The organism is Streptomyces yaizuensis, from assembly GCF_034961445.1.
Taxonomy (GTDB): Bacteria; Actinomycetota; Actinomycetes; order Streptomycetales; family Streptomycetaceae; genus Streptomyces; species Streptomyces yaizuensis.
Genome location: NZ_BSBI01000007.1, coordinates 1 through 57,671 on the forward strand (window position 1 = coordinate 1; position 57,671 = coordinate 57,671).

Annotated in this window: 47 protein-coding genes, 1 rRNA gene and 1 pseudogene (1 of these 49 running past the window's edge); 38 read left to right on the plus strand and 11 right to left on the minus strand. The window is 73.8% G+C overall.

Features of this window, described 5'->3' with window-relative positions:
- Positions 1-209: 209 nt before the first annotated feature.
- The 3 genes and pseudogenes from rrf to SYYSPA8_RS17670 all read left to right on the plus strand — a co-directional run bounded on the left by rrf (position 210) and on the right by SYYSPA8_RS17670 (position 2,684).
- Positions 210-326, plus strand: a 5S ribosomal RNA gene (gene rrf / locus SYYSPA8_RS17660).
- Positions 327-1,106: 780 nt separating this feature from the next.
- Positions 1,107-1,799 (plus strand): annotated as a pseudogene (locus SYYSPA8_RS38405) (hypothetical protein); the annotation flags it as partial.
- 60 nt (positions 1,800-1,859) lie between these two features.
- Complete coding sequence (locus tag SYYSPA8_RS17670; protein ID WP_323448499.1) at positions 1,860-2,684, plus strand: tetratricopeptide repeat protein; 825 nt, start codon at positions 1,860-1,862, stop codon at positions 2,682-2,684.
- 50 nt (positions 2,685-2,734) lie between these two features.
- Here the strand turns inward: SYYSPA8_RS17670 and SYYSPA8_RS17675 are convergent, their stop codons facing one another.
- Positions 2,735-4,018: a DUF1015 domain-containing protein gene (locus SYYSPA8_RS17675; RefSeq protein WP_323448167.1), complete on the minus strand. Its 1,284-nt coding sequence runs from the start codon at positions 4,016-4,018 to the stop codon at positions 2,735-2,737.
- A 72-nt stretch (positions 4,019-4,090) separates the two neighbouring features.
- On the opposite strand from SYYSPA8_RS17675, the gene SYYSPA8_RS17680 reads away from it, so the two are divergent.
- Positions 4,091-5,119 (plus strand): HAD hydrolase-like protein, encoded by a 1,029-nt coding sequence (locus tag SYYSPA8_RS17680; RefSeq protein ID WP_323448168.1) that lies wholly within the window; start codon positions 4,091-4,093, stop codon positions 5,117-5,119.
- Between the two features lie 175 nt (positions 5,120-5,294).
- Positions 5,295-6,101 carry an ABC transporter ATP-binding protein gene (locus SYYSPA8_RS17685; RefSeq protein ID WP_323448169.1) on the plus strand — a complete coding sequence of 269 codons (807 nt, stop codon included), beginning with the start codon at positions 5,295-5,297 and terminating at the stop codon, positions 6,099-6,101.
- A 93-nt stretch (positions 6,102-6,194) separates the two neighbouring features.
- On the opposite strand, the gene SYYSPA8_RS17690 is transcribed toward SYYSPA8_RS17685, so the two are convergent.
- Positions 6,195-6,542 (minus strand): SCP2 sterol-binding domain-containing protein, encoded by a 348-nt coding sequence (locus tag SYYSPA8_RS17690; protein WP_323448170.1) that lies wholly within the window; start codon positions 6,540-6,542, stop codon positions 6,195-6,197.
- Positions 6,543-6,734: 192 nt separating this feature from the next.
- Between SYYSPA8_RS17690 and SYYSPA8_RS17695 the strand changes: the two genes are divergently transcribed.
- The 5 genes from SYYSPA8_RS17695 (at position 6,735) to SYYSPA8_RS17715 (ending at position 11,966) form a co-directional block, all read left to right on the plus strand.
- Complete coding sequence (locus tag SYYSPA8_RS17695; protein ID WP_323448500.1) at positions 6,735-7,001, plus strand: hypothetical protein; 267 nt, start codon at positions 6,735-6,737, stop codon at positions 6,999-7,001.
- 7 nt (positions 7,002-7,008) lie between these two features.
- Complete coding sequence (locus tag SYYSPA8_RS17700; RefSeq protein WP_323448171.1) at positions 7,009-7,824, plus strand: TlyA family RNA methyltransferase; 816 nt, start codon at positions 7,009-7,011, stop codon at positions 7,822-7,824.
- Positions 7,821-8,735 carry an NAD kinase gene (locus SYYSPA8_RS17705; protein WP_323448172.1) on the plus strand — a complete coding sequence of 305 codons (915 nt, stop codon included), beginning with the start codon at positions 7,821-7,823 and terminating at the stop codon, positions 8,733-8,735. The genes SYYSPA8_RS17700 and SYYSPA8_RS17705 overlap by 4 nt, the downstream gene beginning before the upstream one ends.
- 221 nt (positions 8,736-8,956) lie before the next feature.
- Positions 8,957-10,699 (plus strand): DNA repair protein RecN, encoded by a 1,743-nt coding sequence (gene recN / locus SYYSPA8_RS17710; protein ID WP_323448173.1) that lies wholly within the window; start codon positions 8,957-8,959, stop codon positions 10,697-10,699.
- 184 nt (positions 10,700-10,883) lie between these two features.
- A complete protein-coding gene (locus tag SYYSPA8_RS17715; protein WP_323448174.1) occupies positions 10,884-11,966 on the plus strand; it encodes a glycosyltransferase family 4 protein in 1,083 nt (360 codons plus the stop codon).
- 309 nt (positions 11,967-12,275) lie between these two features.
- On the opposite strand, the gene SYYSPA8_RS17720 is transcribed toward SYYSPA8_RS17715, so the two are convergent.
- From SYYSPA8_RS17720 to SYYSPA8_RS17730, 3 genes are all read right to left on the minus strand, one after another.
- Entirely contained in the window at positions 12,276-13,955 is a 1,680-nt protein-coding gene (locus SYYSPA8_RS17720; RefSeq protein ID WP_323448175.1) for a PucR family transcriptional regulator, read from the minus strand.
- A gap of 65 nt (positions 13,956-14,020) precedes the next feature.
- On the minus strand, positions 14,021-15,415 hold the full coding sequence (locus SYYSPA8_RS17725) for an FAD-binding oxidoreductase (RefSeq protein WP_323448176.1): 1,395 nt from the start codon (positions 15,413-15,415) through the stop codon (positions 14,021-14,023).
- Between the two features lie 147 nt (positions 15,416-15,562).
- On the minus strand, positions 15,563-17,365 hold the full coding sequence (locus tag SYYSPA8_RS17730) for a glycoside hydrolase family 15 protein (RefSeq protein ID WP_323448501.1): 1,803 nt from the start codon (positions 17,363-17,365) through the stop codon (positions 15,563-15,565).
- 488 nt (positions 17,366-17,853) lie between these two features.
- On the opposite strand from SYYSPA8_RS17730, the gene SYYSPA8_RS17735 reads away from it, so the two are divergent.
- From SYYSPA8_RS17735 to SYYSPA8_RS17785, 11 genes are all read left to right on the plus strand, one after another.
- Positions 17,854-19,503, plus strand: a complete 1,650-nt coding sequence (locus SYYSPA8_RS17735) for a CTP synthase (RefSeq protein WP_323448177.1) — start codon at positions 17,854-17,856, stop codon at positions 19,501-19,503.
- 128 nt (positions 19,504-19,631) lie between these two features.
- Positions 19,632-20,270 carry an NUDIX hydrolase gene (locus tag SYYSPA8_RS17740; RefSeq protein WP_323448178.1) on the plus strand — a complete coding sequence of 213 codons (639 nt, stop codon included), beginning with the start codon at positions 19,632-19,634 and terminating at the stop codon, positions 20,268-20,270.
- A 217-nt stretch (positions 20,271-20,487) separates the two neighbouring features.
- Positions 20,488-22,806: a tetratricopeptide repeat protein gene (locus SYYSPA8_RS17745; RefSeq protein ID WP_323448179.1), complete on the plus strand. Its 2,319-nt coding sequence runs from the start codon at positions 20,488-20,490 to the stop codon at positions 22,804-22,806.
- Positions 22,807-22,951: 145 nt separating this feature from the next.
- Entirely contained in the window at positions 22,952-24,067 is a 1,116-nt protein-coding gene (ald, locus tag SYYSPA8_RS17750; RefSeq protein ID WP_323448502.1) for an alanine dehydrogenase, read from the plus strand.
- A gap of 470 nt (positions 24,068-24,537) precedes the next feature.
- Positions 24,538-25,632 carry a ParA family protein gene (locus tag SYYSPA8_RS17755; protein ID WP_323448180.1) on the plus strand — a complete coding sequence of 365 codons (1,095 nt, stop codon included), beginning with the start codon at positions 24,538-24,540 and terminating at the stop codon, positions 25,630-25,632.
- The gene (locus SYYSPA8_RS17760; protein WP_323448181.1) at positions 25,617-26,165 is read left to right on the plus strand and encodes a hypothetical protein; all 549 of its coding nucleotides are present in this window, start codon (positions 25,617-25,619) and stop codon (positions 26,163-26,165) included. Before SYYSPA8_RS17755 ends, SYYSPA8_RS17760 begins: the two co-directional genes overlap by 16 nt.
- A 321-nt stretch (positions 26,166-26,486) precedes the next feature.
- Positions 26,487-27,617 carry a segregation/condensation protein A gene (locus SYYSPA8_RS17765; protein WP_407706024.1) on the plus strand — a complete coding sequence of 377 codons (1,131 nt, stop codon included), beginning with the start codon at positions 26,487-26,489 and terminating at the stop codon, positions 27,615-27,617.
- Positions 27,614-28,282, plus strand: coding sequence for an SMC-Scp complex subunit ScpB (gene scpB, locus SYYSPA8_RS17770; RefSeq protein WP_323448183.1), 669 nt, complete (start codon positions 27,614-27,616; stop codon positions 28,280-28,282). The genes SYYSPA8_RS17765 and scpB overlap by 4 nt, the downstream gene beginning before the upstream one ends.
- Positions 28,283-28,350: 68 nt before the next feature.
- On the plus strand, positions 28,351-29,493 hold the full coding sequence (locus SYYSPA8_RS17775) for a pseudouridine synthase (protein WP_323448184.1): 1,143 nt from the start codon (positions 28,351-28,353) through the stop codon (positions 29,491-29,493).
- A gap of 242 nt (positions 29,494-29,735) precedes the next feature.
- Complete coding sequence (locus SYYSPA8_RS17780) at positions 29,736-30,572, plus strand: NUDIX hydrolase (protein ID WP_323448185.1); 837 nt, start codon at positions 29,736-29,738, stop codon at positions 30,570-30,572.
- On the plus strand, positions 30,569-31,606 hold the full coding sequence (locus tag SYYSPA8_RS17785; protein WP_323448186.1) for an ADP-ribosylglycohydrolase family protein: 1,038 nt from the start codon (positions 30,569-30,571) through the stop codon (positions 31,604-31,606). Before SYYSPA8_RS17780 ends, SYYSPA8_RS17785 begins: the two co-directional genes overlap by 4 nt.
- Positions 31,607-31,620: 14 nt before the next feature.
- Here the strand turns inward: SYYSPA8_RS17785 and SYYSPA8_RS17790 are convergent, their stop codons facing one another.
- On the minus strand, positions 31,621-32,313 hold the full coding sequence (locus SYYSPA8_RS17790) for a nucleotidyltransferase domain-containing protein (RefSeq protein WP_323448187.1): 693 nt from the start codon (positions 32,311-32,313) through the stop codon (positions 31,621-31,623).
- A 173-nt stretch (positions 32,314-32,486) separates the two neighbouring features.
- On the opposite strand from SYYSPA8_RS17790, the gene SYYSPA8_RS17795 reads away from it, so the two are divergent.
- From SYYSPA8_RS17795 to der, 5 genes are all read left to right on the plus strand, one after another.
- Entirely contained in the window at positions 32,487-32,744 is a 258-nt protein-coding gene (locus SYYSPA8_RS17795; protein ID WP_323448188.1) for a chorismate mutase, read from the plus strand.
- Positions 32,741-33,826 carry a prephenate dehydrogenase gene (locus tag SYYSPA8_RS17800; protein WP_323448189.1) on the plus strand — a complete coding sequence of 362 codons (1,086 nt, stop codon included), beginning with the start codon at positions 32,741-32,743 and terminating at the stop codon, positions 33,824-33,826. The genes SYYSPA8_RS17795 and SYYSPA8_RS17800 overlap by 4 nt, the downstream gene beginning before the upstream one ends.
- A gap of 321 nt (positions 33,827-34,147) precedes the next feature.
- Positions 34,148-34,831 (plus strand): (d)CMP kinase, encoded by a 684-nt coding sequence (gene cmk / locus SYYSPA8_RS17805; protein ID WP_323448190.1) that lies wholly within the window; start codon positions 34,148-34,150, stop codon positions 34,829-34,831.
- An 83-nt stretch (positions 34,832-34,914) separates the two neighbouring features.
- Positions 34,915-35,508, plus strand: coding sequence for a lysophospholipid acyltransferase family protein (locus tag SYYSPA8_RS17810; RefSeq protein ID WP_323448503.1), 594 nt, complete (start codon positions 34,915-34,917; stop codon positions 35,506-35,508).
- A gap of 57 nt (positions 35,509-35,565) precedes the next feature.
- Complete coding sequence (gene der / locus SYYSPA8_RS17815; protein WP_323448191.1) at positions 35,566-37,014, plus strand: ribosome biogenesis GTPase Der; 1,449 nt, start codon at positions 35,566-35,568, stop codon at positions 37,012-37,014.
- 59 nt (positions 37,015-37,073) lie between these two features.
- Here the strand turns inward: der and SYYSPA8_RS17820 are convergent, their stop codons facing one another.
- Positions 37,074-37,460 (minus strand): hypothetical protein, encoded by a 387-nt coding sequence (locus tag SYYSPA8_RS17820; RefSeq protein ID WP_323448192.1) that lies wholly within the window; start codon positions 37,458-37,460, stop codon positions 37,074-37,076.
- A gap of 125 nt (positions 37,461-37,585) precedes the next feature.
- On the minus strand, positions 37,586-38,449 hold the full coding sequence (locus tag SYYSPA8_RS17825; protein WP_323448193.1) for a hypothetical protein: 864 nt from the start codon (positions 38,447-38,449) through the stop codon (positions 37,586-37,588).
- 293 nt (positions 38,450-38,742) lie between these two features.
- Here SYYSPA8_RS17825 and SYYSPA8_RS17830 point away from each other — a divergent pair, with 293 nt between their 5' ends.
- Entirely contained in the window at positions 38,743-40,017 is a 1,275-nt protein-coding gene (locus SYYSPA8_RS17830; RefSeq protein ID WP_323448194.1) for a glycosyltransferase, read from the plus strand.
- 74 nt (positions 40,018-40,091) lie between these two features.
- Positions 40,092-41,051: a helix-turn-helix transcriptional regulator gene (locus tag SYYSPA8_RS17835; protein ID WP_323448195.1), complete on the plus strand. Its 960-nt coding sequence runs from the start codon at positions 40,092-40,094 to the stop codon at positions 41,049-41,051.
- On the opposite strand, the gene ctaD is transcribed toward SYYSPA8_RS17835, so the two are convergent.
- Positions 41,008-42,726, minus strand: a complete 1,719-nt coding sequence (gene ctaD, locus SYYSPA8_RS17840; RefSeq protein WP_407706025.1) for an aa3-type cytochrome oxidase subunit I — start codon at positions 42,724-42,726, stop codon at positions 41,008-41,010. The two genes, SYYSPA8_RS17835 and ctaD, sit on opposite strands and share 44 nt — an antisense overlap.
- Before the next feature lie 298 nt (positions 42,727-43,024).
- Between ctaD and SYYSPA8_RS17845 the strand changes: the two genes are divergently transcribed.
- Positions 43,025-43,240, plus strand: coding sequence for an I78 family peptidase inhibitor (locus tag SYYSPA8_RS17845; protein WP_323448196.1), 216 nt, complete (start codon positions 43,025-43,027; stop codon positions 43,238-43,240).
- A gap of 74 nt (positions 43,241-43,314) precedes the next feature.
- On the opposite strand, the gene SYYSPA8_RS17850 is transcribed toward SYYSPA8_RS17845, so the two are convergent.
- Positions 43,315-44,379 (minus strand): phosphatase PAP2 family protein, encoded by a 1,065-nt coding sequence (locus SYYSPA8_RS17850; protein ID WP_323448197.1) that lies wholly within the window; start codon positions 44,377-44,379, stop codon positions 43,315-43,317.
- 457 nt (positions 44,380-44,836) lie between these two features.
- Here SYYSPA8_RS17850 and SYYSPA8_RS17855 point away from each other — a divergent pair, with 457 nt between their 5' ends.
- Both SYYSPA8_RS17855 and SYYSPA8_RS17860 read left to right on the plus strand, forming a co-directional pair.
- Positions 44,837-46,540: an MFS transporter gene (locus SYYSPA8_RS17855; RefSeq protein ID WP_323448198.1), complete on the plus strand. Its 1,704-nt coding sequence runs from the start codon at positions 44,837-44,839 to the stop codon at positions 46,538-46,540.
- A gap of 93 nt (positions 46,541-46,633) precedes the next feature.
- Entirely contained in the window at positions 46,634-47,827 is a 1,194-nt protein-coding gene (locus SYYSPA8_RS17860; RefSeq protein WP_323448199.1) for an acyl-CoA dehydrogenase family protein, read from the plus strand.
- 84 nt (positions 47,828-47,911) lie between these two features.
- Here SYYSPA8_RS17860 and SYYSPA8_RS17865 read toward each other — a convergent pair whose 3' ends face one another.
- Positions 47,912-48,352, minus strand: coding sequence for a cell division protein SepF (locus SYYSPA8_RS17865; RefSeq protein WP_323448200.1), 441 nt, complete (start codon positions 48,350-48,352; stop codon positions 47,912-47,914).
- 378 nt (positions 48,353-48,730) lie between these two features.
- On the opposite strand from SYYSPA8_RS17865, the gene SYYSPA8_RS17870 reads away from it, so the two are divergent.
- The 7 genes from SYYSPA8_RS17870 to SYYSPA8_RS17900 form a co-directional block, all read left to right on the plus strand.
- Positions 48,731-49,933, plus strand: a complete 1,203-nt coding sequence (locus SYYSPA8_RS17870) for a DUF5685 family protein (protein WP_323448201.1) — start codon at positions 48,731-48,733, stop codon at positions 49,931-49,933.
- A gap of 864 nt (positions 49,934-50,797) precedes the next feature.
- Complete coding sequence (locus tag SYYSPA8_RS17875) at positions 50,798-51,859, plus strand: LLM class flavin-dependent oxidoreductase (RefSeq protein WP_323448202.1); 1,062 nt, start codon at positions 50,798-50,800, stop codon at positions 51,857-51,859.
- Positions 51,856-53,064: an LLM class flavin-dependent oxidoreductase gene (locus SYYSPA8_RS17880; protein WP_323448203.1), complete on the plus strand. Its 1,209-nt coding sequence runs from the start codon at positions 51,856-51,858 to the stop codon at positions 53,062-53,064. The genes SYYSPA8_RS17875 and SYYSPA8_RS17880 overlap by 4 nt, the downstream gene beginning before the upstream one ends.
- A 3-nt stretch (positions 53,065-53,067) precedes the next feature.
- Positions 53,068-53,883 carry a DUF1684 domain-containing protein gene (locus SYYSPA8_RS17885; RefSeq protein WP_323448204.1) on the plus strand — a complete coding sequence of 272 codons (816 nt, stop codon included), beginning with the start codon at positions 53,068-53,070 and terminating at the stop codon, positions 53,881-53,883.
- Between the two features lie 412 nt (positions 53,884-54,295).
- Positions 54,296-55,156, plus strand: coding sequence for a S1 family peptidase (locus SYYSPA8_RS17890; protein ID WP_323448505.1), 861 nt, complete (start codon positions 54,296-54,298; stop codon positions 55,154-55,156).
- A gap of 275 nt (positions 55,157-55,431) precedes the next feature.
- Positions 55,432-55,593, plus strand: a complete 162-nt coding sequence (locus SYYSPA8_RS17895; RefSeq protein ID WP_323448205.1) for a hypothetical protein — start codon at positions 55,432-55,434, stop codon at positions 55,591-55,593.
- 20 nt (positions 55,594-55,613) lie between these two features.
- Positions 55,614-57,671, plus strand: the 5' portion of a protein-coding gene (locus tag SYYSPA8_RS17900) for an FxsB family cyclophane-forming radical SAM/SPASM peptide maturase (protein ID WP_323448206.1). The gene runs 444 nt beyond the window's last position; only the first 2,058 of its 2,502 coding nucleotides appear in the window; it begins with the start codon at positions 55,614-55,616; its stop codon lies off the right edge, out of view.

Genomic DNA, 57,671 nt, shown 5'->3' on the forward strand with positions numbered 1-57,671 from the left:
TTGATGGGGTAAGGCTCCCAGTAGACGACTGGGTTGATAGGCCAGATATGGAAGCCGGGTGACCGGTGGAGTTGACTGGTACTAATAGGCCGAGGGCTTGTCCTCAGTTGCTCGCGTCCACTGTGTTAGTTCTGAGGCAACGACCGTTGCCGTTTTGAGCAGAACCACTTAATTGAAGAGTGTGCTTGTTCGCTCGAAACCGATAGGGTTTCGGTGGTTATAGCGTTAGGGAAACGCCCGGTTACATTCCGAACCCGGAAGCTAAGCCTTTCAGCGCCGATGGTACTGCAGGGGGGACCCTGTGGGAGAGTAGGACGCCGCCGAACAATATTTCAGGGACCCGTGGTCCAGCGTTCACGCTGGATTACGGGTCCCTTTTTGTTTTCTCTTTCTCGAAGCGCGTCGGGGGGCCGGCTGCGCGAGAATGACCGCAGTACCTCAAGACAGGAGTCATCACGATGCCCACCAACTCTCCCGACGACCGTTCGGAGCGCGAGCCGCGCCGTAGGGACGGCGGTGACCGGGGCGGATACCGTGGTCCCCGTCGTGATGACGACCGTGGTGGGTACCGTGGCGGTTCCCGTGACGACCGTGGTGGCCGGCCTTCCGGCAGTGGCAGCGGCGGCAGCGGTGGCGGCGGTTACGGTCGCCGTGATGACCGTCCGTCGTTCCGTCGTGACGATGACCGTGGTGGATACCGTGGTCCCCGTGACGATCGGCGTGACGACCGTGGTCCCCGTCGTGATGACGACCGTGGTCCGCGTCGGGACGACCGGCGTGACGAGCGCCCCAGCAGCTCCGGTGGCTTCCGCCGCGATGACCGCCAGGGCGGCGGCTTCCGGCGCGACGACCGTCAGGGTGGTAGCCAGGGTGGCGGCTTCCGTCGCGATGACCGGCGTGACGAGCGTCCCTCCTTCCGTCGTGATGACGACCGTGGTGGATACCGGGGTCCTCGCGACGACCGGCGTGACGACCGTGGTGGCCGGCCTTCCGGCAGCGGTGGTGGCGGCGGTTATGGCCGCCGTGATGACCGTCCGTCGTTCCGCCGCGACGACGACCGGCAGGGTGGCGGTTTCCGTCGGGACGACCGGCGCGATGACCGTGGTCCGCGTCGTGATGACCGGCGTGACGAGCGTCCCGGCGGCAGCTCCGGTGGCTTCCGTCGCGATGACCGCCAGGGCGGCGGCCAGGGCGGTGGCTTCCGCCGTGACGACCGTCAGGGTGGTAGCCAGGGTGGCGGCTTCCGTCGCGATGACCGGCGTGACGACCGTCCGTCGTTCCGTCGCGATGACGACCGTGGTGGATACCGGGGTCCTCGCGACGACCGGCGTGACGACCGTGGTGGCCGGCCTTCCGGCAGCGGCGGTGGCGGCGGTTATGGCCGCCGTGATGACCGTCCGTCCTTCCGCCGCGACGACGACCGTGGTGGATACCGTGGTCCCCGTGACGATCGGCGTGACGACCGTGGTCCCCGTCGTGATGACGACCGTGGTCCGCGTCGGGACGACCGGCGTGACGAGCGCCCCAGCAGCTCCGGTGGCTTCCGCCGTGACGACCGCCAGGGCGGCGGCTTCCGGCGCGACGACCGGCGCGATGAGCGCCCGTCCTTCCGCCGTGATGACCGGCGTGACGACCGGCGTGACGACCGTCCGTCGTTCCGCCGCGACGACGACCGCGGTGGATACCGTGGCTCCCGTGACGACCGTGGCGGCCGGCCTTCCGGTGGCGGCGGCTACGGCCGCCGTGACGACCGGCAGGGTGGCGGCTTCCGCCGCGACGACCGTGACCGCCCCGAGCGCGAGCCGGTCAAGCGGCTGCCGATCCCGGACGACGTCACCGGTGACGAGATCGACCAGGACGTGCGGCAGGAACTCCAGAGCCTCCCGAAGGGGCTCGCCGAGGATGTCGCGCGCAACCTCGTCATGGTCGCCAAGCTGATCGACGAGGAGCCGGAGGAGGCGTACGGCTACTCCCGGGTCGCCCTGCGGCTCGCGTCCCGTGTCGCCGCCGTCCGTGAGGCCGCGGGATTCGCCGCGTACGCGACGCAGCGGTACACCGAGGCGCTGGCGGAGTTCCGTGCGGCGCGGCGGATGACCGGCGGTGTGGAGCTGTGGCCCGTCATGGCGGACTGCGAGCGCGGGCTCGGGCGGCCCGAGAAGGCCCTCGCCATGGCCGGCGAGGCCGAGGTGCAGAAGCTGGACAAGGCCGGCCAGGTCGAGATGCGCCTGGTGGCGGCCGGGGCGCGGCGGGACATGGGGCAGATCGACGCCGCCATCGTGACGCTCCAGAGCTCGGAGCTGGCCTCCAGCTCCGTCCAGCCGTGGACCGCGCGGCTGCGGTACGCGTACGCCGACGCCCTGCTCGCCGCCGGCCGTGAGGACCAGGCGCGCGAGTGGTTCGCCAAGGCGCTGGAGGCGGACAAGGACGGGTCGACCGACGCGTCGGACCGGCTGGCCGAGATGGACGGCATCGAGTTCGTGGACGCGTTCGACGAGGCCGACGAGGCGGGCGAGGCAGCCGGTGACGACGACGTCGCCGTGGTGGTGACCGAGTCGGCCGACACCGACGAGGACCGCGACGAGGACAGCGACGACGACAACGACACTGACGTCGCCGAGGTCGAGGTCGAGAAGAGCGAAGAGGCCGGCGGGAGCGACAGCGCCGACGGCGGCAAGGACGCCTGAGCCGTAACCGATGAATGAAGGGCGGTCCCCATCCGGGGGCCGCCCTTTCGTCATTCCCGGTCCAGGCTTCTGAGGACCAGGCCCGTCGCCGGTTTGGGGCCGAACGAGGTCGACTTCCGGGGCATGGTGACGCCTTCCCGGGCCAGTTCCCGGACGACGTCCTCCCGTACGGGGTGCATCAGGACCGCCGTACCGCCGTGGCGTTCCGCCTGGGTGACGACCGCGTCCGTGTGGTGGATGTACGCGATGTGCTCCGGGGTGTCCGGGACATGCCAGATGGAGTCGAGGAGGGTGGAGTGCAGGACGGCCGCGTCCAGGGTCCGCCAGGCCGTCGGCCGGTCGGCCGGGACGGTGCGGGCCAGCAGGGCGGGATCGGGCCGGTCCAGGAGGTGGAACGAGCCGTCGCCGGCGAGCAGGAAGGCGTTGCCGACGGTGGCCGACTCCGCGAGGGCGGCGAGGGCGTCGGCGAGCGGGACGTCGAGCCGCCGGACCCGGAAGGAGTCCCCCAGCGCGGCCAGTGCGTCCGCGACCGGCAGCTGGTGCAGCAGCCGGTGGATGGCGCGGACCCGCAGCGGGTAGCGGGCGGTGTCCACGAGGAGGACCAGGCCGAAGTTCCACGGTCCGGGGCCCGGGTGGTCGGCGCGCAGCCGCAGATAGGTGGCCCAGCGGTGGTGGCCGTCGGCGATCAGGGCCTGGCGGGTGGCGAGGTCGGTGCCGATCGCGGCGAGGTCCGCCGGGTCCGTGACGGCCCAGAGCCGGTGGCCGACGCCGTCCTCGGTGGTGGTGGCGAGCAGCGGGGCCCGTTCCACGGTCCGGTCCACGACGGTCGCCGTGCCGGTGTTCCCGCCGCCCCGGTAGGTGAGCAGCAGGGGTTCCAGGTTGGCGGCGGTCGCGCTCATCAGGGCGGCGCGGTCGGCGACGATCTCGGGCATCACGTCCTCGTGCGGGAGGACGATCCCCTCGGTGGGGTCGGAGAGGGCGAGGGCGCCGATGACTCCGCGCTGGAGGCCGTCCGTGTGGCGCTGCTCGTACACGTACACCGCGGGTTCGGGGTCCTGGGCGAGGATGCCGTCGGCGAGCCAGCGGGTGAGGGTGTCGGCGGCCCTGCGGTGGCGCTCGGCGGGGGTGGCAGCCTGGGGCAGGATCAGGCGCACGATGTTGTGGGGGTGCGCCGATTCGAGCTCGTCGAGTCCCTCGGGCCGGACGACGACGTCGTACGGGGGTGAGGTCACGGCGGCGAGCGTGCCGACCCGCTCGGGGACGTAGCGCAGTCCGCGGAAGGGGAGCAGGCGCAGGCCGTCGTCATCGTCGGCCGGGGGAACTTCGCAGTTCATCCGTGCATCGTATGTGGGACGGGCGATGAGCGATGATCGGGGGAGTGCAGGGCTACGGAGAGGCAGGAGCCGATGGACCAGGGGAGCAGGACCCGGCCGGGTGCGAGTGAGCGGGTGCTGAGCGAGGCGTACGACACCGCGCTCCTGGACCTGGACGGCGTGGTGTACGCGGGCGGGCTGGCCATTCCGTACGCCGTCGAGTCGTTGATCGCGGCGCGGGACGGCGGGATGCGGCTGGCGTACGTCACGAACAACGCGCTGCGGCCCCCGGAGGCGGTGGCGGCCCACATCACCGAGCTGGGGGTGGCGACGGAGCCGGCCGATGTCATCAACTCGGCGCAGGCTGTCGCGCGGTTGATCTCCGAGCAGGTGCCGGCGGGGTCGCGGGTGCTGGTGATCGGTGGCGAGGGGCTGCGGGTCGCGCTGCGTGAACGGGGGCTCGTACCCGTGGAGTCGGCGGACGACGATCCGGCGGCGGTGGTGCAGGGGTACGGGGGCCCGGAGCTGCCGTGGGGCCGTTTCGCGGAGGCGTGTTACGCGATCGCGCGGGGGGTGCCGTGGTTCGCGTCCAACACGGATCTGACGATTCCGGGGGCCCGGGGGATCGGTCCCGGCAATGGGGCGGCCGTGGAGGTGGTGCGGATCGCGACGGGTGCGGAGCCGCAGGTGGCGGGGAAGCCGCTGCCGCCGATGCACCGGGAGACGATTCTGCGGACGGGTGCCCGGGTGCCGCTGGTGGTGGGGGACCGGCTGGACACCGACATCGAGGGCGCGTTCAACGGCGGGGTGGATTCGCTGCTGGTGCTGACGGGGGTGACCGACGGGGCCGGGCTGCTGGCCGCGCCGCCGGAGCACCGGCCGACGTACGTGGACGCCGATCTGCGGGGGATGCTGCGGGCGCAGCCCGCGGTGGCGGCGCTCGCGGCCGGTTTTGTGTGCGGCGGGTGGACGGCGTCGGCGCGCGGTGGGGAACTCGCCCTGGAGGGTGACGGGGAGGCGATGGACGGGCTGCGGGCGCTGTGCGCGGCGGCGTGGACGGAGGCCGGTGACGGGGTCTGCACGCTGGATCCGGGGAAGGCGCTGGCCCGGCTGGGGTTGTGAGGGGGAGGGCTCTCCCGGGGAGGTCCGCGCGGGGCGCGGGACGGCTGCGGCGCGGCGGGAGGATAGGGTGGCCTAACTTTGAACCGGACGATCGTGCGCCGGCCCGCGTGATGTCCTGACCAGCGCGCCCGTGCCCTCCCCGGGCCGGCGTCCCTCGATCCAGGAGTACCCCACGATGCAGCGCCTCACCGCGGAATCGGTCACTCTCCGCTATGACCAGCGGGTCATCGCCGAGAATCTGTCGGTGGAGATCCCCGACAACTCCTTCACGGTCATCGTCGGCCCCAACGCCTGTGGCAAGTCGACGCTGCTGAGGGCGCTGTCGCGGATGCTGAAGCCGACCGTGGGCCGGGTGCTGCTGGACGGACAGGCCCTTCACTCGATGCCCGCCAAGAAGGTCGCGCGGACGCTGGGGCTGCTGCCGCAGTCGTCCATCGCGCCCGACGGGATCACGGTGGCGGACCTGGTGGCCCGGGGCCGGTTCCCGCATCAGGGACTGCTGCGGCAGTGGTCCCCGGAGGACGAGCGGATCGTGCGGGAGTCGATGGCGGCGACCGGGGTGGCCGGGCTCGCGGAGCGCTATGTCGACGAGCTTTCGGGCGGGCAGCGGCAGCGGGTGTGGATCGCGATGGCGCTGGCGCAGCAGACGCCGCTGCTGCTGCTGGACGAGCCCACGACGTTCCTGGACATCCAGCATCAGCTGGAGGTGCTGGATCTGTGCGCGGAGCTGCACGAGACGCAGGGCCGGACCCTGGTCGCCGTGCTCCACGACCTCAATCAGGCGGCCCGGTACGCCACGCACCTCATCGCGCTGCACGACGGTGCGGTGGTGGCCGAGGGCGCGCCGGCGGACGTGGTCACGGCGGAGCTGGTGGAGCAGGTCTTCGGGGTGCGCAGCCAGGTCATCGAGGATCCCGAGTCGGGTACGCCGCTGGTGGTGCCGGTGGCGCGGAAGAAGGCCGGGGTTCCCGGACCGCGCTGAGGAGGCGTTCGAGTATTTTCGGACGTCTGCGGGGTGCTGGCCGGATCCCGGCTTCCGGCGGTCAGGAGCGGGTCGACAGCGGCCCGCGGTGGGTCACAGCAGTTTGCGCAGGCGCAGCAGGTCGCGGAAGCCGGCTTCCAGTTTGATCCGGCCGGAGGCCCAGGAGCGGGCGAAGTCCAGCTCCCCGTCGACCAGGGCCACCAGGTCGTCGCCCGTCATCGCGAGCCGGATCTCCGCCTTTTCGCGGGGCGGTCCCGTCAGGGTGTCGAGCACCGTGATGGTGCCGCCCTTGAGCCGCCCGGTGAAGGTGGTGTCCAGATCCCTGATGTGGCAGCTGAGTGATCTGTCGAGAGCCGCCGCGTCGCGGACATCGCCCTCCGAGCGGGTGAGTTTGTCGCTGAGTCGCTGAAGTGCGCTGCGGCACTCGTCCATCGTCGCCATCGTGATCGACGGTACCGCAGGGCTTCGCGGTAGCGTCAGGGCATGAGCGATGTGATGCCGGACGCAGGGGGGACACAAGGGGTATCCGGGGCGAATGCCGCCGCCGGGGCCGCTTTCGTCACCGGAACCGCCGGGGACGGTGCCGCCGACGTGGTCACGACCGGTGACGGTGGTGAAGGCACGGGTGCGGAGATGGTCGCCGCCGCTCCCGACGGGCCCGCTCCCGACGGGCCCGCGCCCCTGGGTGTCGCGACCGCCCCCACCGGCGACACCCAGGTGGACTCCGTCCTGGAGCGACTGGCCGACGCGGACCACCTCCCGGCGGACGGCCATCCCGAGGTGTACGAGGATGTACACCGGGGACTGCGCGAAGTGCTGGACGCGCTGGACGCACCCCCCGGACCCGTGCCCGCACCGGCGGGCCCGACCCCCTCACCCCCGTACGACCTCAGGAGCTGAACCGCACGTGGCAGGAGCCGCCCGCCGCCGTCTCGACGCCGAACTGGTACGCCGCAGCCTCGCCCGCTCACGGGAGCACGCGGCGCAGCTGATCGCCGCCGGGCGGGTGACCGTCGGCGGAACCGTCGCCACCAAGTCGGCCACCCAGGTCGAGACCAGCGCGGCCGTCGTCGTCACCGGCGACGCGGACGACCCCGACTACGTCTCGCGCGGCGGGCACAAGCTCGCCGGCGCGCTGGACGCCTTCGTCCCCCGCGGACTGGCCGTGAAGGGCCGGCGGGCGCTGGACGCCGGTGCCTCGACCGGCGGTTTCACCGATGTGCTGCTGCGCGCCGGCGCGGCCCATGTGGTGGCCGTCGACGTCGGTTACGGGCAGCTCGCCTGGTCGCTCCAGAGCGACGAGCGGGTCACCGTCAAGGACCGCACCAACGTCCGGGAGCTGACCCTGGAGGCGATCGGCGGCGAGCCGGCCGACCTGGTGGTGGGGGACCTCTCGTTCATTCCGCTCGGTCTGGTGCTGCCCGCGCTGGTGCGCTGCTCCGCCCCCGACGCCGATCTGGTGCTGATGGTGAAGCCGCAGTTCGAGGTGGGCAAGGAGCGACTTGGCAGCGGCGGCGTCGTGCGCAGCCCCGAGTTGCGCAAGGACGCGGTGCGCACGGTGGCCGGGCAGGCGGCCGCGCTGGGGCTCGGTGTGTTGGGAGTCACCGCCAGCCCGCTCCCCGGTCCGTCCGGAAACGTCGAATACTTTCTGTGGCTCAGGGCCGGGGGGCCCGAACTCGACCCGGCCGATGTCGACCGAGCAGTGGCGGAGGGACCTCGTTGACCACAGAAGGAAAGACATCGAAGCGCAGGGTTTTCCTCCTCGCGCACACCGGGCGGCCGGCCGCGATCCGCAGCGCCGAACTGGTCGTCCAGGGGCTGCTGCGGTGCGGTATCGGGGTACGGGTGCTGCGGGCGGAGGCCGTCGACCTGCCGCTGCCCGCGTCCGTGGAGACGGTGGCCGAGGCGACACCCGATGTCCTCGAAGGCTGTGAACTGCTGATCGTGCTCGGCGGGGACGGGACGCTGCTGCGCGGCGCCGCCTTCGCGCGTGCCTCCGGGGTGCCGATGCTCGGCGTCAACCTGGGGCGGGTCGGCTTCCTGGCCGAGGCCGAGCGCGACGACCTCGACAAGGTCGTCGACCGGGTGGTGACCCGGGAGTACGAGGTCGAGGAGCGGATGACCATCGACGTCGTCGTCCGCAGCAACGGCGATGTCGTGCACCGGGACTGGGCGCTGAACGAGGCCGCCGTGCAGAAGGTGTCGCCGGAGCGGATGCTGGAGGCCGTCCTGGAGGTCGACGGCCGGCCGGTGACGGCGTTCGGCTGCGACGGCATCGTGTGCGCCACGCCCACCGGGTCGACGGCGTACGCGTTCTCCGCGGGCGGTCCGGTGGTGTGGCCCGAGGTGGAGGCGCTGCTGATGGTGCCGATCAGCGCGCACGCCCTGTTCGCCAAGCCGCTGGTGACGTCGCCGACGTCGGTGCTGGCGGTGGAGGTGCAGCCGCACACCCCGCACGGGGTGCTGTGGTGCGACGGGCGGCGGACCATGGAGCTGCCGCCGGGGGCGCGGGTGGAGGTGCGCCGGGGCGCGGTGCCGGTGCGGCTGGCGCGGCTGCACCACGCGTCGTTCACGGACCGGCTGGTGGCGAAGTTCGCGCTGCCGGTGTCGGGTTGGCGGGGCGCCCCGTCCTGACCGGGCGGCCGCTGTCCGCCGCCTCCGGTCACCGCTTCGTTGTCGACGGCTTCGTTGTCGTGCGATCACCCGCGTGATCGGCGGGGACGGTGCCGGTCAGCGGTTCGGGTGACGTCCGCGGGGCCGCGCCGGAGCCCGTGGCGGCCCCTGGCGCGCGGTCCGGGCCGCCCGCCGGGCGCGGCGTGGCGGGTCTGCGTCGCGCCGCGTGGCGGAAACCTCGTATGGTCGTGTCCGTGTTGGAGGAGATGAGGATACGGTCGCTCGGGGTCATCGACGATGCTGTCGTCGAGCTGTCCCCCGGTTTCACGGCGGTGACCGGTGAGACGGGAGCCGGCAAGACCATGGTCGTCACCAGCCTCGGGCTGCTGCTCGGTGGCCGGGCCGACCCGGCGCTGGTGCGGATCGGCGCCAAGGCGGCGGTGGTGGAGGGCCGGATCGCGGTGCCCCCCGGGGGCCCGGCCGCGCTGCGGGCCGAGGAAGCGGGCGCCGACTGCGAGGACGGCACCCTGCTGATCAGCAGGACCGTATCGGCCGAGGGGCGCTCCCGGGCGCATGTCGGCGGCCGGGCGGTGCCCGTGGGCGTCCTCGCCGAACTCGCCGACGACCTCGTCGCCGTCCACGGCCAGACCGATCAGCAGGGGCTGCTGCGGCCCGCGCGGCAGCGGCAGGCACTGGACCGGTACGCGGGCGAGGCCGTCGCGGGGCCGCTGAAGCGGTACACCGCCGCCTACCGGCGGCTGCGGGCCGTCACCGGCGAGCTGGACACCCTCACCACCCGGGCCCGGGAGCGCGCCCAGGAGGCCGATCTGCTCCGCTTCGGGCTGGAGGAGATCGCCTCGGTCGCGCCCCGCGCCGGCGAGGACGTGGAGCTGGCGGCCGAGGCCGAGCGGCTCGGACACGCGGAGGCCCTGGCCTCCGCCGCCACGCTCGCGCACACCGCGCTCGTGGGCGACCCCGAGGACCCGGAGGGCGTCGACGCGGCCACGCTGGTCGCGGGCGCGGGCCGGGCGCTGGACACCGTCCGCTCCCACGATCCGGCCCTGGCGGCGCTCGCCGACCGGGTGGGCGAGATCTCCATCCTCCTCGCCGACGTGGCGGGCGAACTCGCCGGATACGCGGACCTGCTGGACGCCGACCCGAGGCGGCTGGCGGCCGTCGAGGACCGGCGGGCCGCCCTGAACGGCCTGATCCGCAAGTACGGGCCGAGCGTCGACCACGTCCTCGACTGGGCGGAGGAGGGCGCGGGCCGGCTCACCGAACTGGACGGCGACGACGACCGCATCGGCGAGCTGGCGGTGGAGCGGGACGCCCTCCGCGACGAGCTGTCCGCGCTGGCCGAGGCCGTGACCCAGGCGCGCACGGAGGCAGCGGAGCGGTTCGCCGGGGCGGTCACCGGTGAGCTGGCGTCGCTGGCGATGCCGCACGCCCGGGTCTCGTTCGCGATCCGGCAGACCGAGGACCCGGAGGGCGTGACCGTCGCCGGCCGGCCGGTGGCGTACGGGCCGCAGGGCGTCGACGAGGTCGAGCTGCTGCTCGCGCCGCACCCGGGGGCGCCCGCACGGCCGATCGCCCGGGGCGCGTCCGGCGGTGAGCTGTCGCGGGTGATGCTGGCGGTGGAGGTCGTCTTCGCGGGCACCGACCCCGTACCGACGTACCTCTTCGACGAGGTCGACGCGGGCGTCGGCGGGCGGGCGGCCGTCGAGATCGGCCGCCGGCTGGCGAAGCTGGCCAAGACCGCGCAGGTGGTGGTCGTGACGCATCTGCCGCAGGTGGCGGCGTTCGCGGACCGTCAGCTGCTGGTGGAGAAGACGAACGACGGCTCCGTGACCCGCAGCGGGGTCACCGTCCTGGAGGGCGAGGACCGGGTGCGGGAGCTGTCCCGGATGCTCGCCGGGCAGGAGGACTCGCAGACGGCGCGGGCGCACGCGGAGGAACTGCTCGCGGCGGCACGGGCCGACGGGTAGCACATCCGCTCCCAGGGCGGTCGGGCGTCGTCCCGGTGAGCGGGCCGCCCGGGGGTCCTGCGGGCCGTCCGGTGCGCCCTCCGGCCCCGCCGCTCACCCATGTGGGTGATCCCAGGGGTGCGGAGACCCCGGACGGGCATGGAGACGGCCCCGGAACGCGCGTACGGGCTGGCATCCTTGGCGGGTGACACAGCTGCGTACGGTCCAAGTGCTGGGCGGCGGCAGCGCGGGCAGCAGCGCGCACGTCCGGTCACTGGCCTCGGGGCTGGTGGCGCGGGGCGTCCGGGTGACTGTGTGCGCCCCGCCCGAACTGGACGAGGTCCACGACTTCCCCGGCTCCGGCGCCGACTTCGCCCCCGTGCCCCGGCGCGGCGACCCGGCGGCGGTGGGAACCCTGCGCGCGGTCTGCGCGGGGGCGGACCTGGTGCACGCCCACGGACTGAACGCGGCGGTGCGCAGCGCCCTCGCCCTGAGCGGGCTGCGGATACCGCTGGTCGTCACCTGGCACACCCGGGCGAGCGACGACGGCGCGCGGGGCCGGGTGCTGAGACTCCTGGAACGACGGGCCGCGCGGGCCGCCGCGATCGTCCTCGGGACCTGCCCCGAACTGGTGGACCGGGCCCGCACGCACGGCGCGCGGGACGCCCGGCTGGCACCCCTCGCCGTACCCGCCGCCCCGCGCGGTCCCGCCCCGGCGGGGGAGCCGTCCAGGCCCGTACCGGTACCGGTCGCCGTGGGACGGCCCGTGGTGCTGGCGGCAGGTGCGCTGACACCGGACAGCGGCTACGGGACCCTCCTGGACGCGGCGGCCCTCTGGCGGGAACTGGACCCCGTACCGCTGGTGGCCATCGCGGGCGAGGGCCGGGAGCGGGCCGCCCTGGAGCGGCGCATCACGGCGGAGGCCCTGCCGGTGCGGCTCCTGGGCCGCTGCGACGACATCGCCCCGCTGCTCCGGTCCGCCGACATCGCCGTGCTGCCCAGCCGCTGGGAGGCGCGTTCCGTACTCGCGCAGGAGGCCCTGCGGCGAGGGGTGCCGCTGGTCGCGACGGCCGTGGGCGGAGTGCCGGAGCTGGTCGGCAACGCCGCCGAGCTGGTGCCGTACGGGGACGGGGGCGCGCTGGCGGTCGCGGTCGCCGGACTGCTGGCGGACCACCGGCACCGCACGGAACTGATCCGGCGGGGCCGGGCGCAGGCGGCGGGGTGGCAGACGGAGGACGAGACCGTCGCGCATGTGCTGAGCGTGTACGACGAACTGGTGTCGAGGTGAGGTGACGGGCGGCGCGGCGGAGGGCTGAGGCACCGGTGCGGTGCGGGGATGTCCGAGGGGCAGCCGCCGGCAGGGCACCGCCAAGGCATGGAGGCGGAAGGACCGTTCGGGGGCGGTCGGCTCACTCGCACGGGCCCCGGGGCGAACAGGGACGAGGCCCCCGACCGGCGGGGCTCGGGCCTCGGGCTGCCCGCACAGGGCTGCTGTCGGACGGCGGGGCCCCCGGTCGGTAGGGGTGGGGTTAAGGGCAGGGGCACCACCACGGGGCCCTGGGTGGTCCGGGTCCGGTTGTGGTGGCGGCGATGGCCGTCAGGGGACGTGGCGGCGGGCGTGCAGGGCCAGGGTGAGGGCCAGGACCGTCTGGGGGTCGTCCAGGTCGGTGCCGAGGAGTTCGGAGATCCGGGCGAGCCGGTTGTAGAGGGTCTGCCGGTTGAGATGGAGTTCCCGGGCCGTCTCCGCCTTGCGGCCCGCGTGCGTCAGATACGTCTCCAGGGTCGGCAGCAGCGGCGGGCGGGCGGTGGCGTCGTGCTCGCGCAGCGGGCCGATCGCGCGGTCCACGAAGGCCGCCAGGTCGGGGTGGTCGCGCAGCCGCCACAGCAGGAGTTCGGTGTCCAGCCGGCGGGCGTCGTACCAGGGGCGGTCGGGGAGTCCCTGGGCGGCGGTCGCGGCCTCCGCGGCGTGCCGGAGGCCCGCCGACGCCGTGGGCCAGCCGCCCGCCATGCCGATGACGACGACCGGGGGGTGCGTGCCGGGGCGGTCGAGGCCGGCGCGGGCGACCCCGGTCCGCAGGGCGGCGGCGACCCGGTCCGCGACGCCGGCCCGTTCGGCCTCGGTGCGCAGCGCCACGAGCAGCGGCACCCGGCCCTCGACGGGCCGCACCCCGAGCAGCGCGGGTACGCCCACGGCGGCCAGTTCGTCGGTGGCGGCGCGGACCAGCGGGGCCCAGCCGCCGGGCGGTGTCGTCGGTGACAGCCGCATCACCACGGGGAGCAGCGGTCCGTCGCCGGGGCGGAAGCCGAGGACGCGGGCCTGCGCGGGGGCGTCGTCGGCGGCGATGCGGCCCTCCGCGAGGTCGGTGAGGAAGTCGCCCCGGCCCAGGGCCGCCAGCTCCTCCTCCTGGCGGGCCTGCATCAGGACCACCGCGAGGAGTCCCGCGGCGCGTTCCGCCGCCATCCGGTGGACCGTCAGCGGCGGTGTGCCGACGGCGGGGAGGACCAGCCGGGCCCGTACCGCCGTGGTGCCGGGGCCGCCGCCGGGGATGTCGACGACGACGGTCCCGGCGGGCGGGGTCTCGCGGGTGGCGCGCTGTCCGCGCAGCCCGTCCCAGATCTGGAGCGGGTCGGCTGCGGCGGACGGGCAGCCCGCCGCGTACAGCAGCCGGCCCTCCGGGGTCTCCAGGAAGGCGGGCGTGCCGGTGAAGTCGGCGAGGACGCCCAGCACCCGGGGGACTCCGCCGCCGCCGAGGAGGGCATCGGTGCACCGGCGGTGGACGTCCTCGGCCTGCCGCAGCAGGGCGTAGTGGCCGTTGACGATCTCGGTGTGGATCTCCTCGGTCACGGCGACGAAGCGGACCTCGCGGTGGAGCTGGACCAGGGGGAGTCCGGCGGTACGGGCGGCTTCGACGATCGCGGGCGGCAGCCGGGGGAAGCGGGGGCCCAGCTCCACGACGAGGGCGGCGATGCCCCGGTCCGCGAGGCGGTGGACGAAGGCCCGCTGTTCGGCGGGGCGGGTGCCGAGGCCGAGGCCGGTGGTGAGGAGCAGTTCGCCGCCCTTGAGGAGGGAGGCGATGTGGGGGACCTCGCCGGCGTGCGCCCAGCGGACGGTGCGGTGCAGCCGGTCGGCTCCGGTGAGGACTTCGGGGAGGCCCGAGCGGAGTCCGGGCAGTTCGAGTGCCCGGCGTACGGTGATGCCGCCCTGGGGTTCGCCTCGGGTCTCCACGGATCGGGTCTCCACGGAATTGCCGCCTCGCGCTTCATCGGGTCCGGACATGTCCGGACGGTACAAGATCGTCCCCGGGTGCGGACCGGGCAGGGTCGGACAGGGTCGGACAGGGTTCAGACGGGGCTGTGCGCGGGCCTGATGTTGTGGTTGAGGTGGAAGAGGTTGTCGGGGTCGTACGCGGCCTTCACCCGTGCGAGCCGGCGGTAGTTGTCCGCGCCGTAGGAGGCGATCACCCGTTCCTCGCCCTCGGAGCCGATGAAGTCGAGGTGGACCGCGTCGAGCGCCCATGGCCGCATCGCCGCGCGTACGCCGCGTACCCAGCCCCGCCCGGGGCCGTCGTCGATCGGGTTCTCCCAGACGCCGAAGGGGTGGACCGCCCAGGGGGCGTGCCGCCAGGGCACCGGGAGGTCGTCGGGCGCCCGGTCGACCGCGCCGCCCATCGGGAACAGGATGTGCCGGGAGCCGCTGGGGACGGGCAGGGAGTCGGCGAGGGTGCGGAAGACGGACGCGGCGTCGTCGGGGAGGCCGGTCAGATACTCGGCGGACCAGTGGTTCCGCAGCCCCGGCGGGTCGTCCAGCATGCACTGGAGGTCGGCGTAGGGGAGCCGGGCGACCGTCTCGGAGGCGTGCCGCAGGCCGAACAGGGGCGCGGCGGTGGCGCGGGCCTGCGCCTCCGTCCCGGCGTAGGTGACGAGCAGGGCGCAGACCATCCGGCCCACCAGGGGCTCCGGGACGAAGGCCTCGGGCGCCCCGGTCAGATAGATCACGGCGCCGCCGGCCTCGTCGGGCGCCTCGGCCATGAGGTCCCGGTAGGCCAGCAGCGCGTCGAGCGAGTCCTCGGGCTCGGTCATCAGCAGGACCACGGACATCGCGGGCAGCGGGTGGAGCCGCAGGGTCAGGGAGGTGGCGACGCCGAAGTTGCCGCCGCCGCCGTGCAGGGCCCAGAACAGCTCGGGTTCGTGGTCGGCGTCGGTGTGCGCGGTCGTCCCGCCCGCCAGGACCAGGTCGGCGGCGAGGAGGTTGTCGCAGCCGAGGCCGTACGTCCGCTCCAGCCAGCCGGAGCCGCCGCCGAGGGTGAAGCCGCCGACGCCGATGGTGGAGGCCCGGCCTCCGGTGGTGGCGAGGCCGTACGGTTCGGTCGCCCGGTCGAGATGGGCGAAGGTGGCGCCGCCGCCGACGGTGGCCGTGCGCCGCTCGGGGTCGACGCGCACGCTGTGCATCCGGCGCAGGTCCACCACGAGTCCGCCGTCGGTGGTGGCGAGACCGTCGACGCTGTGGCCTCCGCCGCGCACGGCGATCTCCAGGCCGTGTTCCCGGGCGGTGCGCAGGGCGTGGACGACATCGTCGGGGGTCTCGCACTGGACGACGACGGCGGGCCGCCGGTCGATCATGCCGTTGAAGACGGTGCGGGCCTCGTCGTAACCCGGGTCGGCGGGGACGAGCGCGGTGCCGGTCAGCCGGGTGCGGAGGCCGGTCAGCGCCGCCTGTGGGAGGATCCGGGGCGCCATGACGGCCCCCTTCGGAGGGCGTTGTGGACCCTTCTCATCGTAGTCCCGGACCGGGCGGGCGACCGCTCGGGGAGAGCCGTGCGTCCGCTCCCGGCGGTGGTGCCGTGGCCCGGCCGGTCCGCCGGGCCACGAAACGTATCGGGGCGGTCAGCCCCCGTACGCCCCGGACGCCGTCAGCCGCAGCGCCGTGTCGATCAGCGGGACGTGGCTGAACGCCTGCGGGAAGTTCCCCACCTGGCGCTGGAGCTTCGGGTCCCACTCCTCCGCCAGCAGCCCCAGGTCGTTGCGGAGCGCCAGCAGCCGTTCGAAGAGCCGGCGGGCCTCGTCCACCCGCCCGATCATCGCCAGGTCGTCCGCCATCCAGAACGAGCAGGCGAGGAAGGCGCCCTCGTCACCGGCGAGCCCGTCGACGCCGGCGTCCTCGCCGCTCGTCGGGTAGCGCAGGATGAAGCCGTCCTCCGTGGACAGCTCCCGCTGAATGGCCTCGATGGTGCCGATGACCCGCTTGTCGTCGGGCGGCAGAAAGCCCATCTGCGGGATGAGCAGCAGCGACGCGTCCAGCTCCCGGGAGCCGTAGGACTGGGTGAAGGTGTTCCGCTCCTTGTCGTACCCCTTCTCGCAGACATCGCGGTGGATGTCGTCCCGCAGCTCCCGCCAGCGCTCCAGCGGCCCGTCGGCGTCCCCGGCCTCGATCAGCTTGATCGTGCGGTCGACGGCCACCCAGGCCATCACCTTGGAGTGGACGAAGTGGCGGCGCGGGCCGCGCACCTCCCAGATGCCCTCGTCCGGCTCCATCCAGTGCTGCTCCAGGTAGTGGATCAGCCTCAGCTGGAGCAGCGCCGCGTAGTCGTTGCGGGCGAGCCCGGTCATATGGGCCAGGTGCAGGGCCTCGGTGACCTCGCCGTACACATCGAGCTGGAGCTGGCCGGCGGCGCCGTTGCCGACGCGGACCGGGCCCGAGTTCTCGTATCCGGGCAGCCACTCCAGCTCGGTCTCGCCCAGCTCCCGCTCCCCGGCGATGCCGTACATGATCTGGAGGTTCTCCGGGTCGCCGGCGACGGCCCGCAGCAGCCACTCGCGCCAGGCGCGGGCCTCGTCGCGGTAGCCGGTGCGCAGCAGCGAGGAGAGGGTGATGGCGGCATCGCGCAGCCAGGTGTAGCGGTAGTCCCAGTTCCGCACGCCGCCGATCTCCTCCGGGAGGGAGGTGGTGGGCGCGGCGACGATGCCGCCGGTGGGGGCGTAGGTGAGGGCCTTGAGGGTGATCAGCGAGCGGATCACGGCCTCCCGGTAGGGACCGTGGTACGTACACTGGTCGACCCAGTCGCGCCAGAAGTCCTCGGTGGCCGTCAGCGACGCCTCCGGTTCCGGCAGGGCGGGCGGCTGGTGGTGCGAGGGCTGCCAGCTCAGGGTGAAGGCGAGCCGTTCCCCCGGGGCGATGGTGAAGTCGGAGTAGGTGGTCAGCTGCTCGCCGTGGGTCTCGACCTCGGTGTCCAGCCAGACCGAGTCCGGGCCCGCGACGGCGACGGTGCGCCCGTCGACCTTGTGCACCCACGGCACGATCCGGCCATAGCTGAAACGCATGCGCAGGGCGTTGCGCATGGGCACCCGCCCGCTGACGCCCTCCACGATCCGGATCAGCTGCGGTGCTCCGTCGCGCGGCGGCATGAAGTCGGTCACCCGGACCGTGCCGCGCGGTGTGTCCCACTCCGACTCCAGGATGAGGGAGTCGCCTCGGTAGCGCCGGCGGTCGGCCGCCGGCGGTTCGGTGTGTTCGGGGTGGGCGGGGCCCATCCTCCAGAAACCGTGCTCCTCGGTGCCGAGCAGCCCGGCAAAGACGGCATGCGAGTCGAAGCGCGGCAGGCACAGCCAGTCGACCGTGCCGTCCCGGCAGACCAGTGCTGCGGTCTGCATGTCTCCGATGAGTGCGTAATCCTCGATGCGCCCGGCCACGTGCATCTCCAGTCGAACAGCCACGTCCGCCCCTCGGGGCGCTTACTGCGAGCAAGGGTCGCCGACGAGCCTTGGGTCACGGTTTCATGTCGGGGATGTCGCTTTTGGCCTGTGTCACCCGTCTCCCACCACCACCCTGCTCAGATGAGCGCGCCCCTGCGCGTTCCTCTGTTTAGCGAGTGCCCGCAGGATACGACGCACAGGAGCGTCGCGCGTGGCGGTCTCGACAACCGGTCTACTCCGAACGGGTGAGCCAAGGGTGAATCCCTGGTGAGAGGGGTACGTGGGCGCGCGACGGAGTCACGGGGCGCGTGGCCGGAAGCACTCTCCCCCGGTCGCTGATACCCTGGTATCCCGTGGACCGGGAGCACGCCTGTGCGCAAACAGGAGCCCCGCAACCGCAGCGACGGCACCCCCTGAAACGCCGGGAGGACCGCCGGTACGCAGCCTCTCACCCCCTTCGCGACCACGGGAGCCCCCCTTTGGCGATGCCGCCCAAATCCATGACGACCAAGCACATCTTCGTCACCGGGGGTGTCGCCTCCTCCCTCGGCAAGGGCCTGACCGCCTCCAGCCTGGGCGCGCTGCTCAAGGCGCGGGGGCTCAAGGTCACGATGCAGAAGCTCGACCCCTACCTGAACGTCGACCCCGGCACGATGAACCCCTTCCAGCACGGCGAGGTGTTCGTCACCAACGACGGCGCCGAGACCGACCTGGACATCGGCCACTACGAGCGCTTCCTCGACGTCGACCTCGACGGCTCCGCGAATGTCACCACCGGGCAGGTCTATTCCCAGGTGATTGCCAAGGAGCGGCGCGGCGAGTACCTCGGTGACACCGTGCAGGTCATCCCGCACATCACCAACGAGATCAAGCAGCGCATCCGCCGCATGGCCACCGACGACGTCGACGTCGTGATCACCGAGGTCGGCGGCACCGTCGGCGACATCGAGTCGCTGCCGTTCCTGGAGACCGTCCGCCAGGTCCGCCACGAGGTCGGCCGGGACAACGTCTTCGTCGTCCACATCTCGCTGCTGCCCTACATCGGCCCCTCCGGCGAGCTGAAGACCAAGCCCACCCAGCACTCCGTGGCCGCGCTGCGCAACATCGGCATCCAGCCCGACGCCATCGTGCTGCGCGCCGACCGCGACGTGCCCGTCGCCATCAAGCGCAAGATCTCCCTCATGTGCGACGTGGACGAGGCCGCCGTGGTCGCCGCGATCGACGCCAAGTCGATCTACGACATCCCCAAGGTGCTCCACACCGAGGGCCTGGACGCCTATGTCGTCCGCAAGCTGGACCTGCCCTTCCGCGATGTGGACTGGTCGACCTGGGACGACCTGCTGGACCGGGTCCACAACCCCGACCACGAGGTCACCGTCGCGCTCGTCGGCAAGTACATCGACCTGCCCGACGCCTATCTGTCGGTGACCGAGGCACTGCGCGCGGGCGGCTTCGCCAACCGCGCCAGGGTCAAGGTCAAGTGGGTCACCTCCGACGACTGCAAGACCGCGGCCGGCGCCGCCCGCCAGCTCTCCGACGTGGACGCCATCTGCATCCCCGGCGGCTTCGGCGACCGGGGCGTCAGCGGCAAGGTCGGCGCGATCCAGTACGCCCGGGAGAACCGGATCCCGCTGCTCGGACTCTGCCTGGGCCTCCAGTGCATCGTGATCGAGGCGGCCCGCAACCTGGCCGCGATCCCCGAGGCCAACTCGACCGAGTTCGACGCCGCCACCGCCCACCCGGTGATCTCCACCATGGAGGAGCAGCTGGCGTACGTGGAGGGCGCGGGCGACCTCGGCGGCACCATGCGCCTCGGCCTCTACCCGGCCAAGCTCGCGGAGGGCTCCATCGTCCGCGAGGTCTACGGCGACCAGCCGTACGTGGAGGAGCGCCACCGCCACCGCTACGAGGTGAACAACGCCTACCGCGCCGAGCTGGAGAAGAAGGCGGGCATCGTCTTCTCCGGCACCAGCCCCGACAACAAGCTGGTCGAGTACGTGGAGTACCCGCGCGAGGTGCACCCCTACCTCGTCGCCACGCAGGCCCACCCGGAGCTGCGCTCCCGCCCGACCCGGCCGCACCCCCTCTTCGCCGGCCTGGTGAAGGCCGCCGTGGAGCGCAAGACGGCCCAGTGAGCCGGGGTCGTCCGGCCCGGGCCGCCGCGCCCGCCGGACGACCGCCTCCCACGCGCTACCGTTGACCGGGGTACATGTCCATCTGACGACATGTACCCCGGTCGACTTTTCGCGGGAGGACAGCGCACATGGACACGCCCACGCCGATTCAGGACACGCCCGAGGAATGGCGGATCACCGCGACCGCCACCCCCTTCCGGGGCAACAAGACCAGTGTCCGCACGGACGACGTGGTCATGCCCGACGGCCAGGTGGTCCGCCGCGACTACCAGGTCCACCCCGGCTCCGTCGCCGTCCTCGCCCTCGACACCGAGGGCCGCGCGGTCGTGCTGCGCCAGTACCGCCACCCCGTCCGGCAGAAGCTGTGGGAGATCCCGGCCGGACTGCTCGACGTCCCGGGGGAGAACCCGCTCCACGCCGCCCAGCGCGAGCTGTACGAGGAGGCGCACGTCAAGGCCGAGGACTGGCGGGTGCTCACCGACGTCTACACCACCCCCGGCGGCTGCGACGAGGCGGTACGGATCTTCCTCGCCCGGGAGCTGTCGACGGCCGAGGGCGAACGCTTCGACGTCTCCGAGGAGGAGGCCGACATGGAGCTGGCGCGGGTGCCGCTGACCGAGCTGACCCGTGGCGCGCTCGCCGGGGAACTGCACAACAACTGCCTGGTGGTGGGGGTGCTCGCGGCGGTCGCCGCGCTCGCCGGCGACGGCTTCGACGCGCTGCGCCCGGCGGACGCGCCCTGGCCGGCCCGCCCCTTCCAGGCCTGAGGACCCCGTACCCGGCCCCTTCGGAGGCCTCCCGGGGCATTCCCGGGGACCGGACACCGCCATCAGTCTGATGATCTTTCGATCCTACTGATCCGATCAGGCGATATAACGGTCACGCTCCTTCCAATTCGTCGCAGAGAGTGAACTACGCTCGTCGCAGCCCGCACGGAATCCCGGCGGGCTCGACAGGCGCACGGACTGGACGGGAGCGTGGCCCGTGACGGATCAGGCGGTGGACTCGGGCGGCCGGGCCGGCGCGACCCCGGGTCAGTTCTGCGGCCGGCAGCGGGAGTTGGCCTCCCTGCGGGCCGACATCGAACGCGCGGGCCTGGACACCATCGCCGGCCGCAAGGCCCCCCGCGCCCGGGTCCTCCTGATCGCCGGACGGCCCGGCTCCGGACGGACCGCGCTCGCCGAGCGGCTGATCGCCCGGATCGCCCCCGATTACCCCGACGGACTCCTGCGCGCCCGGCTCACCGAACCCACCGGACGCCGCATCCCCACCGAGGAGACCGCCCGCGACCTGCTCGACACCCTCGGCGTCGCGGGCCCCCCGGGCGCCGACGCCGACGAACTGTCCCACCTGGTCCGCAAGGCGTTCACCGGCCGCAGGGCGATCCTCCTCCTCGACGACGCCGCCGACGCCGAACACGTCGACCCGCTGCTCCCCGACACCCCCGACTGCCTGGTCGTCGCCGTCTCCGGCGGACCCCTCACCGGCATCCCCGACGTCCGGCCCTGCACCGTCGGCGGCATGGACCCCAAGGCCGCCATCGAACTTCTCACCGCGTACGCCGGGTCCGTGCGCGTCACCGTCGACCCGCAGGCCGCCGAATCCGTCGCCGAGGAGTGCGGCGGACAGCCCGCGGCCCTCGTCCTCGTCGGCGGCTGGCTCGCCTCCCGCCCCTCCCTCTCCGTCGCCGACGCCACCCGCCGACTGCGCGCCCTGCCCGACGACGGCGAGGGCCCGCCCGGCGCCTCCCGGCCCCTGGCCCGCGCCTTCCGGCTGGTGTACGACTCGCTGCCGGCCGGGCCCGCCCGTCTGCTGCGGCTGCTCCACCTCGCCCCCGCCGGGATCGCCGGCGCGCACACCGCCTCCGCCATCGGCGGCTGCTCGCTGGCCCAGGCCCGGGAGTCGCTGGAGACGTTCGTGGCCCTCGGACTGCTCCACCCGGCGGGGGACCGCTACCGGGTGCCGGGCGCCCTGGCCCCGCTGCTGCGCACCTACAGCGACAGCGCCGACAAACCCGAGGAGGTGCGGCTCGCCCGCGCGCGGATGCTGGAGCGGGCCGTGCGCCGGCTGCACGCCTGCCGGGCGGTCGCCGAACCGGGGGAGCCCTCCTCCGGGGAGATCCTCGACGCCATCCCCGCCGGGCTGCGCTTCCCGGACGCCGCCGCCGCGGCCGAGTGGCTGCGTACCCGGCAGGGATCGCTGCTGGCGGCCGTGCGGGCCGCCGTCGCCGACGGGGAGCTGGACACCCTGGCCCGGCGGCTGGTCTCGGCACTGGTCCGGGCGCTGGCCGCGCACCGGGGCACCGAGGCCGCCGCGCCCGAGCTGTACGCCCTGCACCGGATGGTGCTCTCGGTCGCCGAGCGCCGGCAGCTGCACCGGGAGATCGCGGCCGCCCTGCTCAACCTCGCCGACCTCGACGCGCGCACCGGCCGCACCCAGGAGGCCCTGGCCCGCTACCGGGCCGCCCTCGACGCGGGCCGCGCCGCCCGGGACCCGTACGCCACCGGCCGCGCGATGGAATCCGTCGGCGGCGCCTACCAGGAGCTGGGGGACTGGAACCGGGCCGCCGACTGGTACGGCAGGGCCCTGGTCGAGCGCCAGATCCGGGGGGAGCGCGCCGACGAGGCACGGCTGTACGGGCGGCTCGGCACCGTCCACACCTACGCGGGCCGCTACGGCGAGGCGCTGCGCCACTGGCGTGCATCCGTCGCGGGCCACCGCCGGCTCGGAGACCTGGCGGCCCAGGCGCGGGCGCTGAGCGAGGCCGCCCGGGTGCAGGAGTACGCCGGCCGCCCCCAGGAGTCGCTGCGCACCTGCCAGGAGGCCGTGGAGTGGGCCCGGCGCGCGGACGACCTGCGGCTGCAAGCCGCGCTTCAGCTCCGCCTGGCAGACACATGGGAGCGGCTGGGCGACCCGGCCGCCGCCCGGCTGCACCGGGGCACCGCCGAGCGCATGCTCGCGGAGCTGCCGGAGCCACCGGCCGCGGCGGCCCCCCTGCCCACGGCCGGTGCCGGGGGCCCCGTACGCACCGACCTCGGGGCCCGAATCGAAACGGAAGATCCGAAGAAGCGGAAGGAACAGCCACGACGACGGAAAACGGAGGAGATGGCTGGGGCCGTGCGCGGGGCCGGTCCGCAGGGTGGTGATCCGGGTGACAGCCCTGGCGCGCGGGGCGCCGGAGGCCTGCGGGAGACAGGGGGAACACCCCGGGAGACGCCGCGCGGGACACCCTCAACAGCAGGGGAAGAAGGTAGGAGGGGTGGTTCTGCCTGCGAAATCCGTAGTGTCGTCGCTGAAGATTAGTTGTTTGTAAGGCTGGACAGCGAGTCTCCCTTCATTAAACTGGCTCCACCGCGTCATATCCGTGGTGTCTCCCGGTGCGTCCCCCACGTCCGGGTATGTATGGAATTACCCCCCCGTATCCCCTGAGCCAAGGACCGTGATCGACGTGAAGGTCGGCATCCCCCGCGAGGTCAAGAACAACGAGTTCCGGGTGGCGATCACCCCCGCCGGCGTGCACGAGCTGGTGCGCCACGGCCATGAGGTCGTCGTCGAGCAGAACGCCGGTGCCGGCTCCTCGATCACGGACGCCGAGTACGTCGCCGCCGGCGCCCGCATCCTGCCCACCGCCGACGAGGTCTGGGCCACCGCCGACCTGCTGCTGAAGGTCAAGGAGCCCATCGCCGAGGAGTACCACCGCCTCCGCAAGGACCAGACGCTCTTCACCTACCTCCACCTCGCCGCCTCCCGCGAGTGCACCGACGCCCTGCTGGCGTCCGGCACCACCGCGATCGCCTACGAGACGGTCGAGACCGCCTCCCGCGCCCTGCCGCTGCTCGCCCCGATGTCCGAGGTCGCGGGCCGGCTCGCCCCGCAGGTCGGCGCCTACCACCTGATGCGCTCGGCCGGCGGCCGCGGCGTCCTGCCCGGCGGCGTCCCCGGCACCCACGCGGGCCGCGCCGTCGTCATCGGCGCCGGTGTCTCCGGCTGGAGCGCCACCCAGATAGCCGTGGGCATGGGCTTCCACGTCACCCTGCTCGACAAGGACATCAACAAGCTCCGCGAGGCCGACAAGATCTTCGGCACCCGGGTGCAGACGATCGTCTCCAACGCCTACGAGCTGGAGCAGGCCGTCGTCCAGGCCGACCTCGTCGTCGGCGCGGTGCTCATCCCCGGCGCCAAGGCCCCGAAGCTGGTCACCAACGAGCTGGTCGCCCGGATGAAGCCCGGAAGTGTCCTTGTCGACATCGCGATCGACCAGGGCGGCTGCTTCGAGGACTCCCGTCCGACCACCCACGCCGAGCCGACCTTCACCGTCCACGACTCGGTCTTCTACTGCGTCGCCAACATGCCCGGCGCCGTCCCGCACACCTCGACGTACGCGCTCACCAACGCGACGCTGCCGTACATCGTGGAGCTGGCCAACCGCGGCTGGGTCGAGGCGCTGCGCCGCGACCCCGCGCTCGCGCTCGGCCTGAACACCCATGACGGACAGGTCGTCTACGGCCCGGTCGCCGAGGCGCACGGCCTGCCCCACACCGGACTGGGCGCGCTCATCGGCTGACAGAGCCGCCAGCGCCGACAGAACGGCTGACAACCGCCGTCGCGGTCAACCCGCGTCGTCAACATCGCCCACCCGGCCGGACCTTGCCCCGCGAGGTCCGGCCGGCGGCGTGTCGGGCGTCCGCGCGCCGCGCCCAACTCGCCGTGTACGCAACCCTTCACCCGATTCGCGCACGCCAGGAACCCTGACGACACCGCCCGTCACGGTGGGCGCGCACCCTTGACAGAACGGTGTTCCGTTGCCGACACATCGGGCCGTCTCCGGTGGATTGTGTTGCTGCGGAGCGGTGACACGCCATAGAGTCGCCAACCGTCGGCATGGTGCCACGCTGACCTATCGATAAAGTCCTGGTCACGTCCAAGGAGGCAAGACGACTTGTGAATGAGTCGACATTTACTCCCGGAGGCGGTCACGCGGTCACGTCCGTACGAGGAGTGGTCCCGGCGTCCTGGCCGGGTGCTGTCGGCTCCATGGCGGTCGGCTCCCTCGCGCCCCCCGCGACACGCCAGGACACCCCGCACATGACGACAGCCCACACGATGAAGATGACGGACGGCCTACACGTGAACGCCACGGCCGGCAACGAGAGTGGCCGAGAGTCCACCCACTTCGCCGCCTACGAGGAACTCCCCGAGGGGCACTTCTACGACCCCGACGCCGAATACGAGCCCGATCCGGAGTACGCGGCCACCCTCGCGCCCGACGCCGCGCGGCAGCGCCGCGAGCGGATCGGTCCCACCGGGCGGCCCCTGCCGTACTTCCCGATCCCGGGCCCGCTGACCGACCACGGACCCGCCAAGATCATCGCGATGTGCAACCAGAAGGGCGGCGTGGGCAAGACCACGTCGACCATCAACCTGGGTGCCGCGCTCGCCGAGTACGGACGGCGTGTCCTGCTGGTCGACTTCGACCCGCAGGGCGCCCTCTCCGTCGGCCTCGGGGTCAACCCGATGGAGCTGGACCTGACGGTCTACAACCTGCTCATGGAGCGGGGCATGTCGGCGGACGAGGTGCTGCTCAAGACGGCGGTCCCCAACATGGACCTGCTGCCGAGCAACATCGACCTGTCGGCGGCCGAGGTCCAGCTCGTGAGCGAGGTCGCGCGCGAGTCCACGCTCCAGCGCGCCCTGAAGCCCCTGCTGCCGGACTACGACTACATCGTGATCGACTGTCAGCCGTCGCTGGGTCTGCTCACGGTCAACGCGCTGACGGCGGCCCACAAGGTGATCGTCCCGCTGGAGTGCGAGTTCTTCGCGCTGCGCGGGGTGGCGCTCCTCACCGAGACCATCGAGAAGGTGCAGGAGCGGCTCAACCCCGACCTGGAGCTGGACGGCATCCTCGCCACGATGTACGACTCCCGCACCGTGCACAGCCGGGAGGTGCTGGCGCGCGTGGTCGAGGCGTTCGACGACCACGTCTACCACACCGTCATCGGACGGACCGTCCGCTTCCCGGAGACCACGGTGGCGGGTGAGCCCATCACCACCTACGCGTCGAACTCCGTCGGCGCCGCCGCGTACCGCCAGCTCGCCAGGGAGGTGCTCGCCCGGTGTCCCGCCGAGTGAGTCTGCCCGGCGCCGACGAGCTGTTCCGTACCACCGGGGGGACGGCCCTGTCGCCCTCGTCGCGCGGCAGGCAGGCGGGCGACGCGCGGGTGCCCGCCCCGGCGGCGGAGAGCGACCCGCTGGAGAGCCCCGCCGGTCCCGGCGGTCCCGAGCACCCGGCGACGGGCTCCCCCGCGGGCTCCGAGGGCCGTGGCCAGGGCGAGGAGCCCCCGGGGGCGGCCGGCGGCCGCGCGCGCCGCTCCCAGGCCGCCCAGCCGGCCCAGGAGGCCGTCCCGGCCCCGGCCCGCCGGGCCCCGAGAGGCCGGGCGAACCGCCGGCCCAGCGGCCGGGAGCGCCACGACGAGAAGATCACGGTCTATGTCTCGGCCGAGGAGCTGATGGACCTCGAACACGCGCGGCTGGTGCTGCGCGGTGAGCACGGGCTCGCGGTGGACCGCGGCCGGATCGTCCGCGAGGCCGTCGCCGTCGTCCTCGCGGATCTGGAACAGCGCGGCGACGCGAGCATTCTCGTGCGGCGGCTGCGGGGCCGCTGAGGGTAGCCTCGCGCTGGCCCCCTTGCCCGCGGGCCCCGCCGGCCCGCCCGCCCTCCGCACCGCCCGTTTGGACCCCCGATGCCCCAGGCCGACCCGCCCCGCCCGCCGCGCCGCACCCTGGGCCCCGGGCCAGGGGCGGTGCCGGTGCCGGCGGCGCCCGGGCGCGAGGAACCCGTACGCCCCGGTCCCGACGGCGGAACCGGTCCCGCTCCCGGCCGCGTTCCGGACCATGTTCCCGATCGCGTTCCCGGCCAGGGCCCCGATCCGGTACGGGAGAGACCTGCGCCGGCACCGGAGCCCGAGCCGGATGCCTGGCCGGAGGTGGGTGCCCGGCCGGAGTCGGCGTCCGGGGCGGAAGCCCGGCCCGAACCCGATACCGAAACCGAGCCGGATGGCAGGCCCGATGCGGAGCCTGAGCCTGAGTCCGAGCCCGAGCCTGAGCACGGCCCCGACGCCGGGGCCGAGCCGGCGGCGAATGCCCGGTCCGAGTACGACCCCGAGCCGGAGCCGGGAGCCCGGTCGAAGGCGGATGCCGGACCCGGGTCCGAGCCCGGTTCCGAGCACGAGGCTGAGCCGGAGGCGGCGGCGGATGCCCGGCCCGAGGCCGGGGCCGAGTCGGCGGCGGGCGCCGAAGCCGGTGACGAGCGCCGCTTCACCGTGCGGCTCGCCAACTTCGAGGGCCCCTTCGACCTGCTGCTCCAGCTGATCTCCCGGCACAAGCTGGACGTGACCGAGGTCGCCCTCTCCAAGGTCACCGACGAGTTCATGACGTACATCCGGGCCCTGGGCGACGACTGGGACCTCGACCAGGCGACCGAGTTCCTGGTCGTCGCCGCCACCCTCCTCGATCTGAAGGCGGCCCGGCTGCTGCCCGCCGCCGAGGTCGAGGACGAGGCCGATCTCGCCCTCCTCGAAGCCCGGGACCTGCTCTTCGCCCGGCTGCTCCAGTACCGCGCGTACAAGCAGATCGCCGCGATCCTCGCCGACCGCCTGGACGCGGAGAGCCGCCGCTTCCCCCGGACCGTCGGCCTGGAACCGCACCACGCCGACCTGCTGCCCGAGGTGGTCATCAGCATCGGCGCCGAGGGCTTCGCCCGGCTGGCGGCGAAGGCGGCCCGGCCGAAGCCGAAGCCCCAGGTCTACGTCGACCACATCCACGCCCCGCTGGTCAGCGTGCGCGAGCAGGCCCGGATCGTGGTCGCGCTGCTGCGGGAGCGGGGCCACGCCACCTTCCGGGAGCTGGCCGAGGGCACCGAGGACACCCTGACCGTCGTCGCCCGCTTCCTGGCCCTGCTGGAGCTGTACCGGGACCGGGCCGTCACCCTGGAGCAGCCCGAGGCCCTGGGGGAGCTGACGGTCACCTGGACCGGCGGGGACGGCGCGGGCGCCGTCACGGACGAGTTCGACCGGCCCCCGGACCTGCCCGGGGAGAAGGAGAGGGACCCGGCGTGAGCGATCTCAAGCCCGCCCTGGAAGCCGTGCTCATGGTCGTGGACGAGCCCGCGACCGAGGAGCACCTCGCCAGGATCCTGGACCACCCCGCCCGGGCGGTCGCGGACGCCCTGCGGGAGCTGGCCGACGAGTACACCGTCCAGGGCCGCGGCTTCGAGCTGCGGCTCGTCGCGGGCGGCTGGCGGTTCTACTCCCGCCCCGAGCACGCCGCCGCCGTGGAACGCTTCGTCCTGGACGGGCAGCAGGCGCGGCTCACCCAGGCCGCCCTGGAGACTCTCGCGGTCGTCGCCTACCGCCAGCCCGTCAGCCGCTCCCGGGTCTCCGCGGTGCGCGGAGTGAACTGCGACGGCGTGCTCCGCACCCTGCTCCAGCGCGGCCTCGTCGAGGAGGCGGGCACGGAACCCGAAACAGGTGCGATCCTGTACACGACGACGAACCACTTCCTGGAGCGGATGGGCCTGCGCGGCCTGGACGAGCTGCCGGAGCTGGCGCCCTTCCTCCCCGAGGCCGACGCGGTCGAGGCCGAGACGGCGGAAGGCGTACCGTCGTTCGATCCGGACGCCCCGGAACCGGACGCGGGCCCCTTCGGGGACCTCGCCGGGGATCCGGACGAGGAGCCGGCGGACGCGGGCGCACGGCACGGCGGCCATGCACCGGGCGCATGACACGCAGGACACGTACGACAAGCACGACCGAATACCAGATGTCCAGACACTCCAACGACGGAACTTTGATGCGAAGCAGCGGCAGGAACAGCGGGAACAGCGGCGGCCGGGGCAACCGGGGCGCCGGCGGCAACCGGGGCGGCAGCGGCAGCAGCGGCAGCGGCGGCGGGCGCGGCACCTACCGGGGTGCCGGGAACAGCCGCGACGACCAGCAGAAGCGCGCCGGCCGGCCCCGTCCCGAGGAGCGCCGCTACGACGTGGGCGGTTCCCCGGAGGACAAGGGGAGCGGCGGCCAGCGCAAGGGCCGGGGCACGGCAGCGCGCGGCGGCGCCAAGGGCGGCCCCAAGCAGTCCCAGGCGCCCCAGCGCGGCGCGGCCGGGCGGACCACCCCGGCCCGCTCCCGCGAGTACGACACGCGGGCCGAGGAGCGCAACCGCGAGCGGTACGCCCAGCGGCCCGAGATCAAGACCCCCAAGACCTTCGGGGACCAGGAGGGCGAGCGCCTCCAGAAGGTGCTGGCACGGGCCGGTGTGGGCTCCCGCCGCGCCTGCGAGGAGCTGATCGAGGCGGGCCGGGTCGAGGTCAACGGCTCGATCGTGCTGGAGCAGGGTGTCCGCGTCGACCCCGAGAACGACGAGATCAAGGTCGACGGGCTGACCGTGGCGACCCAGTCGTTCCTGTTCTTCGCGCTGAACAAGCCGGCGGGCGTCGTCTCCACGATGGGGGACCCCGACGGCCGGCAGAACCTGGGCGACTACGTCACCAACCGCGAGACCCGGCTCTTCCACGTCGGCCGGCTCGACACGGAGACCGAGGGCATCATCCTGCTCACCAACCACGGTGAGCTGGCCCACCGGCTGACCCACCCCCGGTACGGCGTGAAGAAGACCTACCTCGCCGCCATCCAGGGGCCCATCCCGCGCGACCTGGGCAAGCGGCTCAAGGACGGCATCCAGCTGGAGGACGGGTACGCCCGCGCCGACCACTTCCGCGTGGTCGAGAACACCGGCAAGAACTACCTCGTCGAGGTGGTGCTGCACGAGGGCCGCAAGCACATCGTGCGCCGGATGCTCTCCGAGGCGGGCTTCCCGGTCGACAAGCTGGTCCGCACCGCCTTCGGGCCGATCGGCCTCGGCGACCAGAAGTCCGGCTGGCTGCGCCGGCTGAGCAACACCGAGGTCGGCATGCTGATGAAGGAAGTCGGCCTCTAGAGCCCCCTCCCCGTAGACGCTCCGGCCCTCCCAGCGGGCCGCCGCTCCGGCACCCCTGGTGCCCGGCCGCCCGGCCGGCGCCCGGAAGAAGCCCGCGACCCGCCCGGGTCGCGGGCTTCCCGTGTCTTGTGCCGCCCCCGGCATCGCTTTATAGTCAACATGACCATTCACTATGGTCATGTTGACCACTGTCATCGGGGGGTGGCGCACCCGGCCCCCGTGCGACCCCGGGAGGACGCCGGATGAGGGCTGACGACGAGACGGCCGGAGCGGGCGGGGCGACCCGTGCGACCCGTACGACCGGAGTGGCCGAAACAGCCGGAAAGGACGGAAAGTACGGAAAGGACGGAGCGGCCGGGGACGCGTACGACCCCCGGGCCTTCCCGCCCTTCGCCGTCACCGTCGACCTCGCCGTCTTCACCGTCCGCGACGCCCGCCTCCAGGTCCTGCTGGTCCGGCGCGGGGAATCCCCCTACCGCGGCTCCTGGGCCCTGCCCGGCGGCTTCGTCCGCCCCGACGAGTCCGCGGGCGCGGCCGCCCGCCGCGAGCTGGCCGAGGAGACCGGCCTCGGCGCCGACACCGTCCGCCCGCTCCACCTCGAACAGCTGCGCACCTACAGCGACCCCGGACGCGACCCGAGGATGCGGGTCGTCTCCGTCGCCTACGCCGCCCTCCTGCCCGATCTGCCGGAACCCCGGGGCGGCGGCGACGCGGCCCACGCCCAGTGGGTCCCCCGCGACACCGCCGGACCCCTCGCCTTCGACCACGACACGATCCTCGCCGACGCCCACGACCGGATCGGCGCCAAGCTCGAATACACCTGCCTGGCCACCCGTTTCTGCCCCGCCGAGTTCACCCTCGGCGAGTTGCAGCAGGTGTACGAGACCGTCTGGGGCGTCCAGCTCGACCGGCCCAACTTCCGGCGCAAGGTCCTCGCCACACCCGGCTTCGTCGAAGCCGTCGAGGGCCCGCCGCGCCCCACCGGCGGCCGGGGCAAACCGGCCGCGCTCCACCGCGCGGGCCCCGCGTCCGCACTGCACCCGCCACTCCTGCGACCGGAAGGACGACCCTCCCCATGAACACCCTCAGGTCCCCCGGGACCCTCACCCGGCGGGCCGCCACCGGCGCGCTCACCGGGCTCGCCATCGGGGACGCCCTCGGCTTCCCCACCGAGTTCGACGACGTACCGCAGATCCTGGCGAAGACCGGCCCCTGGCGGGAGATGGCACTGCCCACCCCCGCCTTCGTCACCGACGACACCCAGATGGCCCTGGCCGTGGGGCGGGCCGTCCGCACCGCCATGGACCGGGGACTGCTCACCGGCCCCCGGCTCACCGGGCCGCTGCGCGAGGAGTTCGTCCGCTGGCTCACCTCCCCGGACAACAACCGCGCCCCCGGCCGCACCTGCATCGTCGCCTGTGAACTCCTCGCCGATGAACGGCTGCCCTGGATGCAGGCCTCCCAGATCGGCTCCAAGGGCTGCGGCGCCAATATGCGGGTGGCGCCCATCGGGCTCGTCCCCGGCCTCAGCGACCAGCAGCGCGCCGGGGCCGCCCAGCTCCAGTCCGCGCTGACCCACGGCCACCCCACCGCGCTCGCCGCCTCCGACCTCACCGCCCGCGCCGTCCACCTCCTCTCCCGGGGAGCCGACCCCCAGCAGCTGGTGGGACGGCTGCGCTCGTACGCGTACGAGAACCGCACCCGCTACCACGAGCGCTGGCTCGGCGCCCTGTGGAGCCTCACCGCCTCGGACCCCTCCCCCGAGGAGTTCATCGCCCGCGGCTGGGACGAGTGCCTGGCCGCCCTGGACCGGCTCGCCGCCGCGCTGCGCGCACCCGACCCGGAGGCCGACCCCTGCGCCGCCACCGGGGACGGCTGGATCGCGGAGGAAGCCCTCGCCACCGCGCTCCACTGCTTCCTGCTCTTCCCCGGCGAACCGGTCACGGCCGTCCGCCGCGCCGCCTGCACCCGGGGCGACTCCGACTCCATCGCCGCCATCACCGGCGCCCTCGCCGGGGCCCACCGGGGCGCGGACGCCTGGCCCAAGCAGTGGTCCGAGCGGATCGAGTACCGCAGCGACCTGCTCTCCCTGGGCGCGCTCTGGGACGCCTGACAGGACCGCGGGGCTCAGGGCAGGGACCGCAGCGCCGACGCACGGCGGGCCCGCCGCAGGAAGTCCGCCACCCGCGCCCGGTCCGGCTCGCCGGGCAGCGGGCTCCCCGCCAGCGCCCGGTCCGCCTCCGCCACCGCGCGCTGTGCCCAGCGCCCGATCTCCGCGGCGGGGACCTCGCCCCGCTTCACCGCCAGCAGCCGGTCCCGCTCCGCGCCCACGTCGAGGACCAGCTCCCCCGTACGGAGCAGGTCCCGGCAGGACAGCAGCAGCCGCAGCAGGTGCACCGCCTGCTTCCAGCGGGGCTCGCGCCCCTGGGCCAGCCGCGCCTCCAGCCGCCGGTGCTGGCCCAGGGCGTAACCCACGAAGCTCTCGTGGACCCGCCGCGAGAGAAAGGCCCCGCGCAGCTCCCGCAGCTCCCGGCCCCGCTCGTCGATCCGCTCCACGAGCGGGGAGTACAGGCACTCCAGGGCGTTGGGGTCGGCCCGCAGCGCCAGCTCGCAGAAGCGCTCCAGCTCCCACGAGAACTGCTCGTCGGCCGGGCCTTCGAGATGAGTGGGCGGCTTCTCGAACCGCCAGTACAGCTCGGTCGGCGCCAGGAAGACGCCCCGGCGGTCGATGTCGCTGTCCGCGCCGGCGAGCCCATGGGCCCGGGAGCCCATGACGCAGGAATAGATCGTGTGGTCGCGTACCAGCTCTTCCGGGGTCATGGGCGACAGGCTATGAGCAGGCGGGGGGCTCGGGCCCCTGGTTATCGGGGGTCCGCCGGTCCACCGGCCACGCCGCCGCCGAGCGCTGCGCCGGTGGGCGCGGGAGCGCGCGGCCCGGCCGCTGACTACGCTGATCGGAGCATCCACGGACACGAGCGGGCAAGGAGCACACGGTGGCGGTAGGCGCGGTCCTGGGAGCCGTCCGGCGGGAACGGGACGGCGCCGGACACCCGGGCGGACGCGTCGGGCGGAACGCCACCGCGCGCACCGTCCCGCACCCCACCCCGGGCCCCGCCCGGAAGCCGGACGTCACCGGCGCCGTGCCCCGTGCCGTACGGATGCCCGCCCACGTCGAGTCGGGCCCCGACCGGTCCGGGACCACCCACGGGTACCTCGGCCCCGCCGCTCTGCGCAAGGACATCGCCCAGTGAGAACCGCCGTCGTCATCGGAACCGGCCTGATCGGTACGTCCGCAGCCCTCGCCCTGGTGGCGCGGGGCGTCACCGTCCACCTCATCGACCACGACCCCGAGCGGGCCCGGACCGCCGCCGCCCTCGGCGCCGGCACCGACGACCCGCTCCAGGGCCCCGTCGACCTCGCGATCATCGCCGTCCCGCCGGCCCACACCGCCACCGCGCTCGCCGACGCCATGCGGGCGAAGATCGCCCGGGGCTATCTCGACGTCGCCAGCGTCAAGGGCGGGCCCCGGCGCGAGCTGCGGGCCCTGGGCCTGGACCTCTCCGCGTACATCGGCACCCACCCCATGTCCGGGAAGGAGCGCTCCGGGCCGCTGGCCGCCACCGCCGAGCTGTTCGAGGGCCGGCCCTGGGTGCTCACCCCCACCCCCGAGACCGACACCGAGGTCCTGAACCTCGCCCTGGAGCTGGTCGCGCTCTGCGGCGCCGTCCCCGTCGTCATGGACGCCGACGCCCACGACCGGGCCGTCGCCCTCGTCTCCCACACCCCCCAGCTGGTGTCCTCGATGGTCGCCGCCCGGCTGCGGGAGGCGGACGAGACCGCGGTGCGCCTGTGCGGCCAGGGCATCCGGGACGTCACCCGGATCGCCGCCTCCGACCCCCGGATGTGGGTCGAGATCCTCTCCGCCAACCCCGGCCCGGTGGCCGACGTGCTCGCCGGGATCGCCGCCGACCTGGACGAGACCGTACGGGCGCTGCGCTCGCTGGACTCCTCCGACGAGGCCAAGCGCGAGGACGGCGTCGCCTCGATCGAGGACGTGCTGCGCCGGGGCAACGCGGGCCGCTCCCGGGTGCCGGGCAAGCACGGGGCCGCCCCCACCGCGTACGAGATCGTCGCCGTGCTCATCAGCGACCAGCCGGGCGAGCTGGCGCGGATCTTCGCCGACGCGGGCCGCACGGCCGTCAACGTCGAGGACGTCCGGATCGAGCACGCCACCGGGCAGCAGGCGGGTCTGGTGCAGCTGATGGTGGAGCCGTCCGCGGCCCCCGTGCTGGCGGCGGCGCTGCGCGAACGCGGCTGGTCCATCCGTCAGTAAGGTCGTGTCTTCACAGTCCCGTCTGCCCGGCGTGCCCTGGCACGGCACCTCGCTGCGTTGTCGTCAGTCGCCGATGCTCCGCATGGACTCCTTCCTCCGCCTTGCGATGCACCGCACCAGACCCCGCCGGGCCCGCCCTCCGGGCGGACGACGCTACTGTGAAGACACTCCCTAGCGGCGCGCGGCCGGCCCGCGCCGGGTGCCCGCCGGGCACCCCGGGGCCGGTCCGCCCTACGCGTGTCCATGACGGGCCCCGGCAATCGGTAACCTTGTCAGGGGCCCACCGCACTTTCGCCGGCCCCTCTCCCCACCTCAGGAAAGGTGTCCGCCACCGTGGAATCCGTGATCGTCGCCATCGACGGCCCCGCCGGCACGGGCAAGTCGAGCACGTCCAGGGCCGTGGCCGCCGAGCTGGGGCTGAGCTACCTGGACACGGGCGCGCAGTACCGGGCGATCACCTGGTGGATGATCAGCAACGGGGTCGACACCGCCGACGCGGCCGCCATCGCCGCCGCCGCCGACAAGCCCGCGATCGTCTCCGGCACCGACCCGGCCGGGCCGACCATCACCGTCGACGGGGCGGACGCCTCCGGGCCCATCCGCACCCAGGACGTCAGCTCGAAGGTCAGCGCCGTCAGCGCCGTCCCCGAGGTGCGGACCCGGATCACCGAACTCCAGCGCTCCATCGCCGCCGCCGCCCCCCTGGGCATCGTCGTCGAGGGCCGGGACATCGGCACCACCGTCCTCCCGGACGCCGATCTGAAGATCTTCCTGACCGCGTCCGCCGAGGCCCGCGCCGCCCGCCGCAGCGGCGAGCTGAAGGGCTCCGACCTCGCCGCCACCCGCGAGGCGCTGATCAAGCGGGACGCCGCCGACTCCAGCCGCAAGACGTCCCCGCTGGCCAAGGCCGCCGACGCGGTCGAGGTGGACACCACCGACCTCACCCTCCAGCAGGTCATCGAGTGCGTGGTGACCCTCGTCCGCGAGAAGCAGGCCGGCGAGTGACCACGGCCGCCCCCGCCCGGCCGGGGGAGAACACCCCCTCCGCGCGGGGCGCCGGCGTCGGCCGGGGCATCGGCATCGGCCTGATGTACGGGCTGTGGCGGCCCCGGGTCCTCGGCGCCTGGCGGGTGCCGTCCACCGGGCCGGTGATCCTGGCGGTCAACCACACCCATATCCTGGACGGCCCGATGCTGATGGGCACCGCGCCCCGGCCGGTGCACTTCCTGATCAAGAAAGAGGCGTTCATCGGCCCGCTGGACCCGTTCCTGCGGGGCATCGGGCAGCTGAAGGTGGACCGCTCGGGCACCGACCGCACCGCCGTCACCGGCGCCCTGGCCGTACTGGAGCACGACGGCGTCCTCGGGATCTTCCCCGAGGGCTCCCGGGGCGAGGGCGACTTCGCCTCGCTCCGCGCCGGCCTCGCCTACTTCGCGGTCCGCACCGGGGCGCCGGTCGTCCCGGTCGCCATGCTGGGAAGCGACGAGCGGCCCGGACGGCTGATCAGCGCGCTGCCCCGGCTCCGCGGCCGGGTGGACGTCGTCTTCGGCGACGCCTTCCAGGCCGGGGACGGCAGCGGCCGCCGCACCCGCACGGCCCTGGACGAGGCCACCACCCGCATCCAGGAGCGGCTGCGCGTCCATCTGGAAAACGCCAGGCGCCTCACCGGGCGCGCCGGGTAAGACTTGAGCTGTGGACCGCCCACCGGCGGTCCGGTTGACGACAGAGGAACGGACTTCATGAACGACCAGCACGACCACGGAGCACTCGGCGACGCCGAGTACGCGGAGTTCATGGAGCTTGCCGCGGAAGAGGGCTTCGACCTGGAGGACGTCGAGGGCGCGCTCGACGAGGCGGGCCACGGCCCGCTGCCCGTCCTCGCCGTCGTCGGCCGCCCCAACGTCGGCAAGTCGACCCTGGTGAACCGGATCATCGGCCGCCGTGAGGCCGTCGTGGAGGACCGGCCGGGCGTCACCCGCGACCGCGTCACCTACGAGGCCGAATGGGCGGGCCGCCGCTTCAAGGTCGTCGACACCGGCGGCTGGGAGCAGGACGTCCTCGGGATCGACGCCTCCGTCGCCGCCCAGGCCGAGTACGCCATCGAGGCCGCCGACGCGGTCGTCTTTGTCGTGGACTCCACCGTCGGCGCCACCGACACCGACGAGGCCGTCGTCCGGCTGCTGCGCCGGGCCGGGAAGCCCGTGGTGCTCTGCGCCAACAAGGTCGACGGGCCCAGCGGCGAGGCGGACGCCGCCGCGCTCTGGTCGCTCGGCCTCGGCGAGCCGCACCCCGTCTCCTCCCTGCACGGCCGGGGCACCGGCGACATGCTCGACGCCGTCCTGGAGGCCCTGCCGGAGGCCCCGGAGCAGTCCTTCGGGACCGCCGTCGGCGGCCCGCGCCGCATCGCCCTCATCGGCCGCCCCAACGTCGGCAAGTCCTCCCTGCTGAACAAGGTCGCGAAGGAGGAGCGGGTCGTCGTCAACGAGCTGGCCGGCACCACCCGCGACCCGGTCGACGAGCTGATCGAGCTGGGCGGCGTCACCTGGAAGTTCGTGGACACCGCCGGCATCCGCCGCCGGGTCCACCTCCAGGAGGGCGCCGACTACTACGCCTCGCTGCGCACGGCCGCCGCCGTCGAGAAGGCGGAGGTCGCCGTCGTCCTCATCGACGCCAGCGAGTCCATCAGCGTCCAGGACCAGCGGATCATCACCATGGCCGTCGAGGCGGGCCGGGCGATGGTCGTGGCGTTCAACAAGTGGGACACCCTCGACGAGGAGCGCCGCTACTACCTGGAGCGGGAGATCGAGACCGAGCTGGGCCAGATCGCCTGGGCGCCCCGCGTCAATGTCTCGGCGGTCACCGGCCGGCACATGGAGAAGCTGGTCCCCGCGATCGAGACCGCGCTCGCGGGCTGGGAGACCCGGGTGCCCACCGGCCGTCTCAACGCCTTCCTCGGCGAGCTGGTCGCCGCCCATCCGCACCCGATCCGGGGCGGCAAGCAGCCGAGGATCCTCTTCGGCACCCAGGCCGGCACCAAGCCGCCCCGGTTCGTCCTCTTCGCCTCCGGCTTCCTGGAGCACGGCTACCGCCGCTTCGTGGAGCGCAGGCTGCGGGAGGAGTTCGGCTTCGAGGGCACCCCGATCCACATCTCGGTCCGGGTCCGCGAGAAGCGCGGCCGCAAGAAGTAGGCGACCGCCGTCGCCCCCGCTGCCCCGGACGGGTCCGCCCGCGCCGGGGCAGCGGTGTGTCACACGCCCCGGCGCGGGGCCGGTGGCAGCGCCGCCGGATGGTGCCCGGCGGGGGCGCGGGGAGCGGCGTACGGCTGCCAGCCCGCACCGGCGCCCGCGTAGGGGCTGTGGAGACCGGCCAGCGGCCCCATCCCGTGGAAGGGGGCGAGTGGCCCGCCGCCGAACGACCGGAACGCCAGGTCCTCCTCGCCGCTCCGGTCCCCGGGCAGGGTCCGAAAGGCCCTGCGGTACTCGGCGCACAGGGCGTCGTACAGGGGTGTCGGGGCCGCCGGGGGAACGGCGGGGGACGCCAGGGGCGCGCGGGAGTGGTCGTGCGGTGTCCCGTGCGCGGGCCGCATCGCGGGGACCTGACCGTACGGATGGCGGCTGGGGTCGTATGAGTGCACGTACCTGAAACGACGCACGCCCCCGGCCCGTCACTGCCCGGCCCGCTCGGGACACCGGCCCCCGGGAGCGTTGCGTCCCGGCCGGAGGCGGCAGGGGCCCCCGGCGTACGCCCGAGGGCGGCGGCTCAGGAGGAGCCGGTGCCCGCCAGCGGCATCGCGGCGGCCACCAGCCGGCCCCCGGCGGCCGCCTTCTCCAGGGCGTCCCGCATCAGGTCCTCGCGCGGCTGCTGGCCGATCGAACCGGACGGCGCCGCGTACACCAGCACCGTGTGGGTCTTGTTGGCGGTGGTCCGCCAGTCCTCGGTGACCTGGAGCGGCTGGTGCGCCTGCCACCAGGCGACGGGGCTGCCCCCCGCCGGTCCCGGCTGGAGCACCGCGTGCAGCTGCCCCATCGCCAGCAGCACCGACCAGCCGGAGAGCGGTACGGGTGGCTGATTCACGTCGTGGACCGGGGCGAAGCCCTGCTCGATGAGGAGGGGCAGGAACACATCGCCGCCGCTGCCGCCGGTGCCGGGACGGGCGATCGGCCCGGTCGGCTCGACCACCAGGGCGGGGTGCAGCTCGCCCTGGACCAGGATCAGTCCGCTGGTGATCCCGAGGACCGCCTGCCCGGGCGCGGGCTCCGGGGCTGGCACCGGCGGGGGAGCGGCGACGGGCGCCGCGGCCGGAGCGGGAGCGGGAGCCGGGGCCGGGGCGGGGGCCGCCGCCGGGCGTTCGCCGGTGATGGACCGCACCGCCCCCTGGAGCTGGGCCTCGGCGACCCGGACCACCTGGGAGGGGATGCAGCCGGCGTGCGCGAAGGCGAGAACGGCCGTCTCCTCACCGACGAACAGCACCGTGCTGGTGCGCTCCTGCCCGATGTCCCCCGGGGTCCGGCAGGAGGTGCAGTCATAGCTGCTCGGGGCGGACTCGCCGGCGAGCAGCCGGTCGGCTTCCTGATCACCGATCTCGGCGCGTACGTCCTCGCTGACGTCGAGCATGCGCGGCACGGGTGGCTCCTCGGACTCGTTCTCGTGCCGGGCGGCTCCCGGCTCCTCCAGGGTTCAACGGGTTTCCGTTGCGGGAGTCACGCCCGGAGGGGAACGGAATCGAACCGCCGCGCGCGCGACGCGGAGCGTGGCCGAAATCCGCTGCCGCGCGCCGGGAGTGCGCAGGTGAACCGCCGGTGGGTCCGCACCCGGTCCCGACCGTGCGCCCCCGGGGACGGGCCGCCCTCCCCGGGGGCGTAAGGTCCGGTGCTGACCACGTAGAACGCTCCCGGGGGAAACGGACGCCACCGACCATGCGCATCTCCTTTCTGATCCACAACGCCTACGGGATCGGTGGCACGATCCGTACGACCTTCAACCTCGCCCGGGTGCTGGCCGAACGCCACGATGTCGAGATCGTCTCGGTCTTCCGCCACCGCGAGGCCCCGATCATGGGGGCGCCCGACGGCGTCGTCCTGAGGCACCTGGTCGACCTCCGCAAGAACAGCCCCGGATACGACGCCGACCACCCCGACTACAGCCGCCCCGCGAAGGTCTTCCCGCGCGGCGACGGACGGCACAAGCAGTACAGCCGGCTCACCGACGAACGGATCGCCGCGCATCTGGCCGCCGTCGAGGCCGACGTCGTCATCGGCACCCGGCCCGGACTCAATGTCCACATCGCCCGGCAGACCCGCCCGGGGCCGCTCCGCGTCGGCCAGGAGCATCTGACCCTGGACAGCCACGGCTACCGGCTGCGCCGCGAGATCGGCTACCGCTATCCGCTGCTCGACGCCCTCACCACGGTCACCGAGGCGGACGCCCGCGCCTACCGGGGGCTGGGCCTGCCCGGACTGCGGATCGACGCCGTGCCCAACAGCGTGCCCGCCCCCTCGGTCGAACCCGCCGACGGCAGCGCGAAGTACGTCGTCGCCGCCGGCCGGCTCACCCGCGTCAAGCGGTACGACGACCTCGTCGCCGCCTTCGCGCAGGTGGCCGCCGCCCGCCCCGACTGGCGGCTGCGGATCTACGGCAGCGGCGACAAGACCGGCAACGAGCGCGAGCAGCTGGCCGCCCAGATCGAGAAGCTGGGCCTGAAGGACTCCGTCACCCTGATGGGCAACGCCGACCCGCTGGAGAAGGAGTGGGTCAAGGGCTCCGTCGCGGCGGTCACCTCCGCGCGCGAGTCCTTCGGGATGACGATCGTGGAGGCCATGCGCTGCGGCCTGCCGGTGGTCTCCACCGACTGCCCGCACGGCCCGCGCGAGATCATCGAGGACGGTGTCGACGGGCGGCTGGTGCCCGTCGGGGACATCGACGCCATCGCCAAGGCCCTGCTCGACCTGATCGGCGACGACGAGGCCCGGCGCCGCGCCGGCCGTGCCGCCCTCGTGTCGGCCGAGCGCTTCGACCCCGCGACCATCGCCCTGCGGCACGAGGCCCTGTTCACCGAACTCGCCGCCGCCCGCTCCGGCGACGGCGCCTCCCGCAGCTCCGCGCGCGACGCCCTCTTCCGGGCCCAGGGCGCGGTCTTCGACGGCCTCTACGCCGCGCGCTACCGCGCGGCGGCCCTGCTGCGCCGGCGCTGACACCCCGGGCCGTCCCCGATCGATCCGGGCCGTCGCGGACAGGCTCTGTCCGCGGCGGCTGCGAGACTGGCGCCATGCTGGAAACCTCCGCACGGCTGCTGCGCCTGCTCTCGCTGCTCCAGGCCCACCGCGACTGGCCGGGCGCCGACCTGGCCGAACGGCTCGGGGTGACGGCGCGGACGGTCCGCCGCGACGTGGAGCGGCTGCGGGAGCTGGGCTATCCGGTCCACGCCAGTCCGGGCACCGGCGGCGGCTACCGGCTGGGCGCGGGGGCCCGGCTGCCCCCGCTGCTCCTGGACGACGAGGAGGCGGTGGCCGTCGCCGTGGGGCTCCAGACCGCCGCCGGGCAGGGCGTGGAGGGCATCGGCGAGACCTGCGTCCGCGCGCTCGCCAAGCTGGAGCAGGTGCTCCCGGACCGGCTGCGGCGGCGGGTCGCCGCCATCAACGCCGTCACCGTCCCCATGCTCCGGGCCCCCACGGCCCGGGTCGACCTCGCGGTCCTGACCGAGCTGGCCCACGCCTGCCGCGACGCCGAGCGGCTGCGTTTTCGCTACCGCGACCACGCGGGCGCCGAGAGCCGCAGGATCGTGGAGCCGCACCGGCTGGTCTGCACCGAACGCCGCTGGTACCTGGTGGCGTGGGACACCGAGCGCGCCGCGTGGCGGACCTTCCGGGCGGACCGGATCACCCCCACCCCGCCGCACGGCCCCCGCTTCACCCCGCGCACCCCGCCCGCCGGCGACCTGGCGGAATACGTGTCCCGGGGCGTCTCCACCGCCGCGTACGCCGAGCGGGCGGTGATCCGTCTCCTGGTCCCCGCCGAGGAGGCGGCCCGGGTGGTCGGTCCGTCGGACGGGACGCTGGAGCCGGAGGGCGAGGGCTCCTGTCTGCTGCGCACCGGCGCCGGCGGCCTCGATGTGCTCGTCATCCATGTGCTGCTGATGGGCGTGGACTTCGAGGTCGTCGAGCCGCCGGAGCTGACCGAGCGCCTCAGGGCCGCCCGGGACCTTCTCTCGCGGGCGCTGGGGGAGTGACGGGCCCCACCGGGGTGCCCCCGGTCAGCGCGGCGTACTCGGGGTGGTGCAGATCAAAGGCGGGGGACTCCGAGCGGATCCGGGGCAGGGTGGTGAAGTTGTGCCGCGGCGGCGGACAGGACGTCGCCCACTCCAGGGACCGCCCGTACCCCCAGGGATCGTCCACGGTCACCCGCGTGCCGTACTTCGCCGTCCGCCACACGTTGTAGAGGAACGGCAGCGTCGACAGGCCCAGCAGGAACGAGCCGATGGTGGAGACGGTGTTGAGCGCCGTGAAGCCGTCGGCCGCGAGATAGTCCGCGTACCGCCGGGGCATCCCCTCCGCGCCCAGCCAGTGCTGCACCAGGAACGTGGTGTGGAAGCCCACGAAGAGCGTCCAGAAGTGGATCTTGCCGAGCCGTTCGTCCAGCATCCGGCCGGTGAACTTCGGCCACCAGAAGTGGAAGCCGGCGAAGGTCGCGAAGACCACCGTCCCGAAGACGACGTAGTGGAAGTGGCCCACCACGAAGTACGAGTCCGTCACGGGGAAGTCGAGCGGCGGCGAGGCCAGGATCACCCCGGTCAGCCCGCCGAAGAGGAACGACACCAGAAAGCCGACGGACCACAGCATCGGGGTCTCGAAGGAGAGCGAGCCCCGCAGCAGGGTCCCCGACCAGTTGAAGAACTTCACCCCGGTCGGCACCGCGATCAGGAACGACATGAACGAGAAGAACGGCAGCAGCACCGCCCCGGTGGCGAACATGTGGTGCGCCCAGACGACGACGGAGAGCCCGGTGATGGCCATCGTCGCGCCCACCAGCGTCAGATAGCCGAAGATCGGCTTGCGGGCGAAGACCGGCAGGATCTCCGTGACGATCCCGAAGAACGGCAGCGCGATGATGTAGACCTCGGGATGGCCGAAGAACCAGAAGAGGTGCTGCCACAGCAGCGCGCCGCCGTTGGCGGGGTCGAAGACCAGCGCACCCAGCCTCCGGTCCGCCTCCAGGACCAGCAGGGACGCCGCCAGCACCGGGAAGGCGAAGAGCACCAGGATCGAGGTGAAGAGCACGTTCCAGGTGAAGACCGGCAGCCGGAACATCGTCATCCCCGGGGCCCGCATGCCGACGATCGTGGTGATGAAGTTGACCGCGCCCAGGATCGTGCCGAAGCCGGCGAGCGCGAGCCCCATGATCCACATATCGGCGCCCACGCTCGGTGAGTGCTCCATCGAGTTGAGCGGGGCGTACGCGAACCAGCCGAAGGACGCGGCGCCCGCCGGGGTGAGCAGCGAGCCCAGCACGATCAGCCCGCCGAAGAGGTAGAGCCAGTACGAGAGCGCGTTCAGCCGGGGGAAGGCGACATCGGGGGAGCCGATCTGGAGCGGCATGATCTCGTTGGCGAAGCCCGCGAACGCGGGGGTGGCGAAGAGCAGCAGCATGATCGTGCCGTGCAGGGTGAACGCCTGGTTGAACCGCTCGTTGTCGATCAGCTGGAGTCCGGGGCGGGCCAGCTCGGCCCGCATCAGCAGCGCCAGCAGTCCGGCGGCGAGAAAGAAGCAGAAGGAGGTGATCAGATAGAGATGTCCGATCTTCTTGTGATCGGTGGTGGTCAGCCAGGGCACCAGTACCCGGGCGAGGCGGGGTCCGCCCGTCGCGGTCCGCTCCTCGGGCGGGGCCGGGGTCTCTGTTCCGCTCACTCGGGGAGCCCGCTCCGGCCCGGGAATTCCACAGCGTTCGGCGAGCGGCCCGTCGAAAGGTCCGCCAATTCGTCCTCCGCTGATCGTCCGCTCATGACAACCGGGAATTCTGCATGATCAGGGGACGTCACGGAATTACCGTACGGCGGGTGTCGAAGTGCTCGTTCGGGTGACATGACAGCCGTCCCGAGGGGTGGACGGACCTGTGACAGAAGTGTGACCCCTGAGGGATGTGACTGCAGGGACGGGACGCACCCGTCCGCTTCCGTCACCGTCCGCTGCCGCCTACGGTGGAGTCATGGCACCCATACCTCCCCCGCCGGGGCACCCTGACGAAGCTCCCGCGGCCTATGTCGGCCTCACCGCCGAGAGCGCCGAGCGGCGGGCCCGGGAGCACGGCTGGCGGACCGTCCGCTCGCTCCCGCCCGGGGCGATCATCACCATGGAGTACCGGGAGGGCCGGCTGAACCTGGAGGTGGAGGGCGGCACCGTCGTCCGCTGCTGGGCCGGCTGACCCTGAGTACGCCGAAGGCCCCGGCCGTGTTCGCCACGGCCGGGGCCTTCGGTCTGCTTCTTCCGGTACGGGGGTCAGCCGCCCGCCGACGGCCGCCGCGAGGCGGGCGCGGGCGTCGCGCCGGCCTGGGCGACCGCGGACCGCTCCACGCGCGCGGGCTGCGGGATCGTCTGGGAGAGCCGGTCCCCGGCCCCGGGTCTCGCACCCGCGGAACCGGACCCGGCGGACCCGGCCTGGGCGGCGCCGGACCGTGTGCCCACCGCGCCGACCGTCTCGCGCGCCGGTGCCGCTGTCGCCGCCGGCGTCGTGATCGGGGCGCCGTCCGGGCGGACGCGCTGGGCGACCAGGGCCGGCCGGGGCCCGCCCGCCGCCACCGGCAGGGAGGGGGAGTGCCGCCGCCGGGCCCGCCACCGCTCGCGCACCCGGTCCCGCCGGGCCAGCAGCCACACCTCGGCGCGGCCGATCAGCGGCTCGCACCAGGGCAGCGCCAGCAGGATCAGCAGCCCCGCCGCCCAGCCGAGGAGGACGTCGCTCAGCCAGTGCGTACCCAGATAGACCGTGGTGAGCCCGACCCCGAGCGAGACCGTCGCGGAGAGCGCCGACAGATAGCGCCGGGTGATGGGGGTGGTGGCGAGGTAGGCCAGGATGCCCCACGTCACCACCGCGTTGGCGGTGTGGCCGGAGGGAAATATATCCCCGCCCGCGAACAGCTCGGCCGAACCGATCTGCGTCCCGTAATGGGGGCCGAGCCGGCCCAGGCCGATCTTGACGGCGCCCACGGTCGCGTTGAGCAGCAGCAGGGAGACGCCCAGCACCAGCAGGGGCCGCACGGTGTGCTGCCGCCAGGAGCGCCAGCCCAGCCAGGCGGCGACCATCACGGCGGTGGGGCCGCGCTGGCCGAGCACCACGAAGGAGTCCAGGAACGCGTGCCACTCAGGCCACTGCTGGTACGGCCGGAAGAGCATGACCTTCCAGTCGAGCAGTACCAGCCAGGTCGAGGCCAGCACGGCGACGACGATGGCGAGATAGAACACGGACGTCCCGCCGAAGAGGGCGAGCCGCGTCCGGCTCATCCGCGGGATCTCTATCTTCGGCGGTTCCGGCTCTCGGTCCAAGCGGGCAAAGATGTCGGTACGCACCCAATCGACGTTACAGGGAGTGAGTGTGCGACCCGGGCGATCCCGCCGCTTTGTGATGACCATGTGATGTGGAGTATGTCTCAGCCAGGTGGATTATTCGGGGCCAACTCGGAAATCCCGGAGACCCTGCGGCGTATTGGCGAGACCGCATGCCGGAAAGCGCCTTTCGAAGCAGCGAATTGACGTTCTCCACCCGGCCGTATGAATTCTTTCTCACGTTTGACGGGTCCGGCGGCGGTGAAGCCCGCGGTACATCACGGGCACCTTGCCCCTTACCGCCCGGAACACGCGTGGCGTACACCACAGTCCGAGCGGGGAACCTGTGAGAGCTGGACCACGCGGGCGGGCGGGGAACTCGCGTAATCTGACGGCTCACTCGCCCGTCGATGCCGGACCGCCCGTGAGGCCAGTCCCCGGCTGGCCCGCCGAGCGCGAGGGGATCACTGGAGGTAAGTGCATGTCAGGGACGACCACGGCCGCGGCACGACTGCGCGCGGCGGGCGGCGGCAAGGACCGCTGGGTCGTTCTCCTCGTCCTCTGCGTCAGCCTGCTGCTGGTCGCGGTCGATGCCACCGTGCTGCACGTCGCCGTCCCCGCCGTCACCGAGGACCTGCGCCCCAGCGGTGTCGAGCTGCTGTGGATCGTCGACGCCTATCCGCTGATCTGCGCCGCGCTGCTGATCCTCTTCGGCACCCTCGGCGACCGGGTCGGCCGCCGCCGGGTGCTCCTCATCGGGTACGCCATCTTCGGCGCCGCCTCCGCCATGGCCGCGTTCTCCCGTACCCCCGAGACCCTGATCGTGGCCCGCGCCCTGCTGGGCGTCGGCGGCGCGATGATCATGCCGGCCACCCTCTCCATCCTGCGCGCGGTCTTCCCCGAGCGGCGCGAGCGGGCCATGGCCATCGGCATCTGGACCGCCGTCGCCGCCGTCGGCGCGGCCACCGGACCCGTCCTCGGCGGCTTCCTCGTCGAGCACTTCGCCTGGGGCTCCGTCTTTCTGATCAACATTCCGCTGATGGCGGTGATCCTGCCGCTCGGACGCTGGCTGCTGCCCGAGTCCCGGGGCGGTCTCGACGGCCCCTGGGACGTGCTCGGCGCGCTGATGGCCGCCGGCGGCATCCTCGGCACGGTCCTCGGGATCAAGCGGATCGGCGTCGGCCACTCCCTCCTCGACCTCCCGACCGCCGCACCGCTCCTCGCCGGTCTCGCGCTGATCCTCCTCTTCGTCCGCCGGCAGAAGGCCCGCCCGCAGCCCCTCATCGACATGCGGATGTTCGCCGCCCCCGCCTTCTCCACCTCCGTCGGCTGCATCGTCCTCGCCATGCTGGCCCTGGTCGGCCTCCAGCTGATCGCCGTCCAGTACCTCCAGCTGATCCTCGGGCTCGGCCCGATGGAGACCGGCCTGCGGCTGCTGCCGCTCACCTTCGCCGCGATGGCCGCCGGCGCCACCGGCTCGTACACCCTGTGCCGGATCGGACCCCGGCGGATGGTCGGCTGGGGCTTCGTCCTGACCGCCGCCGCCGTCCTGCTGCTCACCGCGATGGGCGAGCAGGACCGGCCCGCGCTGCTCACCACCGGATTCGTCCTGCTCGGCTTCGGACTCCAGACCACGCTGTTCGCGGCGTACGAGTCGATGCTCAGCGAGGCCCCGGCGGCCCACGCGGGCGGCGCCGCCGCCATCGGGGAGACCTCGTACCAGCTCGGCGCCGGCATGGGCATCGCCCTCCTCGGCAGTGTCATGAACGCGGCCTACGCCCCCGCCTTCGACGGGCTCGCCGGGGTGCCCGACACGGCGAGCGCCTCCGCCGCCCACTCGCTCGGGGAGGCGTACCAGATCTCCGACGGGCTCGGCGGCGGCGCGGGGGAACTCCTGCGCGAGACGGCCCGCCACTCCTTCGTCACCGGACTCCATGTCACCCTGCTGGTGAGCGCCGGGCTGCTGCTGCTCGGGGCGCTCGCCGCGCTGCGGCTGCCCAGCCGGGCCGACGGCGGCCCTCCGGAGAGCGACATCGCCGACGGGGTGCCCGCGCCCGCAGCCGTCCCGGACCACCCCGGTCCGCGCCGCGCGGCCCTGCCCGGGAGCCGGGAGTCCACCGAGGTGGGCGGCCCCGCGCGGTGCGCCCCGGCCGAGGCGGGCGGGTCTGGACGCGCGGCGCGCTGAGCCGTAACGTCGGCCCCCGCGACCACGACCGCGGCCGCGGGCCCGGGTCGCGGCACAACGCCGTACGACGCCGTACGACCGCGGAGGCCACCCGTGTTCGCAGAGCCCCTCAAGCCCGCCCGCTTCGAGCCGCTGGACCCCCTGGGCATCGACGACCTGCTCACCGGCGAGGACCGCGCCTTCCGCGACGCCGTGCGCGCCTGGGCGGATGAGCGGGTCGAGCCGTACATCGCGGACTGGTACGAGCGGGGCGAGCTGCCCGTCCTGCGCGAGCTGGCCCGTGAGCTGGGCGGCCTCGGGGCGCTGGGGATGTCCCTCACCGGCCACGGCTGCGCGGGCGCCACCCAGGTCCAGTACGGCCTGGTCTGCCTGGAGCTGGAGGCCGCCGACTCCGGGATCCGCTCGCTCGTCTCCGTCCAGGGCTCGCTGGCCATGTACGCGATCCACCGGTACGGGTCCGAGGAGCAGCAGCGGCGGTGGCTGCCCGCGATGGCGGCGGGCGAGGTCATCGGCTGCTTCGCCCTCACCGAGCCGGACCACGGCTCCGACCCGGGCGGCATGCGCACGTACGCCCGCCGGGACGGCTCCGACTGGGTGCTGACGGGCCGCAAGATGTGGATCACCAATGGCTCGGTCGCGGGCGTCGCCGTCGTCTGGGCGCGGACCGACGAGGGCGTGCGGGGCTTCGCCGTCCCCACCGACACCCCCGGTTTCTCGGCGGCCGACATCCGGCACAAGTGGTCCCTGCGGGCCAGCGTCACCAGCGAACTGGTCCTCGACGGGGTCCGGCTGCCCGCCGAGGCGGCCCTCCCCGGCGCGCAGGGGCTGCGCGCTCCGCTGAGCTGTCTCTCGCACGCCCGCTACGGCATCGTCTGGGGCGCGATGGGCGCCGCGCGCAGCTGCTTCGCCACCGCGCTGGAGTACGCGCGCACCCGGGAGCAGTTCGGGCGGCCCATCGGGGGGTTCCAGCTCACGCAGGCGAAGCTCGCCGACATGGCGGTCGAACTGCACAAGGGGATTCTGCTCGCCCACCATCTCGGGGTCCGGATGGACGCGGGCCGGCTCCTGCCGGAACAGGTCAGCTTCGGCAAGCTGAACAACGTCCGGGAAGCGATCGGGATCTGCCGTACGGCGCGCACCGTGCTGGGCGCGAACGGGATCTCCCTGGAGTACCCCGTGATGCGGCACGCGACGAATCTGGAGTCGGTGCTGACCTACGAGGGTACGGTCGAGATGCACCAGCTGGTGCTGGGGAAGGCGCTCACCGGCCTGGACGCCTTCCGGTGACCTCGCGCGGGGTGGGTCCCGCGGGGCGGGAGCCGGGTGGGCGGGACCGGAAAGCGGACGGCTGGGGCTCGGGAGCGCGCCCGATCAGCTCTGGTTGTAGAAGCCGTCGCGGGCACGGCCGGCGTTCTCCTGGCCCACGACCTGGGTGTTCGCCGGGCTCAGCAGGAAGACCCGGGTGGCCACCCGCTCGATGGAACCGCGCAGTCCGAAGGTGAGGCCGGCGGCGAAGTCCACCACGCGCTTGGCGTCGGCCGACTCCAGCGAGGTGAGGTTGACGATGACCGGGATGCCCTCCCGGAAGAGCTCGCCGATGCCCCGGGCGTCCCGGAAGCAGGTCGGGGTCACGGTCGCGATCCGGCGGCCCTCCTCCTGCGCGGAGTCGTCTGCCACCTTGACCCGGGGGTCGGTGACCCAGGCGTCACCGGTCTCCGCGCTCTCGGCGTACTCGGCGTACTCGTCGGCGTAGTAGCGCTCGTCGTTGTCGACGAGACCCAGCCATGCGCTCGCCTTGCGCACAGATCCCATGGACGCCTCCTTCCACTGCGGTCCGCTCACGAGCGGTCTTTCGTCTTTCCTGTCCCTATCGTCGTCCATCATGCGGATCGCGCGCCAAGTGGATAGCCGCCGCGCAGGTTTTTCGTGACGGGACTGGTGCAGAAGATGTGGTGCTTCGTCAGCTTCCTTCCACTTTACCGATGATGATCCGCACAAAATATGAAAGTCGGCCCGGATGGGTGAGGTGAGGGGGTACAGCCGGGCGTTCCGCCCGTTACGATGCCTGCCGCACAGCTGATCGACCCGGGCCCGCCATGATGGCCACGGTCGTCCCGGGCCGTCCAGGGGGGCGCGCGGGGCGTCCGCCGGGGGAGATCGGACACACCGGGGGAATACGGGGGGAATACGGTGTTCGGAATCGTCCGGCCCTGCGCACATCGGCTCACAGAGGGCCTGAAGACGGAGTGGATGGCCCATCTCTGCGGGCTGTGTCTGGCGCTCCGCGCCGACCACGGGCAGTTCGCCCGGGTCGCCACCAACTACGACGGCCTGATCATCTCGGTGCTGACGGAGGCTCAGTCCGTACGCGAACCGGGCCACCGGCGCACCGCCGGGCCCTGCCCGCTGCGGGCCATGCGCACCGCGCCCGTCGCCCGGGGCGAGGGCGCCCGGCTCGCGGCGGCGGTGTCGCTGGTGCTGGCCTCCGCGAAGGTCCGCGACCATGTCACCGACCGCGACGGCCTCCTGGCCCGCCGCCCGGTGGCCGCCGCCGCCCGCCGGGTCGCCGACCGCTGGGCGCGGGCCGGGGCGCGCACCGGCGCGAGCGTGGGCTTCGACAGCGCCGTCCTGCTCGACGCCGTCGGACGGCAGTCAAGCATCGAGACCCTCGCCGGGCCCGGCACCCCGCTGCTGACGGTCACCGAACCCACCGAGACCGCGACCGCCGCCGCCTTCGCCCACACCGCCCACCTCGCCGGACGTCCGCAGAACGCGGCCCCGCTGGCCGAGGCGGGCCGCCTCTTCGGCCGGCTCGCCCACCTCCTGGACGCGGTCGAGGACCAGACCGCCGACGCCGCGGCCGGCGCCTGGAACCCGCTGACCGCCACCGGCACCTCCCGCGAGGAGGCCCGCCGGCTCGCCGACGACGCCGTCCACGGCATCCGGCTCGCCCTGCGCGACGCCGACTTCACCGACGACGCACTCGTCCACGCCCTCCTCGCCCATGAACCGGCCGTCTCCGTGCGCCGCGCGTTCAACGACACGGGCTGTACGCACACGGCGGCCGCGACCGGGGCGGCGCCCGGCACCCGGGAACCGGGGAGCGCGAAGCCCGGCACCCCCGTCCCGCCGCCCCCCGAGCCCCGGGGGTTCCTCCCCGGCTGCGCCGCCTTCACCTGGGTCTTCTGCAGCGGTCAGATGTGCTGCTGCCATGAGTACGAGAGCCCTTGGTCGCGCAAGCGGCGCGAGGGCTGCTGCTACCGGTGCGACTGTCCGGCCAGCACGTGCGACTGCGGTGGCGGCAACAGCGGCCACGGCGGCGGGGGCAGCGGCGGTGGCAAGGACGGCTGTTGCGGCGACTGCGGCTGCAACTGCGACTGCGGTTGCAGCTGACCCGAGCTGACCCGAGCTGGCCCGAGCTGGCCCGAGCTGGCCCGAGCTGACCCGAGCTGACCGGAAGGGAGGGGTCGTCCCGCGCGGCCGCGGCCCCGCTCCTCGCCCCGGCCCCGGGGGAAGGAGCGGGGCCGGGGCACGCGGTCGCGGGTGGATCCGTCGGGCAGGCCGTGCGGGCCGTCCGCGGTACGGACGGTCCCGTGGTGCGGGGGAAGCCGGAAGAGGGGAGGGGGAAGCGAGGGGTGCGCGGCGCGGGGTGAGGTGGTGCCGTGGGCGGGCCGGTGGACCGGCGGGTGCGCGGATCCGGGGGATCCGTCAGCGAAGGCCGCCGGTCGCGGTGGGCGGGGCCACTGCGGCGGCAGCGGCGGGCCGGGTCAACAGGAGGCGGACCACACGCGACCGAGGTCGATGTGGGAGCGCTTGACCAGCCGACGCTGTGACGACATGGTCCCAGTGGAACAGGCATCCGATGCCGCGTCAACCGCGCCCGGACGGCGTGACCACAGTATGGACATCCTTGACAGCGTTCCGTGCGCACCGCCTAGCCTCGGGGCGGGGACCGTGCTGAGGGGCGCGTTCCTCCTGCGCGACGCACCGGCATCACCCACCGGTGCCCTGGTGAAGGCGGCCGTGTCCGATCCCGTATCCACGGAGCCTTCACATGGTCGTGCCCATCGGCAGCCCTTGCGGACCCCCGGGGTTCCCCCGGCCCGGGGCCGTGACGCCGCCGTGCGCCGAACCGGCGCCCCGGAGCGTCCGTTCGGTGGTTCGGAGCGTCCGTTCGGTGGTTCGGGAGAGCCGTGCGCCCCCGCCGGCCCGCCCCGCCCGCCCTGGACCCGACCATCCGGAAAGGCAGTTGCCGTCATGGCCCCCATCCGCCCCTTGCATCTCGCCGTCGCCCTGGACGGCCCCGCGCGGTTCGACGCCGCGCACTACGCCGGTCTCGTCGCCCTCGCCGAACACGGCGCCCTCGACTTCGTCACCCTCGGGGACCCCTACACCCGCCCCGGGCCCGAAGCCCTCTCCGTGCTCTCCCGTATCGCCCCCCTCACCCGCCGCATCGGCCTGGTGCCGACCGTCACCACCACCCACACCGACCCCCACCGGCTCGCCGCCGCTCTCGCCACCCTCGACTGGGTGAGCCAGGGCCGGGCCGGCTGGGCGGTGGGCGTGTCCGCGACCGAGGCCGGCGCCCGGCTCTACGGACACCACGCGGCCCCCGCCCCGGAGCGGTGGCGCGACGCCGAGAGGACCGTCCGGGTCGTCACCGACGTCTGGGACGGCCGCACCGACGTCTGGGACGGCCGCACCGGGGGCGCCGTCGACGGCGCCGGGGCCGACGGCGCCGGGTCACCCGGCCGGGTGCCGGGGCCCCGCACCGGCCGGGCCGCGCCCAGGCCGCCCCAGGGCCGGCCCCCCGTCGTCGTCGACCTCACCGGCGCCCGGGAGCCGGGCCGTCGCCTCGCCGCCCGCCACGCCGATGTCGTCCTGATCCGCGCCCGCACCCCCGACGAGGCGGCCGAGCGGCGGGCGACCGTGCTGCGGGAGGCCCGCGAGCTGGGCCGGGACCCCGCCGCCCTGCGGGTGCTGCTCTCGCTCTCCGTCGACCTCGGCGGCGGCGAACCCCGGCCCGGCTCCCTGGACCCCCGGCGCTCCGCCGCCCGCGCCGCGCACTTCAGCGGCGGACCGGTCGAACTCGCCGAGCTGATCGCCCGCTGGCACCGGGACGGCGCCGTCGACGGCTGTCATCTCGTCCCGCTCGACCCCCACCGCGATCTGGAACGCGTGGTCAACGGCACCGTCGCGCTGCTCCAGCACCGCAGCCTCTTCCGTTCCTTCCTCCCCGGCGGCACCCTGCGGGAACACCTGGGGCTGCCCCGGCCCGCGCGCGGCCGCGCCCCGGTGGCCGCCGGGACGGCCCGGTGACCGCCGCGCGGCGGCTGCGGCTCGCCGTCCGCCTCACGGGCGCCCCCGGCCGTACCGGCACGGCCTTCTCCCAGGTCGAACAGCTCGCCCGGACCGCCGAACGCGGACTCTTCGACTTCCTGCTGCTGGTGGGGGACGCCGGAACCACCGGTGCCGCCACGGACTTCGCCGACTGCGCCGCCCCCGCGCCCGGCTGCCCCGAGCCGCTGACCGCGCTGGGCGCGCTGGCCGCCGTCACCGACCGGATCGGCCTCGCCGCCGCCGTCGACCCGGGCGCCACCGGGCCGTACGACATCGCGCGCGCCGTGGCCTCCCTGGACCACCTCAGCGGCGGGCGGGCCGGCTGGGCCCTGGCGCCCCGGGACGTCCCCGGGCAGCGCCCGCCCCGCCGGGGCGCGGACCGCGCCGAACGGTACCGGCGGGCGGCGGAGTCCGTGCGGGCCGTCCGCGCGCTGTGGGACTCCTGGCCGCCCGGCGGCCCGCCCCGGCCCGTCGCCCACCACGGCCGGTACTTCACCGTCGAGGGCGAGTTCACCGTGCCCCGCTGTCCGCAGGGCCGGCCCCCCATCGTCGCCGTCCTGACGGCCGGGGACTCGGCCCGGGGCCGCGACCTCGCCGCCCGCACCGCCGACGTCCTGCTGAGCCGGCACCGGGGGCCCGCCGCCGGCCGCGCCCTGACCACCGCCGTCGGGGCCCGGCTCGCCGCCCACGGCCGCCGCCCCGCCGATCTCGCGGTCATGCCGGAGGTGACCGTCGTCCTCGGCGACAGCGCCGCCGACGCGGAGGAACGGGCCGCCGGGCTGCGCCGGCCGCGGACCCTGCCGTATCCGCCGGTCCCCGCCCGCCGGGGTTCCCCGCGCGAGCGGGACGGGGCGGTGCCCGGGCCCCTGGCCGTCCCCTCCGGCCCGCGCCGGGTCCCCGCCCGCCGCCGGACCCCCCTGCGGGCCGGAGGGCCGGCCCCCGAACCGGAGCACCCGTCGTTCACCGGCACCGCGGCGGCGGTCGCGGCGCGGATGGAGAGCTATCTGCGGGAGCGCGCGGCCGACGGTTTCGTCCTTGTACCGCACCCCGCCCACGGCGGACTCGACGAGTTCGTGGACCGGGTGGTGCCGCTGCTCCAGGAGCGCGGGCTGTTCCGCACCGCGTACGAGGGGGCCACGCTCCGGTCCCACCTCGGACTCCCCGAACCGGTGTGGAAGGGTTGACACATGAGCACGGACGCACGGCGCACAGCCGACGAAGCAGAACCGCCCCAGGAGTGGCTGACCTGGCGGGAGCGGCGGGCGCGGACCCTGACCGCCCCGTACGGACCGCTCTCCCTCACCGGGACCCACTGGCTGGCGGACCACCCCGGCGGCCGGATCGAGGGGATCCCGGGAGAGTGGCGCGAGGACGGCGACGAGGTCGTCCTCACCGCCGCCGCCGGGGACGGCCTCACCCTCGACGGCACCCCCGTCGACGGAGCGGTACGGCTCACCGCGCACCACGGGCCCGTACCGCAGTCGCCCCTCGCGCACGGCGACCGGCGGCTGGTGGTGCTGCGGCGCGAAGGACAGTGGGCCGTACGCGACTTCGACCCCGGTGCCCCGGCGCGTACCGCGTTCCCCGGGATCGGGATCGGCGCGTACGACCCCGCGTGGGTGCTGCCGGGGCAGTACCGGCCGTATCCCGAGCACCGCAGCGTCCGGGTGGAGAACGCCGACGGACAGGAACGCGGGCTGGGGCTCGCCGGTGAGATCGCCTTCACCCACGGCGGGGCGGAGCACACCCTGCGGGTCGCCGTCGAGGACGACGGCTCGCTGTGGGCCGTCTTCGCCGACGCCACCAGCGGGAACGGCAGCTACCGCTTCCGCTTCCTGCGGCCCCCGGCCCCGGCGGCGGACGGCACGGTGACCGTCGACTTCAACCGGGCGCTGCTGCCGCCGTGCGCCTTCGCGGACCACTTCATCTGCCCGTTCCCGCCGCCCGGGAACACCCTCGCGTTCGGCGTGCCCACGGGGGAGCGCGCCCTGCTGCCGGGCTGATCTCCCCGACGCGGCCCCGGCCGGCGTGCTGCCGGCCGGGGGACCGGGGCCGGCGCGCGCGTGCCCCGCCGGACGCCCTCTTGCGGGGCCGCCCCGACCGGCCGAATACTCCCGAACGGCGCTTGTCAGGGACACGGACCGGCCGGGAACGGCATCGTGCCGGCTGACGCGCCGCACCGGCCCCGGACGCCACCGTGGGCCCCTGGACCCACGGGAGGAATGCCACGTGAGGACCGAGCGCACCGCCCCCTTATCGATCCCCGACCCCGATGCCGCCCCCGACCCCGATCGCGATTCCGATTCCGTCCCGGCCTCCGAGCCCGCGCCGGACGGCCCCGCCGGCCGTTCCCCGCGCCGCCTCGGCGCCCTCTTCCGTCCCCTCCATCTCCGCGGCACCGGGCGGCTCCGCCGGATCACCCGGCGCTGGCGGCGCCCCGGGGCGGTGGCCACCGGCCTGCTCGCCGTCACCGCGCTGACCGTCCCCGCCACCGCCACCGCGCGCGTAGCACCCACCCCCGCCGGCCTCGCCGCCGTGAGCGCCGCCGTCGGCGCCGCCGATGTGGCGGGCACCGCCTGGTACACCGCCGCCGGCCGCGTGGTCGTCACCGCCGACACCACCGTCACCGCAGCGGAGATCGCCAGGATCAGAGCGGCCGCCGGGGCGCACGCCGGTGTCCTGCGCATCGAGCGCGTCCCCGGGGTCCTCACCGAGCTGATCAGCGGCGGGGACCGCATCTACACCGTCGGCAAGACCTGCACCGCCGGATTCAACGTCCGCAACGCGACCCAGCGGTACATCCTCACGGCCGGCCACTGCACCTTCGGCACCATCACCTGGTACGCCGACAGCGGGCTCACCGTACCCATCGGCCCGGTCGTCGCCACCTCCTACCCGGGCTCCGACTACGGACTCATCCACTACGCCAACCCGGCGGTGCCCAGCCCCGGCACGGTCGGCGCCGTGGACATCACCGGGCCGGGGAACCCCGCCGTCGGGATGCCCGTCGCCCGGCGCGGCGCCGTCAGCGGGATCTCCAACGGCACGGTCACCGCCCTCAACGTCACGGTGAACTACGGCCAGGGAGCGATCGTCCACGGCCTGGTCCGCACCGATATCTGCTCCCAGCCCGGGGACAGCGGCGCACCGCTCTACTCCGGTCCGCTCGCCCTCGGCCTCGCCTCCGGCGGCAGCGGCAACTGCGTCACCGGCGGCGTGACCTACTTCCAGCGGATCGGCCCGGCGCTCGCCGCTCTCGGCGTCAGCATCTACTGACCTCGTCCCGCGTACGAGGGACGTTCCCGTCCGGCGAACCGGTTCGGCAGTTTCCGGTTCTCCCGTCACTCTTTGGACGGAACTATTTGTTCCGCACTCACGTGTATCCGCGCTCCGCTCCGGCCTGCGGGATTGCCGGGAACCACGGAAATCACCGGATGCCGTGCCCGTTCGCTGCGGCGGGGGGAGTGGGCCTGAGAGTAAAGTCGTGCCGCCGCCATCGCACGCAATGGTGCGTGGCGAACAGTGAGGGAATCACCGACAAGGACGGTCCCATGAACACGCAGAACACCACTCCCTTCACCGCTGTGGACCAGAACCGGGTCCCCCTCGACCGGCTCGACGTCCGTACCGGAGAAGCCGCCGAGAAGCTCGCCCGCGTCCTGCCCACGGGTCTTGAGGGCCGACGCGTGTCCACGTTCAACTCCGCACTCTGAACCGCCCCTAGACTGACGGAATGAAAGGACCCCTGGTCCCATTCCGGGAGATCGTGCTGAAGGTTCACAGCAGATGCGATCTCGCATGCGACCACTGCTATATCTACGAGCACGCCGACCACAGTTGGCGTAACCGTCCCAGGGCCATCACCGACGAGGCGATTACCTGGACCGCTCTGCGACTGGCCGAGCATGCCAAGAGCCATGCACTGCCCTCCGTGTCGGTGATCCTGCACGGAGGGGAGCCACTGCTGGCGGGCCCCGGCCGATTGCGGAAGGTCTGCGAGGAACTCACCGCCGCACTCGACGGGGTGGCCGCACTGGATCTGCGGATCCACACCAATGGACTACAACTCGGCCCCCGCTATCTCGAACTCTTCGACGCGTTCGGCGTCCGGGTCGGCATTTCCCTCGACGGGGACCGCGCCGCCAACGACCGGCACCGCCGCTTCGCCGACGGACGCACCAGCCACCCCCTCGTCCTGCGCGCCGTGTCGCTGCTGCGCGAGGAGCGCTGGCGCCACCTCTACCTCGGCCTCCTGTGCACCGTCGACGTCGCCAACGACCCCGTCGCCGTCTACGACGCGCTGGCCGCGCTGGACCCGCCGCGCGTCGACTTCCTCCTCCCGCACGCCACCTGGGACAACCCGCCGGTGCGCCCGGGCGGGTCCGCCACCGCCCACGCCGACTGGCTGCTCGCCGTCTACGACCGCTGGGACGCGGCGGGGCGCCCCGTCCCCGTACGGCTCTTCGACTCCGTCCTCTCCACCCTCGCCGGAGGCCCCAGCCTCACCGAATCCCTGGGACTCGCCCCCAGCGACCTCGTGGTCGTGGAGACCGACGGCACCCTCGAACAGGTCGACTCCCTCAAGAGCGCCTACGACGGCGCCGCCGCCACCGGGTTCGACGTCTTCACCCACCCCTTCGACCTGGTGGCCTCGCACCCCGGGGTGCAGGCACGGCAGCGCGGTCTCGACGGCGTCAGCGCCGTCTGCCGCCGCTGCCCCGTGGTCCGCTCCTGCGGCGGCGGCCTCTACACCCACCGCTACGGCGCCGCCCACGGCTTCGACCACACCTCGGTGTACTGCTCCGACCTGGAGGCCCTGATCCGGGGCATCGAGCACCGCGCCGCGCCCCGGCTGGTGCCCGCCGCCGTCACCGACCCGGACGCGCTCCGCGCCGACCACCGGGAGCTGACGCGCACCCTGCTCGCCCTGCTCCACCGCGAACTCGACGGGCGCGGCGGGCCCGAGTGGGAGCGCGCCTGGGCCCTCGCCCTCGCCGTGGACACCGCCGGCGGGCCCCTGGACGCGGTCTGCGCCCACCCGTACACCCACACCTGGCTGCGCCGTACGCTCACGGCGCTCGCCGAGGACCGGCCGGGCGCCGTCGCCGGGGCCCTGGGGCTCGCGGCCCGGCTCGCCGCCGCCCTGGTCCGCGCCGGTGACCCCACACCCGTCCGGGTGCGGTACGAGGACGGCGCGCTCGATCTGCCGGGGCTCGGGCGGCTGATGCTCGGCGGCCCGGGGGAGTGCGGCGAGGCCGTGGTGCGGGCCGGGGACGGCGGCTTCTCGGTCACCGCCGCCGGCCGGCCGGACCGCTGGGTGCCCCTGACGGACGGGAACGCGACCGGGGACGCGAACAGGACAGTGAACGGGCCCGCGGCCGGGAAGGTGAACGGGAACGCGACCGGGGACGCGCGCGCTGCCGATGACTGGTGGCCGGTCCGGGCCGTCGGCGGCCGGGACGGGACGCCCGCGCTGCACCTGGACGATCTGGACCCCTGCCGCGACTGCCACGCGGGCCCGGCCCGGCGGCGGCTCACCGACGCCGAGGCCGCGCTCTGGGACACCCGGCTGACCGCCGCCCTGGCGCTGCTGCGGAGGGCCGATCCCCAGGGGGCCGCCGGGCCCGTCGCGGGACTGACCACCCTCACCCCGCTGGACGCCACCGCACCGGGGACGGGACCGGACGCCGCAGCGGACGCGGAACCGAGGGCGAACCCCCGGCCCGGGGCGGGCCCCGGGGCGCTGGGGATCGCGCTGCCGGACACCCCCGGGGAACTCGCCGTCCTGCTG

Coding starts and splice junctions, on each gene's coding strand:
- SYYSPA8_RS17810 (WP_323448503.1), top strand. CDS start 34,915: ATGTACGGGCTGTGGCGGCCCCGGGTCCTCGGCGCCTGGCGGGTGCCG.
- SYYSPA8_RS17740 (WP_323448178.1), top strand. CDS start 19,632: ATGGACACGCCCACGCCGATTCAGGACACGCCCGAGGAATGGCGGATC.
- SYYSPA8_RS17835 (WP_323448195.1), top strand. CDS start 40,092: ATGCTGGAAACCTCCGCACGGCTGCTGCGCCTGCTCTCGCTGCTCCAG.
- SYYSPA8_RS17675 (WP_323448167.1), bottom strand. CDS start 4,018: ATGAACTGCGAAGTTCCCCCGGCCGACGATGACGACGGCCTGCGCCTG.
- SYYSPA8_RS17695 (WP_323448500.1), top strand. CDS start 6,735: ATGGTCGCCGCCGCTCCCGACGGGCCCGCTCCCGACGGGCCCGCGCCC.
- SYYSPA8_RS17775 (WP_323448184.1), top strand. CDS start 28,351: ATGCGAAGCAGCGGCAGGAACAGCGGGAACAGCGGCGGCCGGGGCAAC.
- SYYSPA8_RS17895 (WP_323448205.1), top strand. CDS start 55,432: ATGAACACGCAGAACACCACTCCCTTCACCGCTGTGGACCAGAACCGG.
- SYYSPA8_RS17830 (WP_323448194.1), top strand. CDS start 38,743: ATGCGCATCTCCTTTCTGATCCACAACGCCTACGGGATCGGTGGCACG.
- SYYSPA8_RS17855 (WP_323448198.1), top strand. CDS start 44,837: ATGTCAGGGACGACCACGGCCGCGGCACGACTGCGCGCGGCGGGCGGC.
- SYYSPA8_RS17780 (WP_323448185.1), top strand. CDS start 29,736: ATGAGGGCTGACGACGAGACGGCCGGAGCGGGCGGGGCGACCCGTGCG.
- SYYSPA8_RS17735 (WP_323448177.1), top strand. CDS start 17,854: ATGCCGCCCAAATCCATGACGACCAAGCACATCTTCGTCACCGGGGGT.
- SYYSPA8_RS17680 (WP_323448168.1), top strand. CDS start 4,091: ATGGACCAGGGGAGCAGGACCCGGCCGGGTGCGAGTGAGCGGGTGCTG.
- SYYSPA8_RS17725 (WP_323448176.1), bottom strand. CDS start 15,415: ATGGCGCCCCGGATCCTCCCACAGGCGGCGCTGACCGGCCTCCGCACC.
- SYYSPA8_RS17685 (WP_323448169.1), top strand. CDS start 5,295: ATGCAGCGCCTCACCGCGGAATCGGTCACTCTCCGCTATGACCAGCGG.
- SYYSPA8_RS17790 (WP_323448187.1), bottom strand. CDS start 32,313: ATGACCCCGGAAGAGCTGGTACGCGACCACACGATCTATTCCTGCGTC.
- SYYSPA8_RS17755 (WP_323448180.1), top strand. CDS start 24,538: ATGGCGGTCGGCTCCCTCGCGCCCCCCGCGACACGCCAGGACACCCCG.
- SYYSPA8_RS17720 (WP_323448175.1), bottom strand. CDS start 13,955: ATGTCCGGACCCGATGAAGCGCGAGGCGGCAATTCCGTGGAGACCCGA.
- SYYSPA8_RS17865 (WP_323448200.1), bottom strand. CDS start 48,352: ATGGGATCTGTGCGCAAGGCGAGCGCATGGCTGGGTCTCGTCGACAAC.
- der (WP_323448191.1), top strand. CDS start 35,566: ATGAACGACCAGCACGACCACGGAGCACTCGGCGACGCCGAGTACGCG.
- recN (WP_323448173.1), top strand. CDS start 8,957: ATGGTCGTGTCCGTGTTGGAGGAGATGAGGATACGGTCGCTCGGGGTC.
- SYYSPA8_RS17885 (WP_323448204.1), top strand. CDS start 53,068: ATGAGCACGGACGCACGGCGCACAGCCGACGAAGCAGAACCGCCCCAG.
- SYYSPA8_RS17845 (WP_323448196.1), top strand. CDS start 43,025: ATGGCACCCATACCTCCCCCGCCGGGGCACCCTGACGAAGCTCCCGCG.
- SYYSPA8_RS17690 (WP_323448170.1), bottom strand. CDS start 6,542: ATGGCGACGATGGACGAGTGCCGCAGCGCACTTCAGCGACTCAGCGAC.
- SYYSPA8_RS17785 (WP_323448186.1), top strand. CDS start 30,569: ATGAACACCCTCAGGTCCCCCGGGACCCTCACCCGGCGGGCCGCCACC.
- SYYSPA8_RS17875 (WP_323448202.1), top strand. CDS start 50,798: ATGGCCCCCATCCGCCCCTTGCATCTCGCCGTCGCCCTGGACGGCCCC.